We start from the raw sequence: 57,671 nt of genomic DNA, 5'->3' as shown, positions 1-57,671 counted from the left end.
AGCCAAATGATCGAGATAGGAACCGTAACCCAGCACCATGCAGACCGCGGAGCGGTGAGCGTCGATTTCGAGCATCTCGGTACCTCGGCCGAGTGCGCCGTGCTTCAGCCGACCACCGGCGAGCATGCCTGTTTCGTATTGCCCTCTGTCGGGACGCAGGTCGTGTGCTGGCTGGAGAGCGGCAAAAACATCGCCTTAGGGGCCCTGTTTTCCGACAACGAGCCGGTGCCTTCCGAAGCGACCGCCGAGGGGTATTACCGACAGGTCGGCGAAATGACCCTTCGGATCAGCGAAAATAAAGCTTCGTTGAAAAACGGCTCGAATGACCTGAAAACCCTTCTGAACGACATTTTGACGGCCATCCAAAACCTGACCGTCTCCACGCCGATGGGGCCCAGCGGCACGCCGCTGCCGCCGACCGTTCAGGCCGTGAAAAAAGCCGTTCAGGACTTGAACCAACTACTCGAATAACCATGGCCCTCAATAAAGCAGCTCTTCAGTCCGGCATTCTGGCCCTGCTGACCGACATGCGCTCTCGCACCGAAGTCAGCGACTCCGACTTTGCCGGTACCCTGGCCGACCTGATCGACACCTACATCAGGAGTGCGACCATCACCATCGCGGCCGGTATTCCGGTCAGCACCGCCGGCGGCCCCACCGCCCAAACGGGAACCACGACGGCTCCGGCCGTCGCAACCATTCAATAACCTATGAGCGAGATACAGTTTATTGCGAACGATCCGGAGGCGATTCTCTCCGAAACCATAGCCACCTATCAGCAAGCGGCGGGGGAGACGCTCCATCCGGCCGATCCCGAGCGGATTCTGATCGACGTGATGGCCTACCGCGAAAACGTGCTCCGCGCGCGGATGGAGTTTTTGATGCGTCAGAATTTCGTGCAGTACGCCACGGCTCCGGCCCTCGACGATTGGGGCGCCCTGTTCGGCGTGAGCCGCCTGTCGGACGAGGCGGACGACGAATACCGCCTGCGGATATTGAACAACACGCATCAGGCGATCGGAACGGAAGAGGCCTATCGGCAACGGATCCTCTCCCTGCCCGAGGTGTCGGATTTGATGATCACCCGCAAGAGCGACGAGCCGACCCTGCCGCCCGGCACGATTCGGCTGACCCCGTTGATGCGCGCCGTCTCGCAGGATGGCGTGGAGTCCGGTGCCGTCCACACCGCAGAGCTGGAGCAGACGATTTTGAATACGATTCAGGCGGCGGATTTCGGCGTGATCGGCCCGAAGTTCATCTTCTCCGAAGCCCATCCGGTGCCCCTCTCCGGCCGCGTGTCCGTGCGGGCCGTCCTGGGTGCCGACCGGGAGACGCTGGAGAGAAACGTGAACCGCAAGATAGCCGCGTATTTCGGCACCCTTTCGCTCCATTATGCCGGCGACTTCAGTGCCTACGATCTGGAGCGAGCCGTGCTGGCCGCCGACGGTGTGTTGTCCGTGGCCGCCGTGGATTTTTCGAACATTCCGGTCAAACGCCCGGCCGATTTTTATGTACAGGGCGCGGTAACCGTCGATTATTTGTAACTATGGAACTCCTACCCGAAAGCATTCAAAGCACGCAGACCCTGGCCCTCGACCATACGTTCCGGGAGCGTCTGCTCTCGCTTGCCGTCGATCAGTTGGCGATTGCGCCGGAGCAGGAGCGCGACCTGCGGAAACTCACGCTCTACCTGCGTCAGTTCGGCATCCCCGTGGAGCTGTTTCCCGACCTCGGCGCGATTCAGCTGCGCGATCTGCTTCGGCGTGTGTTGCTGATTTACCGCCTGAGCGGTACCCCGCGCTCGATCGAACTGTTGGCCGAAGCGCTCGGGGCGACTTCGGCCACAGTGGTTCGCGATGCTTTCTTGTTGGATCATGCCCGGCAGGCGCTCTACGACGGACGGCACCGTTATGACGCCGGTCGCCAGCACCGCTCCTTTTGTGTCGATGTAAAGGTGGCGGGCATAAGCGAGGCCGAATGGCTGACCTTTACGACCGTTTTTCGTCGCCTCTTCCCGGTTTTTCAACCCGTGAGCGTGCATTTGCGACATCTGGAACCGCTTCCCGTCAGCCCATCGTATTGAACCGTACCGAAGCCTTCACCATCGCCAGCGCGCGAATCGCCGATACCGGAATCTCTTTCGGGGCGTGGTGCGGGTTGTGGCTCACCAACAGGACATAGTCCGGCCGTCCCTCGATTTTTTTGATGAACTTCACCGTGATGTACTCCTCGCCCTCGTAGCTGAACGAAATCAGGTACATTTCGCCCCAGATGATGTTGTAGAAATCCTGTATCTGTTTGTACATCACGATGTCCCCCGCCTTGAGCAGCGGGTACATCGAATCGCCTCGGACGTAGACCGCCCCGTCGCATCGCGGCAGGTCGGGAATCGACAGGTAGTCGATCGGCACGTTTTGGTTCGTGAAGATCGGCGTCAGTCCCGCTGTCGCTTCGAAATCGTACAGCGGCACCCGCTGACGCTCTACCCGAATGTCTCTCGTCCGGGTGCGGATCGGTCGAACCACCGTGGCCGTCTCCTCCCCTGTCCCGGCGTCACGGAGCATCTCGCCCTCCCCCGAGCGGAGCCATCCTTTGGCCACCTCCGGAAACGCCGTCACGATCCGTTCGGCCAGCCGATCCGAGATTCCGTTTCGTCCCCGCTGAATGTGGTAGACCGTGTCCGGGTGTTTCAGTCCGATCCGTTCGGCGAATTTTTTCCCGTTCAGTCGGGTGTATGTCAGTAAAGCTTGGATACGTTGAGCGTCGGTCATCATATAATATGTATGAATTTATAAGATTGAATCGGTGTAAAGGTATTATAAAAACATGAAAAATCCCAATGCTAAAGAGAGAGGGTGGGGAGAGGCAGTTGAAAATGCAGGAGAAGTTTTCGTACATTTGCTCCTGTTCATACCAATGATTCATGGATAAAAAGACTCTGCTCATCCTGTCGGCTCTTGCTTTGGTCGGCGCGGGAGCCTCGGCGCAGCAGCGCATGAACGTGCTGTTCATCCTCACCGACGATTTCCAGAACAATGCGATCCGCGCCCTCGGTCGCGAGGACGTGCATACGCCGAACATCGACTATATCTATAGCCAGGGGACGGCTTTCACCAACTGCTATACCAACGGAGCGATTGGCGGGGCGCTGTCGATGCCCAGCCGGGCGATGATCATGACGGGCCGCGGGGTGTTCGAGATCGCGCAGGACGGCTGGGTGATCGCCCCGCGTCACACGATGCTGCCGGAGCAGTTGCGCAGGGAGGGTTACCGCACCTTCGAGACGGGCAAGTGGCATTCGGATTTCGAGTCGTTCAACCGGGCGTTTTCCGAGGCTGAGAATATCTATTTCGGCGGGATGCACCGGTACGAAGACGGCGGCCATGTGACGCCGCTGCTGATGCACTACGATCCGAAGGGAGATTATAAAAATCAAAAACCGTTCGTGGGGCCGAAATTCTCGTCGGAGATGTATGCCGACGCGGCGGTCGATTTTCTGACCCGTTCGGCGGGGGATACGACGCCGTTTTTCGCCTATGTGGCGTTCACTTCGCCGCACGACCCGCGCAACCGGCATCCGTGGTATGGAACTTTGTATGATCCGGATACGATCCGGCTGCCGGTGAATTATCGCCCGCAGCATGCGTTCGACAACGGAGAGTTGCAGGTGCGGGACGAGGTCGTGGTTCCTGCTCCGCGCGACGAGGCTACGGTGCGGAAGGAGCTGGCGGATTACTATGGGATGATCAGCGAGGTGGATGCACAGATCGGTCGGGTGATCGATGCGCTCGAAACGAGCGGTAAGCTGGAGCATACGATCGTGGTCTTCGCGGGCGACAACGGTCTGGCGATGGGGCAGCACGGGCTGATGGGCAAGCAGAGTCTGTACGATCACAGCATCAAGGTGCCGCTGGTGGTTTGGGCACCGGGCATCCCGAAAGGGGAGCGGAACGAGGGGTTGTGCTACCTGTATGACATCAATCCGACGTTGTCGGAACTGCTGGGCATTCCGCCGGCGGGGTCGGTGACGGGGCGGTCGCTGGCTGCTGCTTTGAAAAAGGGGGCGAAGGGCGAGACGCCGCGCGACCGGGTGTGGCTGGCTTATTCGAGTATCCACCGGGCGCTGGTGATGGATGGCCACAAGTATATCGTTTACAATGTGAAGGGCAAGATTACGGAGCAGCTGTTCGATCTCAGGAATGATCCGTGGGAGATGACGAACTTGTTGGCTGGGACGCCGTCGAAGAGGGTACACAAACTGGCGGAGAGGTATCGTGCGGTGCTGAAGGAGGAGATGAAGCGGGGGAATGATTTCTGCGATCTGGATCGCCCGACGGCGGATCATGGATCGTGGTGGGAGAAGGACGAGAAGATCTCCTGGACGGACGGCGTCAATCTGATGAAATAACCGTTCGTTTGCTGTGTCTACCCGCATGGAACTGTCGCTTTCTTGAAAGAAAGCGACGCAAAGAACTTTTGCAGAGGTCGTCCCGTTGGGCCGACCACGTGTTCTCTCCGCCTTGTTTCGTTGGGCTGAGATTTTCTCGGTGGGCGCGCTAATAATCAGGCTAATACCCAAGCGCGCCACACCGGAAAATTCAGCCCAACCTACCGGGTAGACACGGCCAGAGCATCCCGCAGGGATGCGCTCTAAAGTTTTTTTGGTTCTTTTTGTTCACAAAAAGAACAGTACCCTCCAGGGCAAATACAAATAAACGAACGGTTATTTATGTCGCTTGGCCAGTTCTTTTTCCAAGTCCGCCAGCGAAAGACCATTCGCCTCTAACAGCACCAGCAAGTGGTAGACCAAGTCCGACGCCTCATAGATCAAGTCCGGCTTATTCTGCGCCACCGCCTCGATCACCGTCTCCACCGCCTCCTCGCCCACCTTCTGTGCAATCTTGTTGATCCCCCGCTCGAACAGCTTCGTCGTGTAGGACGCCGCCGGCATCTCCCTGTGCCGCTGCTGGATAACCGATTGCAAATAGCGGATGAAACCCTCCGTCTCTGTGGGCGACTCCGTGAAGCAGCTCGCATTGCCCGTATGGCACACCGGCCCCGCAGGAATCACCCGGATCAGCAGCGTATCCGCATCGCAGTCCATCGCCACCGAACAGATATTCAGAAAATTACCGCTCGTCTCGCCCTTTGTCCAGAGCCGTTTCTTCGTCCGGCTGTAAAACGTCACGCGCCCCTCCGTGACGCTTTTTTCATAAGCCTCTCGGTTCATGTAGCCCAGCATCAGGACTTGCAGCGTCCTGTCATCCTGAACGATCGCCGGCAACAGCCCGTCGCCGTTTTTCGCGAAATCCAACTTTTCGATGTCTGGTGTCATAAATGTGTTGTTTTTAGATTCTTACAGAAATTTTTCGCTCATTCAGAGCGCGCTTCAGCACCGGAATCGGAATCTCTCCGTAGTGGAAAATCGATGCCGCCAGCGCCGCATCCGCCTGCCCCGCCGTCAGTACCTCTGCGATGTGATCCACCGTCCCCGCCCCGCCCGAAGCGATCACCGGGATCGACAGCTCCGAAGCCAGCCGTGCGAACGTCTCGCACGGATAACCGCTCTTCGTCCCGTCGTGGTTCATCGACGTGAACAGGATTTCCCCCGCCCCCCGTTCCTGCGCCTCACGCGCCCACGAAAATAGTTCGCGCTCAGAGGGTTGTCGTCCTCCGTGCGTCTTCACCACCCAACGTCCCGTCTCATCCATCCGCGCGTCGATCGCCACCACGATAAACTGCCGCCCGTACCGCCCCGCGATCTCGTCGATCAGCTCCGGTCGGCGCACCGCCGCGCTGTTCACCGTCACCTTGTCCGCCCCCGCCAGTAAGAGCGCCCCCGCATCCGCCGCCGTCGAAATCCCGCCCCCCACCGTGAACGGAATATCGATCTCACGTGCAATCCGTGCCACCAGCTCCCCGAACGTCTTCCGTCCTTCGACCGTCGCGCTGATGTCCAGATAGACCAGCTCGTCCGCCCCCTCGTCCGCATACTTGCGGCCCAGCTCCACCGGATCGCCCACATTTTGCAATCCCACAAAATTGACCCCCTTGACCGTCCGTCCGTCTTTGATGTCTAAGCAGGGAATTATCCGTTTTGCAAGCATTTTTCCAACTCTTTAAGCGTGATTCGCCCCTCGTAAATCGCCTTGCCCACGATGACGCTCCGCAGCCCCATTCCGTCCAGCCGCACCAGGTCGTCCATCGATGAAATCCCTCCGCTGACCGTCATGTCGATGTTCGGGAATTCCTCTTGCAAGGTAGCGTAGAGTTCGAAATTGGGCCCCGTGAGCATCCCGTCGCGCGAAATGTCCGTGCAGATCACCTGCCGCAAACCCCGCGCCGCAAACCGTCGAACGATCGTCTGCACATCCGTCTCCGACGACTCCAGCCACCCGTTGATCGCCACCTTTCCCGCCCGGGTATCGGCCCCGAGGATGATATGCTCCGCCCCATAGGTTGCCAGCCACTCCTCGAACCGCTCCGGCGCCGTGATTGCCACGCTGCCGCAGATCGCCCGGCGCGCTCCCGCCTCCAGCACCGCTTCCAGTGCCTCGCCGCTCTTGATTCCGCCGCCGTACTGGATGTCGAGTTTCGTTGCCGTGGCAATCTTCCGCAGCGTGTCCAGGTTCTGCGGCGCCGCCGCCTTCGCCCCGTCCAAATCCACCACATGGAGCCGCCGAATCCCGATCGCCTCGTAACTCTTGGCGATCTCCACCGGGTCAGCCCCGTAAGTCGTCCGTTGGGCATAGTCCCCCTGCGTCAGCCGCACGCACTGCCCGCCGATCATGTCGATCGCCGGTATAATCTCGATTTTCATAGTGTCAGAAAGTTAGCTAAAATCCGCCCGCCTACCGCGCCGCTTTTTTCCGGGTGGAACTGGCAGCCGTAGAAATTGTCCTTATACAAAGAGCCGCTGAACCACCCGCCGTAGTCGGTCGCCGCCGCCGTGCATTCGTTGATTTCCGCCGCATAGGAGTGCACGTAATAGACGTATTCACCCTCTTTAATATCCTTGTACAGCGGCGATTTGAGGTCGTGAATCGAATTCCATCCCACGTGCGGCACTTTGACTCCCGCATCGGCAGGAAACCGCCGTACCCGGTTCGGAAAGACGCCCAGACACTCCGTCTCTCCTTCCTCGCTGTAGGCGCACAGCAGCTGCATCCCCAGGCAAATCCCCAGCACGGGACATTTCAAATGACGGAGGAGGTCGGTCAGCCCTTTGTCCCGCAACTGCGCCATCGCCGTCGCCGCCTCGCCCACTCCCGGCAACAGCACGCGTTCTGCGTTTTGTATGGCGACCGGGTCGGAGGTCAGCAGGTAGTCCGTTCCCAACCGCTCGAATGCGTTGATGACCGACCGCAGGTTGCCCGTTCCGTAATCTATTATCGTTACCATAACTTTCGGTTTAGAGCATCCCCTTCGAACTCGACAGGCTGAAATCCAGCGGTTTGCGCTCCACTGCCATCCGTAAAGCCCGCGCGAAAGCCTTGAAAATCCCCTCCACCTTGTGGTGCTCGTTTCGCCCCCGCGCCACGATGTGCAGATTGCAGCGCGCCGCCTGCGCGAAACTGTCGAAAAAGTGCTCGAACAGCTCCGTCGGCACATCCCCGATGCGTTCCCGCTTCAGCTTCACGTCCCACCGCGTTGCGATCCGCCCCCCGAAATCCAGCAGCACCAATGCCCGGCTCTCGTCCATCGGCAGCGCGAACCCGTACCGCCCGATCCCCCGTTTGTCGCCCAACGCCAGCCGAAACGCCTCGCCCAACACCAACGCCACGTCCTCGATCGTATGATGTTCATCCACTTGCAAGTCCCCCTTGGCCGAGAGTTGCAGGGAGAAGGCCCCGTGATGCACGATCTGGTCGAGCATGTGGTCGAAAAATCCCAGTCCGGTCGATATTTGCGACGGCGAAGTATTGTCCAAGTCCAAAGTGGCCGTAATGTCCGTCTCCCGACTCCGCCGCGTCACCGTCACGCAACGTCCCCCCGAAGAGGCCGGAACCGGCCCCGCGAAAGGCTGGTCGAGGTTCTGTAACGCCTCGACCAGCGCCGCATTCTCCTCCGGCGTCCCTACCGTCAGCCGTAAACATCCCTCGCACCCGGTAATTTTCGAGCGGTCGCGCACGATGATTCCCCGTTCGATCAGCCGGTTGTAGACCTTGCGCGGCTCGTCGACCCGTACCAGCACGAAATTAGCATCCGAAGCGAACACCCGCCGGATCAGCGGCATTTTCTTCAACGCCGCGACCAGTTTTTTCCGCTCGTCGATCAGCTTCGCGATCTGCTCGCGGCGAACTGCTTCGCGATCCAATTCGCTCAAAACCAGTCGTTCGGTAATCACATTCACCGAATAGGGATACTTGATCCGCCCCATAGCCCCCACGATCTCCGGGTCGGCGAACGCGAATCCGATCCTTATACCTGCCATTCCCCACGCTTTCGAAAGCGTTTGCAGCACCACTAAGTTCGGAAATTCCGCCAGCCGCGGCAGGAACCCCTCGTGCTCCGCAAAGTCGATATAGGCCTCGTCTAGCACCACGATCCCCCCGAATCCCCGAATGATTTTCTCGACCTCCGCCGGGTCGAGCAGGTTGGCCGACGGATTGTTCGGCGAGCAGAGAAACGCCAGCTTCATCTGCGGCGTCACTTTCGACAGAAAGTCCGCCGCGTCGAGGCGAAAGTCCTGTGCGAGCGGCACTTCGACCAGCTTCACGTCGTTGGTCGCCGCGGCCACGCGGTACATGCCGTAGCTCGGTGCAATGGAGATGGCTTCGTCCTGCCGCGGCTCGCAAAAGACTCTGAATATCAGGTCGATCGCTTCGTCGCTACCGTTCCCGCCCACGAAAATCCGGTCGGCGGCTATGCCCCGCATGGCTGCGATTTTGGCCCGGATGCGCTTGTTGTGCGGGTCGGGATAGCGGTTGAAGCCGTTGTCGAAGGGGTTCTCGTTGGCGTCGAGGTAGATCCCCAACTCTCCTTCGTACTCGTCGCGGGCGGTCGAATACGGGGCTAACTGCTTGATATTCTCGCGGAAAAGCGATGTGATCTCCATATGTCTCTAAATATTAATTCGTTCGTTTGTCTGTGTCTACCCGCATGGAACTGCCGCTTTTTGTAAAAAGCGGCACCAAAAACTTTTAGTTAGCTACGCTACTCCTTAGGCTCCGCAGTCCTCAATCTTCGTGATTGCTTTTGGGTCGGGGTTGTAGCGCGCAATAAGGTTTAGCTCGCATTAGCGCGCTACAACTCCCGACCCAAAGTAGAGTCCGAGATCTGGGCCGCCGGCAGCTGGAGGATGCGTCAGCATCCTCTAAAGTTTTTCTGGTTCTCTTTGTTCACAAAGAGAACAGTACCCTCTCGGGCAAATACGGAGAAACGAACCGGTTATTTTAGGGTATCGAGTCTGACAGCGACCGCGTTTCGGTGTGCATCCAGTCCTTCGGCAGTCGCCATTTGCTCCACCGTGCCGCCGATATTCCGAAGCCCTTCGGGTGTCAGCCGTTGGAGCGTGATCTTTTTGCAAAAGCTGTCCAGATTCACCCCGCTGTACGCCGCCGCCCAGCCGCTCGTCGGCAGCGTGTGGTTCGTCCCCGAAGCATAGTCCCCCACGCTCTCCGGCGAGTAGTGTCCCAGGAAAATGCTCCCTGCATTCTCGATCTGCGCCGCAATCGCCTCCGGCTCAGCCGTTTCCACGATCAGGTGCTCAGCCGCATATAGGTTCGCCATTTCGACCATTTCCGCCACCGAAGCCACCACGAAGATACGGCTTTCCGCTAACGCCTGCGTCGCAATCTCGGCCCGGCCCAGCAGGGCCAGCTGCCGTGAGACCTCCGTTTCCACCGCCGTCGCCAAAGCAGGAGAGGTCGTCACCAGTATCCCCTGACTGTCCGGCCCGTGTTCCGCCTGCGAAAGCAAGTCCGCTGCCACGAAATCCGCCCGTGCCTTGTCGTCCGCCAGCACCATCACCTCCGACGGCCCCGCCGGCATGTCGATCGCCACCGCACTCAGCCCCAGCAACTGTTTGGCCGTCGTCACATAGCGATTCCCCGGCCCGAAAATCTTGTTGACCCGCGGCACGCTCTCCGTCCCGAACGCCATCGCCGCTACCGCCTGCGCCCCGCCGACTTTGAAAATGCGGGTCACCCCACAGAGTTGCGCCGTCCAGAGAATTTCCTGCGCTACCGTCCCGTCCCGTCGCGGCGGCGTGCAGAGCACAATCTCCTTGCAACCTGCAATCTGTGCCGGAACGGCCAGCATCAGCACGGTCGAAAAGAGCGGCGCGCTCCCGCCCGGCACGTAAAGCCCCACACTATGGATGGCCACGCTCCGCTGTTCGCAGCAGACGCCCGGCATCGTTTCGATGCGTATCGGCTCCATCCGCTGCGCGCGGTGAAAGGCGATGATATTCTCTCGTGCCTGTCGGATGGCGTTTTTCAATGCGTCGTCCAATAGTTCGTCGGCTTTTGCAATCTCGTCGTCGGTAACGGCTGGTGAGTCGATTTTCACGCCGTCGAACTGGTCGGCGAGCTCGCGCAGGGCGGCGTCTCTGTCTTTCCGGACGCGCTCGATGATATTTTCTACCCGTTTACGGATCGTCTCGTTCTCTTGTTGCAGGGGTCGCGTAAGGAGGTCTTCCCATGCTGTACGCGGCGGCTGGATATAGGTCTTCATAATAACTTATTTTTTACCTCTCGTTTGGTATTGTGTCTACCCTGCTGGAACCGTACCTTTTCTGAAGAAAAGGTACCCAAAAGACTTTTGCAGAGGTCGTCCCGTTGGGACGACCACGTGTTCTCTCCGCCTTGTTTCGTTGGGCTGGGATTTTCAGGCGCGGCGCGCGTGGGGTTCTATGCCCATTATTAGCGCGCCCGCCGAAAATCTCAGCCCAACCAATCGGGCAGACACGGCCAGAGCATCCCGCAGGGATGCGCTCTGAAGTTTTTTTGGTTCTTTTTGTTCACAAAAAGAACAGTACCCTCCAGGGCAAGTACGAATAATCAGAAACGAGCGTTATAAAATCATTTTTTCGGGCGTGAGGACCAGGATATCCTCCGCCCCGATCGCCTTGAGCTGTTCGATTTTTTCCCAGAGCACCCGTTCGTCCACCACCGCATGCAGCGAACTCCACCCCCTTTCCGCCAGCGGCAGGATCGTCGGGCTCTTGATTCCCGGCAGAATTCCCGTCGCCTCCGCCAGTCGCTCCGTCGGGATATTCATCAGGATATATTTTTTGCCCCGCGTACGCTCCACCGCCTCGATGCGGAACAGGAGCTGGTTCAGCAGCGCCTGCTTTTCCGGCTCCAGCCTCGGCGTGGCGATCAGCACCGCCTCCGAGTGCATCGCCGTTTCGACCTCCTTCAGGCCGTTCGAAATCAGCGTTCCCCCGCTGCTGACGATATCGAAAATCGCCTCTGCCATCCCCACCGCCGGAGCGATTTCGACCGACCCCGCAATCTCCTCGATTTCCGCCTCGATGTTTTTCTTCTCCAGAAACTTGCGCAAGATGACCGGATAAGAAGTCGCGATCCGTTTCCCGTTGAAATACCCGATCCCCTCGTACTCCTCCCCCTTCGGGATCGCCAGCGAGAGGCGACACCTGCCGAAGCCGAGTTTGTGCACCACCGTCGCCCCGCACCGCCGCTCCTCGTACTCGTTGAGTCCCACGATGCCGAGGTCGGCCACCCCCCGTTCGACCGCATGCGGAATGTCGTCGTCCCGCAGGTAGAGCGCCTCGATCGGAAACAGCTCCGCGCGAGCCAGCAGTCGGCGTTTGCCCCGTTCGATGTCGATGCCGACCTCGGCGAGCAGTTCGAGGCTCTCTTCGTTGAGCCGCCCCTTGGATTGGAGAGCGATACGTATCATGATCAGTTGTGTTTTGTGTGAAAAAAAGAGAAGCCTGCCTTTCCGTGTCGGAGAAGCAGGCTTCGGTTTTGCGTTCTATGAAATATGTGAGTTACATATCGATTCCGGCAAAAAGCGACTTCCCCTCATCGGCAAAGCAATGATGGCAGTGGTGTCCGTGGTGGATATGTGCGTTCAGAATCATATTCGTTGTCCGGATAGACAGAGGCAAATGTAGGGAATCTTTCCGGATTTCCAAATTTTCGGTCGGTGAATTTCCGGAAAACGTTTCGGAAGACGGGAACCGAAAAAGGGCTATCTTTGGGAAATTCATTTTCAGTCCCCCCCAGCGCCGTGTCCCACCCGACCTCTTTTCGTACCCCTCTTCTTCTGCCCCGATATCCCTTTCGGATCGGCCCCGCCGACCGCGGTCTGGCCCTCGGCTCCTGTTTTGTCGACCACATCGGGCAGTGGCTCGCCGCGGGCAAACTGCCCCTGTGCGTCAATCCCTTCGGCGCCTTCTATAATCCCGCCAGCATAGTGCAGACCTTGGAGCGGCTCGTCTCCGACCGGCCGTTCCGTGCAGCCGATCTGGTCGAACACAACGGCCTGTGGCATAGCTTTACGCACCACGGCGACTTCTCGGGGCCCGATGCGGCGGAGGTAGTGCGCCGCATCGAAGCAGCGCGTGCGGAAGGCGTCCGGGCCTTGCGAGAGGCCCGCTACCTGATGCTCACCTTCGGAACCGCGTGGGTCTACGAGCGCGAGGGGCAGGTCGTCGCCAACTGCCACAAACTGCCCGCGCGGAGCTTCGTCCGGCGGCGGCTGACGGTGGACGAGATCGTCGAACCGCTGGCCCACCGGCTGGAACGCTGGCCCGACAAACAGACGATTCTGACCGTCAGCCCCGTGATCCATCGCGGAGACGGACTCGTCGAAAATCAGCTGAGCAAATCGACCCTGATTCTCGCCGCCCACCGGCTCGCCGAACGGTTCGCCGGGCGCGTGCACTATTTTCCCGCTTACGAGATCGTCGTCGGCGAACTGCGCGACTACCGGTTTTATGCCGACGATATGTGCCATCCCTCGTCCCTCGCCATCGAATATATTCGTACCCGGTTTTCCGAATCGCTCCTCTCGGCCGAAGCGGCGGAGCTGGTGTCGGCGGCCGGCGAACTCCGGAGCGCGATGAACCACCGCCCGTTGCATCCCGAGGGGGCGGAATACGCCGTCTTCCGGCAGTCGATGCGTCGTCGGGCCGAGGCGGCGCAAGTGCGTTACCCGACGGCCGATTTTTCGGAAGAGCTGCAATTTTTTGCGTAAATTTGTCGTTCAATTCATTCAGAATGAAAAAGTTTCTCACTCTCCTCATAGGGGTCGGCAGCGTGCTGTCGTCCGTTTCCGTTGCGCACGGCCACTCGGCCATCAGTCGCCAGCCGCCGAAACTCGTTGTCCAGATCGTCGTCAGCCAGATGCGCTACGACTACCTGCTCCGCTTCGCCGACAACTTCGGCGAGCGGGGCTTCCATGCGTTGGTGCGCGAGGGATCGCTCTGCAAACGAGCCTCTTACGACTATGCCCTGACCCGCACCGGTTCGGGGCTCGCCACGCTGACCACGGGGGCCAACCCGTCGATGCACGGCGTGGTGGGCGAGCGGTGGTTCAACTACACGACCGGCGAGGCGATCGACCTGGCGGCGGACAAGAAGGCTTTTACCGTGGGGAGCGACGAGTACGACGGTCAGTTTTCGCCCCGGGGACTGATTGCCGGCACGGTGGGCGACCAGCTCAAGACCGTCTATCGGGACTCCAAAGTGGTGAGTATTGCGTTCGACCCGGTTTCGGCCGTGGTGGCGGGCGGCCACTCGGCCGATGCGGTCTACTGGCTGAACGGCAAGAACGGCAAGTGGGTGACGAGCGACTATTACGTCTCGGCCCTGCCCCGGTGGGTCGAAAAGTTCAACGAAGAGGGGGCCGTGGTGGGCTATTCGGCCCAGAAATGGGAGATCTCCCGTCCGTTGAAAGCCTATCACAACGATGTCTATACCGACATTTCGATCGACACGAGCTGGAAACTCAGTTTCGACTTCCTGACCCGCAAGAAATACGACTACGACCGGTTGCGCTCCTCTCCGGCGGCCAATACGCTGGTTCGGGACTTTGCCGTGCAGTCGATCATCTACGAGGGGTTGGGGAACGACGACGCACCGGACGTGTTGAACCTCGTTTTCGACGCCTCGCGGTACATCGGCGAGAAGTACGGGACGGGGTCGATCGAGCTGGAGGACAGCTACTACCGGCTGGATGCCGATTTGGCTTCGTTGCTGGAGTTTCTGGACACGCAGGTGGGGCGCGACCGGCTGTTGGTGGTGCTGACTTCGGACCACGGCGCCTCGGATCCGATTCGGGCCGACAGTCGCGTGCCGGCCGGGCTGTTCGACAACGGCCAGTTCGCGGCGATCATATCGGGATTCCTGGTGGCCCAGCTCGGGCCGGGCGACTGGCTGCTGAAGTTCGAGAATCGGCAGATCTATCTGAACCGCGGGCTGATTTATCAGAAAGGGCACAATCTGGAGGACTTGCAGAACCGGGTGGCTAACTTCGCGATCCAGTTCAGCGGCGTCTCTCAGGCGGTGACGGCCACCGCGTTGCAGAACGGCCATTTTACGGGCGGTGTGCTGGAGCGGATGCAGAACAGCTTTTTCCCGCGCAACTCGGGGGATGTGACGATCAACCTGATGCCGGGCTGGATCGAATACACCGAGGGTCGGTTGTCGGATTCCGGTTCGCCGTACAACTACGACACGCACGTGCCGTTGATCTGGTACGGGAGCAGCGTCGGGAATGTGGATGTGGAGCGTCAGGTAAACCTGACCGACGTGGCTCCGACCCTGGCGGATATTTTGGGGATCGCTCCGCCTGCGGCCTCGATGGGGACGACGATTCCGGAGATTTTCGTGTCGCGAGCGGTGGAGGAATAGAGTGCGTGTGTAGGAAAGAATGGGGCGAAAATTTGGGTCAACACAGCCCCTTGCCCACCGCGGACACGCGGGGCCTGCCCGGCCGACGCGTTCGCGGCATGGCGGGCAGGCCGTTACTATTCCTTCTTAGCCTAACCGCGCGCGACTGCTGGAGAAGGAAATCATTCAAACGCATGATTTGTGTTTGAATAAGATTTCCGCCAGCGCGCGGAGCAGGGAGTTGGGCCGTGGCTGCCCACTCCGAGTGCCGGGAGGCACCGCCCGCCCGGCGTAAGGGCAGTACCCTCCTGTAGCCAAAGACGCGCGCCCCGCCTAAAGAGGGAAATCGTCAAAATGCACTTGTGCGTTTTGACAAGATTTCCCCAAGGCGCGCGAAAAATCCGTCGCCCGCCCGCCTAAGAGGGCATATTCTGCCGGTTGGCACTCGGCCAATCCGGCAAGAATTGCCGCGGGCGACGGCAAGCGTGGCGGAGTGACAGCGGAGCCGCAGTGAGGCGGACACGGGGCGGAGAACTGGGGCGTGCTTTGGGCTGTGCTTGTGCGACCTTTAGGTCGCCGTCCTCGGCGAGGGCGACGCTTTAGCGGCGCGTGGAGGGGCGCGCCGAGGACGAATTTCGCAGAACGGTGAATGGGCTGTGCTCTTGCGACCTCAAGGGTCGCCGGGCCTGCGCGCTGGGCCTTCGGCCCACCTCCGGAGCGCGCGGCCCAAACTCGACGGAATTGGGGTGGAGAACTGGGCCGAGCCTCTGCGGCTCGCAGAGCCGCGCAGGCCGGACGCCTCCCCTCGGGAGGCCCGCAACACGCCGCTCCGCGCCAAGAGTTGCTGTTCCTCCCGGGCGTCCTACCCGCCAAGGTCAAACAAAAGTAGGGTAGAGGCTGGCGGTGATTTGGGCCGAGGCGGCCAGTATTCGCGTGCCGAGCGGCACCGTTTATTCCGAGAGGCAACGCAACTGAAAACTGTAGCCGCGGCTGTTCGCGGTACAGGGATCGAGCCAGGCCATGCTGAAACTTAAATGCATGCCGTCGGTGTCGCTGACGGTCGATGCCCAACTGTAGCCGTTGCCGGAGACACTGGCCGGTGTCCCCATGTCTCGACGGCGGTAGCCCGGGGCGGGAGCTCCCCGGAGACCGATGACCGGAAAAAGATAACCATTCAGAATAAAAAAGAGATGTATATAGCAATTGCCGGAAATATCGGGAGCGGGAAGACCTACCTGACCGAGCTGTTGAGCGCCCGGCTCGGCTGGGAAGCCCAATACGAAGAGACCGAGAATCCGTATATCGGCGATTTTTACGACGATATGAAACGGTGGGCCTTCAACCTGCAAGTCTATTTTCTCGGGAAACGGCAGCGGCAGATCGACGCCATCGCCTCCCGCGAAATCGAATGCCGGGCCGAAGGCACAGGCGTGCAATCCGTGGTCGTAGACCGCACGATCTACGAAGACGCGCAGGTCTTTGCCACCAACCTCCATCGTGTCGGCGTCCTTTCGTCGCGCGACTACACCACCTACATGCAGCTCTATCGCTTTACCGAGGCCAACCTGTTGCGGCCCCGGCTGCTTGTTTACCTGCGCGCCTCCGTGCCCACGCTCGTCAGCCAGATTCAGCGGCGCGGACGCGTCTACGAAGCCTCGATCGACGCCGCATACCTCGAAGGGCTCAACCGGTTGTACGAAGAGTGGATCGTCACCTACGACGGGCCGAAATTGATCGTCGACGTCGACCGCGAGGATTTCGTCACCGACCCTTCGGCCCGCGAAGCGATTCTCGAACGCATTGCCAAACAGATCGATGGAAGCTGCTGAAGCATCTAAGATACGCTTGCCCGCAGCCTTCGCGGCCCGGGTCGAGGCGGAAGTGCCGGGACTCGCCGAGGCATTGGAAGAGACCCCTCCTGTCAGCATACGATTCAATCCGTTCAAACGCCTGGCGGATTTTCCGGCGGATCCTTCGGGTGTGGGCGAGCCGGTGGCGTGGGCCTTGCCGGGCGAGGCTTGTTACCTGACCGACCGGCCTGTTTTTACGGCCGATCCGGTGTTCCACGGCGGAGCTTATTATGTGCAGGAGGCCGGGTCGATGTTTGTCGGATGGCTCTTGCGGCGGATTCTCCGGACGACGGGAATCGTGACTCCTAAAGTATTGGATTTGTGTGCCGCTCCGGGCGGGAAGGTCACCCATATCGCTTCGGTGGTCGGTTCGGAGGGAGTTGTCGTGGCCAATGAGACGATTCGGTCGCGGGCTCGGATATTGGCCGAGAACGTGCAGAAATGGGGGTCGGGGAATGTGGCCGTCACTTCGAACGACCCGGCGGATTTCGGCGCGAGGCTGGCAGGAGATTTCGACGTGATTGTCGCCGACGTCCCCTGTTCCGGCGAAGGGATGTTCCGCAAGGATCCCGCCTCACGCGAGGCGTGGTCACCCGAGAACGTGCAGCTGTGCGCCGCGCGGCAGCGGCGGATCGTGAGCGACGTTTGGGCCGCGTTGCGGCCGGGAGGGGTGCTGATCTACAGCACCTGTACCTTCAATGCAGCTGAAAACGAGGAGAATGTCCGGTGGGTGGCGGAGGAGTTGGGCGGCGAAGTGCTCGATTTCGACGGGGTGCCGGAGGAGATCGTGACGACGGGTGCCGGGTGGCACTTTTATCCCCATCGGGTGCGGAGCGAGGGCTTTTTCGCGGCTGCGATTCGGAAAACGGGGGATTTCGATGCGAAAGGGCGTACTCTCGGGAAAACGAAAAAGAATACGGAGTTGGCGTCGCTGGTCAAGTCGGAACTGAGCGAGGCGCGGCGGTGGATCGGCGACGATGAGTGGCTTTTCGGTCGGGTCGGCGAGGGGACGGTCTACGGCTTTTCGCCGGAGATGTACCGGATGGTCGAAACGTTGCGTGCTGCGCGGTTCGGCCTGCTTTATTCCGGCGTGGAGCTGGGCGAGCTGATTCGCGGGAGCTTGAAACCGGCCCATGCGCTGGCCTTGTATGCCGGTCTGAACCGGCAGGCGACGGCTGTGGCCGAGCTGGACGACGATGCCGCCCGGGAGTACTTGCGCAAAGGGACGGATACGGCCGCATTGCCCGTCGAACGGTTCGCCGAAGGGCTGAATCTGGTCGTATGCCGCGGCGTTGCGCTCGGCTGGGCCAAGCGGATCGGACGACGCTACAACAATCTCTATCCGGCCGCCTGGCGCGTGCTTCGGTACTGAGCCGTTACGCATCGAGCCCGGGTATCGTACGATACCCGGGCTCGTTACTTCTCAGAAGGTCTCCGCAGAGGAGTCCCGTTACCGATCGAATCCGAACAGATCCACTTCGACAAAATACGATGCCACTCCATCATTCGCTTTCGGCCCGCTGAACGAGGAGATGAATCGTTCGAGGTCGAGGTTCAGCGTCATCCCTCCGCCGCCCTCCTGCGGCACCTCCAGCAATTGCCAGTAATGAGTGATGGCCGGATTTCCCGGACAGAAATTGGCCCGGTCATAATAGCAAGTCCCCGCCTGTGCATAGTTTTTGCCGCATTTCACGAAAATCGTACCCGGGTAAGCCGCCTTTTTCCCATTCACCGTTACGGTGTAGGTGTTGGAGTCGAACTCGGCCGCATTGCGCACCTGGTAACCGGTTCGATCCGGGAATCTTCCCTGATCATGTCCGTATCCCGTGATGGTGACTTTCATTTCGATTGTTTTTACCCCCTCCGGTACGGTAAAATTACGCAGCCCCATATGGGCATCGTTCTCGATATCGTCATCGCCCGAGAAGCCGTAACCCCAACGCCGGTATCCCGTATTGTCGTTCACATGGCTGTCGTACACCTTGGCTGCCCATACCGGATTCCGTTCCGGCTCGCCTTCGTACAAGTCGAATGTAAGGGTTGCCGTGTGCCGTCGCCCGGTCGATGAGGGCCCGCCCCAGTCGCCGTCGAAGTAGATTCGGAATTCGGTTGTTCCCGTCAACATCGGCAAATAGTCGGTGACATCGAAATAGAAATATTTTTCCCATCCGGCATCAAAACTTCCTCCGTACGGCGTGATGGCGCGTACCAATTCGAACCACTCTCCGTTGCGTTTGTCCTTGACGAAAAGCATGGTCGTATAATCATATTCGTGCGGTCCGGCATTCATTCCGCCCATCCGGTACGAGAGGATGGCCCGTCGATAGGTCGGCCCGCCCGCAGCCGGGAAGTCGAGTGTGAACCGGTGGTCGTTATTGATGCCCCATCCATAAAAATAGAGAGGAATCACGCTGCTCGTCACGGTCGTTTTGTCGCCGGTAGCTTTGGAGATCAGTTCGTCCGGATATTTTTCGTAGTACGGAGTCCGTTCGAGCAATACCGCGCCCTGATTGACCGTTGCAGCCTGTACGACCGTCACCGTACGTGTAATCGGTTCCCGACCGTTCGGAGTGCCGGTTACGGTAATGACAGCCGACCGTTCCGTTTCGCTGCGGTTATAGTCCGCCTTGACCGTAAGGGTGTTATTTGCCCCTTTGGCTGCAGTACACCAGGCTTTTCCTTCTTCAATGGCGAAGTCCCAGGTCGGCAGATTCGTTTCAATGGTCAGCGTGCCCGTTCCCTCGCTCGCCTCCATCGGGAGCGTTTCGGTCGGAGTAATCGTCAGGTAGCTTTCGCCTGTTTCTTTGTTGTTTTTACAACTCCCGAAAAGGAGGAGTACGGCGGCGATGCCGATCGTGCCGGTGATTCTTGTATTCATAAAGAGAAAGATTTGGAACTTAGACTGGTTTGAAATCCGTTATCGTCTTCCCGGGCGAAGACCAGTGCCGTCCGGCTGACGTTGTAGATCCGCATGTAATGGCGTGTCACCCCGTCCCCGTCCATCCGTGAATCGGTGAAGTATTCCGCGCTTTCCGAACCGGAGCGCACCCGTCCCTGACCGCCGAAAACCGCCTCGTCGCTGCTCAGCACCACCCGCCATTTCCCCGCCTGCGGCGCCGGCAGCTCGTAGTCCGGAATGCTCGCCGTCGGATGCCAGTTGAAGACGAACAGCAGCCCCGCCTGTTCGTAAATCAACGTCTTATTCGCCTCGTCCACCTTCAGCTGATAGCCGTATCCCGCGCTGAGTATCCGGTATTTCCGCAGCAGCGCCACCATCGCCCCCTCGAACCGTGCGAGGTCGATGTAGCGCAGGTAGTCCGCCTCGGCCAGCGACCACTGCCGCCGCGCATGCGCATAGCTCCACCCGTTCCCCTCCCGCGGAAAGTCGATCCACTCCGGATGTCCGAATTCGTTCCCCATGAAGGTCAGGTAAGCCTCGCCTCCCAGCGTCGAGGTAACGAGCCGGATCATCTTGTGCAGCGCGATGCCCCGGTCGATAATGAGATTCTGCGACTCGCGGTTCATGGCGAAATACATCTCCTTGTCCATCAAGCGGAACGCGATCGTCTTATCCCCTACCAGCGCCTGGTCGTGCGATTCGCAGTAAGCCACCGTCCGCACCCCCGGCAGCCGGTTGCAGAGCACGCTCCACATCCGGTGCAAGTCCCACTCCTCGTCCGGCACATCCTTCAGGTATTCGATCCAGAAGTCCGGAATCGCCATCCCCAACCGGTAGTCGAACCCCATCCCTCCGTCTCGTACCGGGAAAGTCACCCCCGGCATCCCGCTCACATCCTCTGCGATCGTCACCGCTCCCGGTCGCAATTCGTGTATCAGCTCATTGGCCAGCGTCAGGTAGAGGATCGCATCCCGATTGGCTCCTCCGCCGAAATAGGCCTCCAGCCCCCAATCCGGCGCATTCACCCCGTGGTGGTGATACAGCATCGAGGTCACGCCGTCGAACCGAAAGCCGTCGAAATGGAACTCGTCGAGCCAGTATTTGACGTTTGAGAGCAGAAAGTGTTGCACTTCGTACTTCCCGTAGTCGAAGAGCATGGAGTCCCACTGCGGATGTTCCCCCGCCTCGCCCGGCAGCGAGTAGAGGCCGTCTGTTCCGTCCAGCCGGTTGATCCCTTCGTTGAGGTTTTTGACATAGTGCGAGTGGACGAGGTCCATAATCACCCCCAATCCCAGTTCGTGAGCCCGTTTTACCAGCTGTTTCAAATCTTCCGGCGTGCCGAACCGCGAGCTCGGCGCAAAGAAGTTGCTGACGTGGTATCCGAAACTTCCGTAGTACGGGTGTTCGGCAATGGCCATCAGCTGTATCGCGTTGTATCCCAGTTCCTTGATCCGAGGTAAGATGAGTTCGGTGAACTCTTTGTAGGTTCCCACCCCTTCCCGCTCTTGCGCCATCCCCACATGCGCTTCGTAGATCAATAGTCCCCCCTCCGCCGCCGCCCGTGCGGTGAGGTCGTACCGGTCTTCGTCCCAAGCGAAAGGCCTCTGCGGCTCCCACACCTGTCCGCAATAGTCTTTCGACTGTTCGTTCTGCACCACGCGCCGGATGTATGCCGGAATTCGATCCATCCACGAGCCGTCTCCGCCATGGACGTACATTTTCACCAGACTACCATGCTTCAGCCTTCCGCCGGTCGCCTCGTCCGGCAGGAAGAGTTCCCACACGCCGTTCGAATCGGGCACCCGTTCAGCCGGATACTGCGTCCGTTCCCAGTCGTTGAAGTCTCCGAACAGAAAGACTTCCCGCGCTCCGGGCAGCCATTCGCGAAACCACCATCCGTGTCGTTCCGGGTCGTAGTGGATGCCGAAGTAGAGGTGGGCGTTGGCGTAATCGGCGAGCGATCCGCTCCAGTGTCGAATTTCGTCGGCGCGGCGGGCGAATCGGTCGTATCGGGCTTCGATTTCCGGAGCTGCGGGTCTGAGCCAGTCGTCCTGTGCGACGAGCGGCAAGGTGTGTGGCTGAGATGACATGGCGAGAGGATGTTAGGGGTTGGATAACTCTTTGACAAATATAACTTTTTCCGGGGATAAAACGTCGGGTTGAGGAGGTAAATTTGTGCGGTGGCAGCGTTTATTCCGAGAGGCAGCGCAACTGAAGACCGTGGGCGCGGCCGTTTGCGAAATTGGGGGTAAGGGTTTGCATGGTAAAATCCAAAAATACACCGTTAGTTTCACTGGTAGAGGATGCCCAACTGTACCCGTGGTGACCGATATTTCTTGCGACACCTTCATAGTTTGCCCGCCCGAAGTCGCGGTAGCCCGGGGCGGTGCCCATAAGGCGTCTTCTTGGCTGCTTTTACCCTACTTGTGTTTGACGTTGGCGGCCGAAGCCTGCGGTGCCCACAGCAACGTGAGTTGCGGGCCTCCGCGGTCGGAGGCTTCGGCCCGCGCGACCCTAAAGGGTCGCAAGAGCACAGCCCCAATTCTCCGCCCCGTATCGGCCTCACTGCGGCTCCGCTACCGCTCCGCCGCTTTTTCGCGCGCCTTGCGCGATTCATTCTATTTCGGCAGTAAGCCGAAATAGTTGAATCGCTTCTTTAGGCGTGGCGCGCGTCTGTCCTACGGGAGGGTACTGCCCTTACGACGGACGGGCGCACCCTTCGGGTGTTTTAATGGCCGTCTCTACCCCCGCTCTTTGTCCGCGAAACGTGCAAAAGTGTTGTTTCGCTATGGTTGTCACCGCTTTGTGCGTCAGCTGATCTGGCTCAAGTCCACCTCGATTTTCTTCTTTCGGTTCAGCCGTGCGATCGCAGCCGCCAAAAGTACGTTCGCCGGATCCTGCAAATTCGGATCCGTCGCCAGCACCCTTTCCGCCACCCCTCGGGCATATTCCAGAATGTCGCCGTCCTTGGCCAGGTTCGAAACCTTGATCTCGATCCCCTGCCCGCTCTGCGCCGTGCCGTCAATGTCGCCCGCCCCCCGGAGCTGCAAGTCCAGCTCCGACAGCCGGAAACCGTCCGTCGTCGAGACCATCGCCTCCATCCGGTGCCGCGCCTCCGTCGAGAGCTTGTCCCCCGTCATCAGGATACAGTACGACTGCTCGCCGCCCCGGCCCACCCGGCCCCGCAGCTGGTGGAGCTGCGACAGTCCGAACCGCTCCGCACTCTCGATCACCATGACCGTCGCGTTCGGCACATCCACCCCCACCTCGATCACCGTCGTCGAGATCAGAATCTGCGCCTTTCCCTGCTTGAACTGCTCCATCCCGTAATCCTTGAGCCGCGCCGGCATCTTGCCATGCACCACCACGCTCGTGTACTTCGGCGGCGGGAACTCCCGCGCGATCACCTCCGCCCCCGCCTCCAGATTCGCCACATCCAGCGTCTCCGACTCCTGAATCAGCGGGTAGACGATATAGACCTGCCGTCCTCGGGCGATCTGCTCGCGCAGGAAGCCGAACAGCCTCAACCGGTGCGACTCCCGCGCATGAGAAGTATGTATCGGTTTCCGCCCCGGCGGCAGCTCGTCGATCACCGAGACGTCCAGATCGCCGTAGAGCGTCATCGCCAGCGTCCGCGGAATCGGTGTCGCCGTCATCACCAGCACGTGCGGCGGCAAATCCTGACTTTTCATGCGCAACTTGGCCCGCTGCATCACCCCGAACCGGTGCTGTTCGTCGATCACCGCGAATCCCAGCCGCGCAAACTGAACCCCCTCCTCGATCAGCGCGTGGGTGCCGATCAGCAGGTCGATCTCGCCCGACATCAGCCCCTCCGCAATCTCCGCCCGTTTTCTCCGCCCCGTGCTCCCCGTCAGCAATTCGACCCGCAGCCCCGTCCGTTCCACCAGCGACATCACCGACCGGTAGTGCTGGTTGGCCAATATCTCCGTCGGCGCCATCAGCGCGCTCTGGAATCCGTTGTCCGCCGCGATCAGGATGCACAGCAGCGCGACGATCGTCTTGCCGCTCCCCACGTCGCCCTGCATCAGGCGGTTCATCTGGTGGCCGCTCACCATGTCGCCCCGAATCTCCCGGACGACCCGTTGCTGGGCGCCCGTCAGTTCGAAAGGCAGCTGTTCGCGGTAAAACATATTGAAATAGCCCCCGATTTTCGGCATCTTGAATCCCTGCACCTTCTCCATCCGCACCTGCCGCTGGCCCAACAGCTGGAGCTGGATGACGAACAGCTCCTCGAACTTGAGCCGTCGCATCGCCGCCTGCAACGCTTCGGCCGACGACGGGAAGTGAATGTCGTGCAGCGCCTGGGCCCGTCCCACCAACCGCTCCTGTCGCAACAGATATTCCGGCAGCGTCTCCGGAATGTAATTCTTGACCGCCCCCCAGAGCGTTTTCACGGCATTGAAAATGGCTTTCGTCCCCAGCCCGATCGAGGTGAGCCGCTCGGTGGTGCTGTAGATGCCCTGCATGCCGACCGGCTCCTGTCCTTCGATCACGATCGGCGGTTCGAACTCCGGATGGGCCATGTTCGGCCAGCCGTTGAACATCGTGGGGCGTCCGAAAAAGATGTATTCACGGCCCACTTCGAGCTTCTTCATCACGAATCGCGCGCCGCGGAACCAGACGACGTCCATCTCGCCCGTATCGTCGGTCACCACCAGCGCCAGCCGCGCCTTGTGGCCCGTCCCGATGATCCCTTTGTCGCGTACCCGAGCCCTCACCTGAATGTATTGTGTGGAGAGCTCCTCCCGGATTTCGTTGATTTTGTAGATTTTCGACCGATCCACATATCGGAACGGGATGTGCATCAGCAGGTCGCCGAACGTTTCGACGCCGATTTCGGCGGCGAGCAGTTCGGCGCGTTTCTGCCCGATTCCGGGCAGGTACTGGATCGGTCTGTCTAGGATGCTGTCCATGGTCTTTCCGTACACAAATATACTCTTTTTTCGGTCGCGCGCCGGGAGCCGGTTGCGAGGCCGAGGAAAAAGTACGGCACGGGGGTTGCACTGCCTGAAAAACGATTATATTTGTCTCTGTTATGAAACGATTTCCGATTTTTATGTCGCTTGTCGCGGTGCTGTGCGCAGTGGGCGGGGGACGAGTCCGGGGGCAGTCGTCGGCGCGGCCGTTGGCTTTCCGGGCGGGCGAAGAGCTGACCTACACGGCGGGTTATGCTTCGACGATGCTGACGACCGACGTGGCGACGGTGACTTTCCGGCTTTCCGAGGGGCGTATGGAGGGTGGTCCGGCTTATCGGATTTGGGCGCAGGGGGTGACCAAACCGTTTTTCTCGGTCTTTTTCCGGGTGAACGATGTCTATGAAACGTGGCTCGATACGGCGACGCTGCGACCGTTGTATGCCACGTCGGATATTCAGGAGGGGAATTATCGGTATCGCAGCCGGCAGTGGTTCGATTGGACGAAGGGCGAGGTGAGGACGTATGGAAAAAACCAGAAAAAGGGCTATGAGCGAGGACGGACGATGTCGATCGGGGAGTCGGACTTCGATCCGGTCGCTCATTTTTTCAATCTGCGAAACCTGCCGTCGATCGGTACGATGCGGAAGGGGGAGGCGGGATTCCTGAACTTAGTGATGATCGACACGATCCGCAGGATTCGGTACGTGTATCAGGGACGGGAGATTATCAATGCTCCGGCGACGGGGCGGGTGCGGTGTTTGAAGTTTTCGTGCCAGCTGGCGACGGGCGATGCGCAATCGTTCAAGGATGGGAGCGAGTTTTTGATTTGGATTTCGGACGACGCGAACCGGATCCCGATCTATATGGAGACTCCGATCCGAGTGGGGCGTGTCCAAGCGACGCTGACGGGTTGGAAAAATTTGGCCCATCCGTTTTCGTCGCAGCTTGTGGACGGGGGTAAGAGGAAATGACAGTTTATTGTCCAAGTGCGCGGACAGAGATTTGGGCTCCCGGCAGCTTGAGGATGCGCAAGCATCCGTCGAAAGTCTTTTTGGTTCTTTTTCTTCAGAAAAAGAACAGTACCAGCCGGGGCAGTGTCCAGATCGCGCGCCACGCCTAAAGAAGCGATTCAACTATTTTGGCGGTAGCCGAAATAGAGTGAATCGCGCAGGCGCGCGAACAAAGAATGGGGCGAGGATTTGGGCTGAGGCTGCCGCAGCGATGCGTAAGCATCGCCCGTCCACGGGACGTGGGGCCTGCCCGGCCCGAGGGCAGTCTCCTCCCGTAGCCAAAGACGCGCGCCCCGCCTAAAGGAGCGTGCGAAAATCCCGTCGCCCGCCCGCCTAAGAGGGCATATTCTGCCGGTTGGCACTCGGCCAATCCGGCAAGAATTGCCGCGGGCGACGGCAAGCGTGGCGGAGCGAAAGCGGAGCCGCAGTGAGGCGGACACGGAGCGGAGAACTGGGCGAACTTTAGGTCGTGTTTGTTCTTCGGGCGCGAAAACCGTAATCGGTTTTCGCGCCGCGCTGGGCCGAGCATGGGGCTGTGGGTTGGGCCGAGCTGTTGTCCGTGCTTTTGCGGTTCGTAGAACCGCCGGGCCTGCGCGCTGGGCCGTTCGGCCCACCCCCGGAGCGCGCAGCCCGAATCCCAAAGAATTGGGGCGGATTGAAGAAAGCTTTGGGGCGGAGAGCGAATAGCGCGATTCTGAAGGGAACCGCCGTTCTCGGGCGCAGCGACGCATTAGCGGCGCGTGGGAGGCGCGCCGAGGACGAATGCCACAGAATGGGGCTGTGAATAGGTTTTTGCTCTTGCGACCCTTTGGGTCGCCGGCCTTGTCGCCCAGGCGCGTAGCGCCTCGGGGGGATGGGCGACAGGCTGAACCCGACAGAAAAAGGCGTTGCTCTTGCGGCTTTTTGAGCCGCGCAGTCCATCGCTGGCGGCGAACAGCAAACAAGGTGCGCCGAAGACACACATGAAAGAGCGGGGTGAACTTTGAGTGGTGGGTTGGGCTGAGTTCTTGCGGCTCTACGAGCCGCGCGAGCCGGACGCCTCCCCGCGGGCGGCCCGCAACACGCCGCTTGCGCGTCGAGAGTTGTCGTTCCTCCCGGGCGTCCCACCAAGGTTACACAAAAGTATAATAATACTAGAAGCACCGGTTCTTGGGGTAGGGTAGAGGCTGGCGGTTGTTAAGGTAGCTCCAGCTCCTTGCCCACCGCGGGTACGCACCCCGTTTATTCCGAGAGGCAACGCAACTGAAGAGCGTTACCGCGACTGCTCGGACCATTGGTTTCGAGACGCTCCATGCTGAAACCGAACAATGTCCCCTTGATGTCGCTGACAGCCGACGACCATTGGTACCCATGGTTGCCCGAGTAGCCCAACACCCCCGGCGCATTGTAGCGGAAGCCCGGGGCGGAGCCGAGCCGAACCGCCCTCCGACCGATGAACCAGATGAAAACCAGCATATAACGAGCGAGAAAATATCGCCATGTCATTGATCAATTCGATACTCACCACCCTCTATTCCAAACGGCTCAAAGCCATCGAGCACTTCCGGCGCTTCCCGTGGGAAGTCCAGGCCGAACAATTCCGGCTCCTGATGAGCTACGGCGCACAGACCGACTACTTCCGACACTACGACATGCACGCTTACGACTCCGTCGAGACCTACCAGCGGCGGATACCGGTCGTGAACTACGACGACATTCAGACCGAAATCGAACGCATGCGCCGCGGCGAAGAGAACATCCTCTGGCCCGGCAAAGTCGGCTGGTTCGCCAAATCCTCCGGCACCACCGGCGACCGGAGCAAATACATTCCCGTCACCGATGAGATCTTGCACCAGTGTCACTTCCAGGGCGGGCGGGATACCATGGCCCTTTTCGCCTACTACCACCCCCGGAGCAAAGCCTTCAGCGGCAAGACCCTCACCCTCGGCGGCAGCCACCGGCTCGACCCCCTCGGCGGAGGCGTCCAGAGCGGCGACCTCTCCGCCATCCTGATCCACAACGCCCCGGGGTGGGTCAATCGCCTGCGCGAACCCTCGACCCACATCGCCCTGATTCCCGACTTCGAACGCAAAGTGGACGCCATCTGCTGGCGATGCTCCAAACAACGCGTGACCGCTTTCGTCGGCGTGCCTTCGTGGAACCTCGTGCTCATGAACCGCATGCTCGAATACACCGGCACCGACAATCTGCTCGAAGTGTGGCCCGACCTCTCCCTCTTTATCCACGGCGGCGTCAGCTTCGCACCCTATCGCGAACAATATCGGCGGCTGATTCCTTCGTCGCAGATGAAATACATGGAGACCTACAACGCCTCCGAAGGCTTCTTCGCCCTACAGGACAACCTTTCCACCTCCGACATGCTCCTGATGCTCGACTACGGCGTCTTCTACGAATTCCTGCCCGTCGGCGAGCTCGACCGGCCGGAGAAGGCCGTGACGCTGGCCGATGTCGAGATCGGCGTCAACTACGCCATGATCATCTCCACCTCGGGCGGCTTGTGGCGGTATATGATCGGCGACACCGTCGAATTCACCAGCCTCGCCCCTCATAAAATCCGGATTACCGGACGTACCAAGAGCTATATCAACGCATTCGGCGAAGAGATCGTCATCGACAACGCCGAACGTGCCGTCTCGGCCGCCTGTGCCGCGACAGGTGCCCGCGTGCTCGAATACACCGCCGCCCCGATCTTTATGGAAGGGCGGGCCAAGGGGGCACACCAGTGGTTCGTCGAATTTTCCGCTCCGCCGTCAGACGTCATGCTCTTTGCCGAGACCCTCGACCGTACTTTGCAGGAGGTCAACTCCGACTACGCCGCCAAACGGTTCAAAAACACCACCCTCATGCCGCCGCAGCTCGTCGTCGCGCGGAAAGGAGCTTTCTACCGCTGGATGGACGAACGCAAGAAACTCGGCGGCCAGAACAAAGTGCCCCGGTTGGCCAATGATCGGAAATATATGGAACAATTATTGAAGATCAACGCCTTGTAGCCTTTTTTATCCCTTTAGAAAAAGTTATTCCGTTATGACACACCGAGGATTGAGCGCCCGTGAAGTCGAAGCGAGCCGGGCCGAACACGGCGAGAACGTGCTGACCCCTCCGCCGCGGACGCCGTTGTGGAAACTGTTTTTTGGTAAATTTTCCGACCCCGTTATCCGGATTCTGCTGATCGCCGCTTTTCTGTCGTTGGGCATCTCGTTCGTCCACGGCGAATATTATGAAACCGTCGGGATATTCTGCGCCATTTTTCTGGCCACCGGCGTCTCGTTCTGGTTCGAAGTCGATGCCGCCCGCAAATTCGACCTCCTCAACCAGGTGAACGACGATACCCCGGTGCGGGTGATCCGCGACGGACAGGTGCGCGAGGTGGGGAAACGGGAGATCGTGGTCGGCGACATCATCCTGCTCGAAACCGGCGACGAGGTGCCGGCCGATGCGGAGCTGCTCGAAGCCATGGCCTTGCAGGTCGACGAATCCAACCTGACCGGCGAGCCCTCCGCCTTCAAGACCATCCATCCCGAGGAGTTCCGGCCCGATGCCACCTACCCCGGGAACCTCGTCCTGCGCGGGACGAGCGTCATCGAGGGGCACGGCGTCGCCCGGGTGGTTCGCGTGGGAGACGCTACCGAGTTCGGGCGTGTAGCCACCCAGGCGACGGTGCAGGCCGAGGAGAATACCCCTCTCAACCGTCAGCTCGAACGGCTGGCCAAACTGATCGGCGTGGTGGGCTTCGGGCTGGCCGTTTTCACCTTTGCGGCCTTGTTTCTGAAGGACGTTTTCGACGGCCACGACCGCTTTACGTGGGGGCAGCTGGGGCTGCTCGGCGCAGTGTTCGCCGGGCTGGCGGTGGCTTCGGTCAAGATGTGGCTGCCGTTGGTTTACGACGCTTTCGATCTGGCCGGCCGGCCGCGGCAGATGCCGGCGGGGATTGCGCGGCGGGGCTGGTTTTTCTGGCTGTTGTGCGGGATGTTAGTCTGTGCCGGGATTGCTTCGCTGGGGCTCTTTTTCGGAGTCGATCCGCTGTCGGCTCAGGCTTGGATCGGGCTCGACGCGGCGGGACGGATACTGAACTACTTTATGGTGGCGGTGACCCTGATTGTCGTGGCCGTGCCCGAAGGGTTGCCGATGGCGGTGACGCTGGCGCTGGCGCTGTCGATCCGGAAGATGCTGAAGTCCAATAATCTGGTGCGCAAGATGCACGCTTGCGAGACCATGGGGGCCACGACCGTGATCTGTACAGACAAGACGGGGACGCTGACTGCCAACCGGATGAGCGTCGAGGCGGCTCATTTTGATTTCGGTGTTCCGGAAAGTGTTGTGTACGAGGGGATTGCGGTCAATACGACGGCCGAGCTGAATCGCGACGATCCGAGCCGGCCGAAAGCTCTCGGGAATCCGACCGAGGGGGCGTTGCTGCTTTGGCTCGATGCGGCCGGAGAGAGCTATGCCGGGTGGCGCGAACGGGCCGAGGTTATCGCCCGGTTGCCGTTCTCGACCCGGAATAAGTATATGGCGACGCTTGTTCGCTCTGGGGCGGAGGGGATCGACGGACAAACCGTTTTGTATGTGAAGGGGGCTCCGGAGATCGTTCTGGGGCATTGTGCCGGCCTGTCGGAGGCGCAGCGGACGGAGGTGGAGGCGCAATTGGCCGAATATCAGCAGCAGGCGATGCGGACGTTGGGATTTGCTTATCGGATTTTGCCGGCGGGGGATGAGTCAGCGAAGTATGCTCATGCCGATGCCGAAGCGCTCAAGGCTTTGGTGGCCGAGGGGGGATTGACGTTTGCGGGTTATACGGCGATTATGGATCCGGTGCGGGAGGATGTGCCGGCGGCGGTGGCCGAGTGTATGGAGGCGGGGATTGCCGTCAAGATCGTGACGGGCGATACGCCGGGGACGGCTCGCGAGATCGGTCGTCGGATCGGGCTGTGGGATCCGGCGTCGGACGGCCCGCGGAACGAGATTACGGGCGTCGAGTGGGAGGCTCTCTCGGACGAAGAGGCGTTGGAACGGGCGGCGGAGATCAAGATCATGTCGCGGGCCCGGCCGATGGACAAACAGCGTCTCGTGCAGCTTTTGCAGCGTCGGGGCGAGGTGGTGGCGGTGACGGGCGACGGGACGAACGATGCGCCGGCCCTGAACTTCGCCAACGTGGGTTTGTCGATGGGGAGCGGCACGTCGGTGGCGCGCGAGGCGAGCGACATCACGCTGCTGGACGACTCGTTCGCCAGCATCGCCACGGCGGTGATGTGGGGGCGGTCGGTTTACCGGAATATCCAGCGGTTTGTCCTGTTCCAGCTGACCATCAATGTGGCGGCGTTGACGATCGTTTTTCTGGGGTCGTTGCTGGGGTTCGCCCTGCCGCTGACGGTGACCCAGATGCTGTGGGTCAACCTGATTATGGACACCTTTGCGGCGGGCGCCTTGGCGTCGTTGCCTCCGGATCGGCGCGAGATGTCGCATCGGCCGCGTCGGACGACCGATTTTATCATCACGCCTGTCATGCGCCGGTCGATCCTCTGGACGGGCTTCGGTTTCGTGGCGGTTCTGCTGGGCTTGCTGGCCTGGTTCGGACACACCGGCGGAGGGGTGACGGCGTATGAATTGTCGCTCTTTTTTACGGTATTCGTGTTGTTGCAGTTCTGGAATATGTTCAATGCGAAGGCCTATGCGAGCGGTCGTTCGGCGTTCCACGGTTTGTGGCACGACACGGGTTTCCTGCTGGTCGCGGCTTTGATCGTGATCGGCCAGGTGGTGATCGTTTCGTTCGGCGGCGAAGTGTTCCGGGTCGTTCCGTTGTCGTTGAGGGATTGGGCGATTGCGATTGGAGCGACATCGGCAGTGTTGTGGATCGGCGAGGCGCTTCGTCTCATCCGTTCGCGGCGTCGGGCGTAGGGTAGAGGCTGGTAGTTGAAATGCGTAAGCATTTCCCGTCCACGGGACGTGGGGCCCGGCCGGCCCGAGGCCAGTTTTAGGCGGGTCAAAGCTCGACCGCGCGTCGCCGCCTAAAGAGGGAAATCGTCAAAATGTGCTTGCGTGTTTTGACAAGATTTCCGCCAGCGCGCGGACAAAGAATTGGGTAGAGGCTGCCATTAAATCACCCGAAGGGTGCGCCCGCCCGGCGTAAGGGCAGTACCCTCTCGTAAGACAGACGCGCGCCCCGCCTAAAGAAGCGATTCAGCGATTTCGGCGTGAGCCGAATATAGATGAATCGCGCAAGGCGCGCGAAAACGCGGCGGAGCGACAGCGGAGCCGCAGTGAGGCTGATATGGGGCGGAGAACTGGGGCGAGCTTTGGGCCGTGCCTGCTCTTCGGGCGGGAAAACCGTAACTGGTTTTCCCGCCGCGCCGGGCCCAGCTTTTGCGACTCGAAGAGTCGCTCGGGCCGGCCGCCTGCCCACGGGCGGCCCGTAACACGCCGCTTGCGCGTCGAAAGTTGCTGTTCCTCCCGGGTACCCGGCTCACTTTAGTCGAGAGTGAATATTAAGGGTCGGAGCCAGCGTGGCCGGAAACGAGCTCTGCGACGTTGCAGGCCTACGCCGGGGGAGGCTCCGGCCCGGGCGGTTCTGCGAACCGCAGGATTCAACTCCCAATAGGGTAGAGGCTGCCATTAAAACGCCCGTTGGGCGCGTTTATTCCGAGAGGCAACGCAACTGAAAACCGTAGGTACGGTAGCCCGAGTGGCTGGCATTGAGAGACTGCGAATGGAAATTCAAAGCCAAACCGTTGATGCCGATCGTGGAAGACCAGCCGAACCCACTGTTGCCTATGACCACCGCTATCCCCGAAGTATGATAGCGGTAGCCCGGGGCGGCACCCGAAAGAGAGTCGCCTGCCACAACCCTGTCACAGCCCCGTAACAAAAAGCATCGCCCCGCCCCGACAAATCGCCCCTCGGACATACCATTTCCGCTCCCCCTTACGTTTTTAAATCCACCGGACGGTACGAACCGCCCTAAAAATCAGAAACAGTTTGCCTATGGGAGAAAATCACTCCGCAGCATAAATTATTAGCATGATGAAAAAACGATGGATGATTTTGAGCCTGACCCTCTCCGTAGCCGCAGGCTCGTTAGCCGCTTACACCGTAAGCCGGCTGACCGCGGCGCATGATGCCGCCCGTGCTACCGCCGTGACCTACGAAGGCGAGGCCGCCCGGGCACATTTCGCCTCCGCACCGGCAGAAAGTGCCACACAAGGCCTTTTGCCCGACTTCACCACCGCCGCCGAACAAGGCGTCGAAGCCGTAGTCAATATCGAAAACCGGCAGAAACTGAAAGTGCAACGTCTTTCCAGTCCTTTTGGCGGCGGCGGTTTCGACCCCTTCGAATTCTTTTTCGGGCCCCAGGGCGGCCAGCAGCCCCAGAGCCAGCCCGAAGAGCAGGAACGACGCTCCGGAGGTTCCGGCGTGATTATTTCGCCCGACGGATACATCGTCTCCAACAACCACGTCGTCGAGGGAGCCAGCGAACTGATCGTCACCCTCCACGACGGGACTACCCATAAGGCCACGCTGGTCGGGAGCGATCCGTCGACCGATATCGCCCTGTTGAAAATCGACGCCACAGGGCTGAAAACCATCTCGTTCGGCGACTCCGAAGCCTTGCGGCTCGGCGAATGGGTGCTCGCCATCGGGAACCCCTTCGGGCTCACCTCGACCGTCACCGCCGGCATCGTCAGCGCCAAAGGGCGCAGCCTCGGCGTGATCCCCTCCCAGATGGGAGTCGAATCCTTTATCCAGACCGACGCCGCCGTCAATCCCGGCAACAGCGGCGGAGCGCTCATTACGACCGAAGGGAAACTCATCGGCATCAACACCGTCATTAAATCGCCGACCGGAGCCTATGCCGGATACTCGTTCGCCATCCCCTCCTCCATCGTGCGCAAGGTGGTGACCGACCTGCGCGAATACGGCGTCGTACAGCGCGCCATGCTCGGCATCTCGTTCCAGGCCGCTACTCCCGAGTGGGTCGAACGCTTCGGCAAAGAGAAAGGCATTACCGAACCGGGCGGAATCTACGTAGCGGAAGTGACGACCGACGGCGCAGCCGAAGCCGCAGGCATTAAATCGGGCGACGTCATGACCCATATCGACGGCCGTCCGATGAACACCACCGCCGACGTGCAGGAGACCATCGCTAAGCTGCGGCCCAACGACAAGATTCGTGTGACCATCCGGCGCAACGGTGCGACCAAAGAGTATGACGTGGTGCTGCGCAACCGGGCCGGCAAGACCGAACTCGTCCGGAAAGACGACGCCAACCTGCTCGAAGAGCTCGGCGCCACCTTCCGCGAAGTGACCGACAAACAGAAAAAAGAGCTCAATATTCGCGGCGGGATTCAGGTCGTCGAACTCAAAGAGGGCGGCCTCCTCGCGAAATCCCGCGTGCGGCGCGGCTTCATCATCACCGCCATCAACGACCGGGCGATTACTGTAGTCAGCGACCTGAACCGCATCACCGACAAAGTGCAATCCATCGACGGCATCTATCCCGACGGCCGGATGGTCAGCTACCAAGCCTTGGGTCAATAGCCCTCGGAGCGTCTGGCCCGGCAAAGTCGCCCTGATGCTCCTTCCTACCAAGCCTTGGGTCAATAGCCCTCGGAGGGGTGTGCACATGACGATAACCACCACTTAACCGGCCGGCGGAATCTCCGTGATCCGAGAGGATTTTTCCGCTCCGGCCGGTTAAATTTTGCAAAGGGCGAAACAAAAAAACAGTTCCAACGTATAACATAGCGTTCACCTTTCCGAAATTTCATACACAAGTCATATTTCCATGAGACAGCTGAAAATTACCAAATCCATCACCAATCGCGAGAGCGCGTCGCTCGACAAATACCTTCAGGAGATTGGGCGCGAGGATTTGATAACCGTCGAAGAAGAGGTCGAGTTGGCCCAGCGCATCAAAAAAGGCGACCAGGAGGCCCTCGAAAAGCTCACCAAGGCCAATCTTCGGTTCGTGGTGTCCGTGGCCAAACAATACCAGAATCAGGGGCTTACGCTTCCGGACTTGATCAACGAAGGGAACCTCGGGCTCATCAAGGCAGCCGAAAAGTTCGACGAGACGCGGGGGTTCAAATTCATCTCGTATGCCGTGTGGTGGATCCGGCAATCCATCTTGCAGGCCTTGGCGGAACAGTCGCGTATCGTGCGCCTGCCCCTCAACCAGGTCGGATCGCTCAACAAGATCAACAAGGCCTTCGCCCGGTTCGAACAGGAGAACGAACGCACCCCGTCGCCGGAAGAGCTCGCCAAAGTGCTCGACCTGCCGAAAGAGAAGGTCGCCGATACGCTGCGGGTTTCGGGCCGGCATGTGTCGGTCGATGCTCCGTTTGCCGAAGGGGAAGACAATAGCCTGCTCGACGTGCTGGTGAACAACGACTCGCCCAACGCCGACCGCAGTTTGATTAACGAGTCGCTGTCGACCGAGGTGGATCGTGCGCTCTCGACCCTGACGGAGCGGGAGCGGGATATCGTGAAATATTTCTTCGGGATCGGCACGGCCGAGATGACCCTCGAAGAGATCGGAGAGCAGTTCGGTCTGACCCGCGAACGGGTGCGGCAGATCAAAGAGAAGGCGATTCGCCGGTTGCGCCACAGCTCGCGGAGCAAACAGCTTAAGACCTATCTGGGATAGGCCGGATGGGTCGAGGCGGGGATTTGCGTCCTTTGTCCTCAGCAATAATTTTTGGAGACGGGAGGCTTTGCTATCTGAGAATGGCAGTGCCTCCTCTCTTTATTTATAGAGCGTTCGGGGGTTCCGGAGTGTCTCTCGCCTTGCCGGACAAGACGGAGGCAGAGCGAACGATAAATTCAACAGTCCGCTGTCTGTCCTTCTCGGAAGGTTCGGATAGCTATTGTTTCGAGAATCGAAACGCCCGGGCCGACTTTTGTATTCTTTGTGAAGAGAGAGGAGAATTTGTGTCCGGAGTTCGAATGAGAGGCTGTTCGGTCGGCATTTGCCGCCCCGCCCCGGGCAACCGCAACAACAATACGGGCGCGCTGAACGACATCGGCAACGAGGGTTCGTCTTGGGCCGTCTCGACGGCGGATATCCGGGGCAATAGGTTGATATTCAATGTCGGCACGGTCGAGCCCGAGCGTCTCAGTTGGCGTGCCGGCGGTTATCCGTTGCGTTGCCTCTCAGCATTTATCTCCCCGGCGCTCTTTATTATGTTGTGCGGCTTGGGCCACAGTTGCCGCCGCATGTGCGTTTTTATGCGAGTAGTTCAGGCGGGCTTTCGGGTAGAGGCTGCTACGGTTTTGCGCATGCGGTTAGACCCGGCCAGAGCATCCCGCAGGGATGCTCTCTAAAGTTTGGCTACGCGTTGCCTTCGGCTTCCTCGTGCTACCTCGGCATAGCCCGCAAGCGGTCTCTGCCCTCGGTACGCTACTCGGTTCCTCCTCGCCGCTCGGCAATTTGCAAACTATGTTTGCATTGCCCTCGCTGGTAGCGTCGGTTTTCTGGTTCTCTTTGTTCACAAAGAGAACAGTTCGAGGCGGGACAAAGCTTGACGCGCGCCGTGGCCTAAAGAGGGAAATCGTCAAAACTCGCTTGCGTGTTTTGACAAGATTTCCCAAGGCGCGCGGAACGGAGAACAGGGGTAGAGGCTGCCACAGCGAAACGCAGTTTCGCCCGTCCACGAGACGTGGGGCCCGCGCGGCCCGAGCGCAGTACCCTCCTGTAGCCAAAGCCGCGCGCCCCGCCTAAAGAAGCGATTCTGCTATTTCGGCGGTAGCCGAATATAGCTGAATCGCGTAGGCGCGCATCAAAGAACTGGGCAAAATTGATTAAGCGATACGCAGTATCGCTCCGTCCCGCCGGTGCGCCCATCGGGCGTTTTGTTAGGGTTATCGTTGCCTTATTAGCCGGCCGCCGCCCGCGCTGGGCAGTTTTAGGCGGATCAAAGCTCGACCGCACGCCACGCCTTAAGAGGGAAATCGTCAAAACTTGCTTGCGTGTTTTGACAAGATTTCCCAAGGCGCGCGAACGAAGAACGGGGCGCGAAAATGCGGCGGAGCGCAAGCGGAGCCGCAATGAGGCGGACACGGGGCGGAGAACTGGGCTGGGCTTTGGGCTGTGACTGTTCTTTGGGCTCGAAAACCGTAGTCGGTTTTCGAGCCGCGCCGGGCCGAGCATGGGGCTGAAATTTGGGCGGTGAGTTGGGTCTTGCTTTTGGCCGTGCTTTGGGCATTGCTCTTGCGACCCTTTAGGGTCGCGCAGTTTGCCGCCACCCCACGCGGCGGGCTGCAACTCGTCGGGGCTCGTTGCTGCTCTCCGCTGGCGGCGAACAGCTTAAATCAAGAGCGAATAGCGCGATTCGCAGAATCGCCGTCCTCGGGCGCAGCGACGCTATATTGGCGCGGGGGAGACGCGCCGAGGACGAACTTCCAAGAATGAGGGCGGTGAATGTGTTGTTGCTCTTGCGACCTTTAGGTCGCCGGCCTTGTCGCCCAGGCGCGGAGCGCCTCGGGGGAGTGGGCGACAGGCCGAATACAAGAGATTAGGGTTGTAGATTGAGCCGTGAGTTAGGCTGAATGCTTGCGACCCTTTAGGGTCGCGCGGGCCGGACGCCTCCCACCGGGAGGCCCGCAACACGCCGCTCCGCGTCGAAAATTGCGATACCTCCCGGGCATCCGCCCCACCAAGGTCAGAAAATAGGGTAGAGGTTGCCGGTTATTTAGGCCGAGACGGCCAGTAAGACGCCCTGTGGGCGCGTTTATTCCGAGAGGCAACGCAACTGACGACCCGTGGCACGGTTTCCCGCATTGCCCATAAAGAAACTCTGCGTGCTGAACTCCAACGTTATGCCCACAATCCCGTCCGTTGAAGACGACCAATTGTACCCGTCGCACCCGACATTGCCCATCGCCCCCGTGATCCGACCGCGGAAGCCCGGGGCGGGGCGAACGGCGCTCGAAAACCCGCCGAGAACTCCGCCAAAGCCGCCTCGATCCCCAAATCACAATAACGCAGCGGGAAATCGAGAAAAACGGTAACTTTGCAACTATGGTACGTCAGATATTCAAAACCCTCGGCCTCCTCTCTATCCTTTTGTGGCTCGGCGCATGCAGCGACGTGAACGACCGGAACCGGCTCTCCGTCTACGTGTGCGACGCCCCGGCCGATTACACCGCCCTCGACTGCTATGTGGCCGAAGTCGCTGTGCGCGCCGGCGACGGAACGTGGCGGAATCTCGAAATCGCCGACAGCTACCTGCCCCTGATGAACCTCGTGAACGGCAAGATGCAGCTCGTCGCCGAAGGGACGATGCCGCAGGGAGCGGCTTATGACGCCGCCCGGATCGTTTTTTCGACCGAGAAAGCCACCGTGCGCGTCCTCGATCAGACCGTCCCCCTCGCCGTCGATCCGGCCGATGCCACCGTCGTCGTGCCCTTCCCCGCGATGACGATGGACGGCCCCAATCGGCCGCTGCTCTTCGACATCGACCTTGCCGCTTCCGTCGTCAAAGACCCGGCCGCCGAGAGCGGATACCGCTTCCGGCCCCGGGTGACCTTCGTCGATACCGATCGTTGCGGAGTGGTGCAGGGCGGCTTGCAGGTCGGCGAGAGCGCCCTCTCGGGACGTGTGCGGATCGAATTCATCGACCCGGGCACGGGGAGCGTCGTCGCTTCGACCTACAGCTCGCTGAATCCCGTCGGAGCCTTCTTTATGCGGCTCCTGCCGGGCGAATATATCTTCCGCGTCGATCCGCGCGCCACGAGCGGCATCCGGCCCTATTCCGCGCCCATTACCATCGCATCGCAGCAGATCACCGACCTCGGAAATATCGTGCTGGAGCGGGTGGATTTATAACGATTTAGCAGTCAGAGATCTCTTATGCCGCTTCTCCGGCCTTTTTCGCTCGTTCGTCTGTTCGCGATCCTTTCGGTCGTCGGACTGCTGGCCTCGTGCCGGACGATGCGGTATGTGCCGGAGGGGAAATACCTCCTGCGCCGGAACATCGTCGAGATCGAAGGCGTGCACAAAGCCTCGCGACGCGAACGCGTACTGCCCAAAGACCTCATGCCCTATGTCCAGCAGCGGCCCAACAGCCGGCTGCTCGGCGTGGGCATCTACCTCGGGATGTACAACCTCACCGACACCGCCAAACACAGCGGCTGGCAGCGGTTCTGGCGCGAAAAGGTCGGCGAGGCCCCGGTGATCTACGACCCCCGGCAGGCCGAGCGGTCGCGCCAGATGATGCAGCTCTACCTCACCTCGCGCGGCTATCTGGACGGCACCGTGACCGACACCGTCGAATACGCCCGGAGGAAGCGGAAAGCCACCGTGCGCTACGTGGCGCGCGAGGGGAAACCGTACCTCGTCTCGCAGATCCGCTACCGCATCGAAGACGACTTCCTCGAACCCATCATCCTCGAAGACACCGTCTCCGGCCTGCTGAAAATCGGCATGATCTACGACCGCGAAGTCTTCGACGCCGAACGCGAACGCATCAGCGCCCGGTTGCAGAACATGGGCTTCTGGAGCTTCAATAAAGGGTACATCTCCTACACCGTCGATACCGTCGGCTTCGACCACGCCATGCGGCTGACCGTCCACGTGCGTCGGCGCGTCGCCTATATGGATGCCGAGGGGCGGCCCGTGCTCGAAAACCACCCGGTCTATCGCCTCGGCCGGATCGTCGTCAATACCGATTACGACCCCACCCGGTCGCCCGAAGAGCTCGAACGGATGCCTTGGGACACCGTGCGCTACAACGGCATCGACATCCTCTACCTCGACAAACTCCGCCTGCGGGAGTCCATTCTCGCCGGCGCGCTGCGCCTCTCGCCCAACGAACTCTACGACCGAAGCAGCGTCCAGCGCACCTACGACAACATCCGGAACCTGCAATACAGCGCCAATATCCTCTTCACCGAGCTGCCTTACGACACCTTGCGGCCGGTGGAGGTGACCCGCGCAGGCGCGAACGACGGCGGACGTGTCGTGTCGACCACCGAACGCAACCTCGGCTGTCTGATCCAGTGCACCCCCAATACCCGGCAGAACTTCAACGTCGATGCCGAAATCTCCACCACCGCCGACTACTATTCCACCGCCCTGAGCCTCGGCTACCAGAACAAAAACCTCTTCCGCGGGGCGGAGAATTTCACCGTCAACTTCCGCGGCGCCTACGAATTCATGAAAAACAAGGGGCGGCACAACTCCTATGAGTTCGGCGTGAACGTCGGGCTCGACATCCCGCGCTTCCTGCTGCCCATCCGGGCCGACAAACTCGCCAAGTTCCCGTTGCAGAAGACCAATATCTCGATCTCGTACGACATCCAGCGTCGGCCCGACTACGACCGGACGATCGCCGGCGGAACGTTCGGTTACTCCTGGTCGTGGCGCAACGGCGGCCGGTTCCAGATCAACCCGGCGGACATCAACGTGGTTTCCGTGCCGTGGATCGATCCCGACTTCAAGAACAGCATCGAGAACCCCTACCTGCGGAACAGCTACGAATCGCAGCTGATAGCCGGGCTCTCGGCAGGGTATTACTTCCAGACCAATCCCAATACCAAGGCCGACAACCTCTCGATCCGGCTCGTGGGAGATATGAACGGAAACCTGTTGCGGGGGCTCACCTCGTGGCTCGGAAAGCGCACCACCATCGACCTGGAGGACTCCGACCACGAGAGCTACTACAAGATTTTCGGCATCCGGTTCGCCCAGTACGCCCGGCTGAGCCTCGATCTCAGCCAGCGCATCAACCTGACCACCACGACGCAACTGGCCTGGCGGTTTTTCATCGGCGGCGGGGTCGCCTACGGCAACTCGACCACCCTGCCGTTCGAACGGCTCTATTTCGCCGGCGGCGCCAACAGCATGCGCGGGTGGCAGGTGCGGACGCTCGGGCCGGGCGAGACGCTCTACAAACGGGAGACCTATCCCAATCAGTTGGGCGACTTCCGACTGGAGCTCAACCTGGAGTATCGCTTCGCCGTGTTCGGGAATTTCGGCATGGCCGTCTTCGCCGACGCCGGAAACGTCTGGATGAACGCCAAGGGGTCGCCCGCATCGGCCCGTTTCCGGTTCGACAGCTTCTACAAAGAGATCGCCCTCGACGCCGGGCTCGGTTTCCGCTACGACCTGGGTTTCGTGCTGCTTCGGCTCGACTGGGGGATGAAGCTCCACAATCCCAACGTTCCGCGGCCCGAACGCTGGCACAGCGGCTTCAAACTGAAGGAGACTGCGTTGCATTTCGCCATCGGGCTTCCTTTCTGATCGGCGCGTTTTTCCGATTCCGTAATAATTCGTACCTTTGCGCCGTTCGTTACAACGGACGCAAAGACCCGTGGAGAGATTTGGTCGATTGCAACCACGCGAAAAAATGCTAAAGCACACCTCGTTTTTGACGGCCGTTTCCGGGCCGGACTTTTCGTGCGCTTTTCCCCTCTTTTTTCGTCGTCGGTTCCCTCGCGGCCGGTTTGTCTCTTCGGTTTTGCAGCTGAAACCCGAATCGTTTAACCCGTAAATTTACACGTACCATGTCATACCTGTTCACCTCGGAATCGGTGTCGGAAGGGCACCCCGACAAAGTGGCCGACCAGATTTCGGACGCCATCCTCGACGAATTTCTGCGCAACGACCCCGAATCGAAAGTCGCTTGCGAGACGCTGTGTACCACGGGCCTCGTCGTCGTCAGCGGCGAAGTCAAATCCAACGCCTATGTCGATATCCAGAACACCGTCCGCGGCGTGATCGAACGGATCGGCTACACCCATGCCGACTATATGTTCGAGTCCAAATCGTGCGGCGTGCTCTCGGCCATCCACGAGCAGTCGCCGGATATCAACCAGGGGGTCGAACGGGCCGACCGCGAGGAGCAGGGGGCCGGCGACCAGGGGCTGATGTTCGGTTATGCCTGCAACGAGACCAAAGAGCTCATGCCGGCGTCGCTGATGCTCTCGCACATCCTGCTGATGGAGCTGGCCGACATCCGGCGCGAAACGCCGTCGGCGATGCCCTACCTGCGTCCGGACGCCAAATCGCAGGTGACGGTCGAGTACGGCGACGACCACCGTCCGCGGCGCATCCACACGATCGTCGTCTCGACGCAGCACGATCCGGAGGCGACGCAGGAGCAGATCGAGGCGGACGTGCGGAACGTCCTGATCCCCCGGGTGCGACAGCGGCTCGAAAAGCGGGGCAACCAGCTGTTGCTGAGTCTACTGGGGGACGACTATATCCTGCATGTGAACCCGACGGGCAAGTTCGTGATCGGGGGGCCGCACGGCGATACGGGGGTCACGGGGCGCAAGATCATCGTGGACTCGTATGGCGGTCGGGGGGCGCACGGCGGGGGGGCTTTCTCGGGGAAAGACTCTTCAAAGGTAGACCGCTCGGCGGCTTATGCGACGCGCCATATCGCCAAAAACATGGTGGCGGCGGGTCTTGCGGATGTGGTGTTGGTGCAGGTGGCCTATGCGATCGGGATCGCGCGGCCGGTGAGTGTCTTTGTGGATACGTTCGGGACGTCGAAACTGCCGGCTGCGGTTTCGGACGGCGAGATCGCGGCGAAGATCGCGGAGTTGTTCGACTTGCGTCCGGCGAAGATCGTCGAACGCTACGGACTGAAACAGCCGATTTTCCTGCCGACGGCTTCCTACGGCCATTTCGGCCGGGAACCGTATGTGGAAAACGGTGTCCAGTTTTTCGCCTGGGAAAAACTGGACGAGGTGGAACGCCTCCGCACGGCTTTCGGCCTCCGGTAGTTTAACCGTTCGATTACTGTGTCTACCCGCATGGAACCGTACCTTTTGTTCACAACCGACGCTGCCAGCGAGAGCAATGCAAACGTAGTTTGCAAATTGCCGAGCGGCGAGGAGGAAAACGAGCGCAGCGAAGTTAAAAAGAACAGTACCCTCCAGGGCAAGTACAGAAAAACGAAGATTAAAAATAGTATGGACGAACAGATACAGGCCTGTGTGGCCGTTTTGAAGCGCGGCGGGACCATTCTTTATCCTACCGACACCGTGTGGGGCGTAGGGTGCGACGCCACCCATGCAGAAGCCGTCGCCCGTCTTTTCGCTCTCAAGCAGCGCGAAGAAACCAAAGGCATGATCGTGTTGCTCGACCGGCCGGAGCAAGTCGTGCGTTGGGTGCAGGAAGTGCCGAGCGTGGCATGGGAATTGTGGGAAGCCGCCGAAGGGGCGGAACCCCTGACCCTGATCCTACCCGAAGGGCGCGGACTCGCCGAGAACCTCTTGCCGCCCGAGAAGAGCGTCGCGATCCGGTTGGTGCAGAACGAGTTTTGCCGTCGCGTGATCCATCGGTTGGGACGTCCGTTAGTCTCGACCTCCGCCAACGTGAGCGGCGAAAAGACCCCCGCCACCTATGCCGAGATTTCTGACGCTATTCGGAACGGCGTGGACTGGGTGGCCGATCCGGCGATGGAGGAGCCGACAGCGACCCATCGTGCCTCGTCCGTCATCGCCCTCGACACCGACGGCGGATTCCGCATCGTGCGGCCTTGAGAAATGCAGACTAAAAAATACACCAACCACCATGATTACGACGCCTATTCAGCTCCGATTCAACGACATCGATATTCAGGGGCACATGTATAACGGTCAGTATCAGCATATTTTCGACCTCGGAAAGAACGAATATTTCGAGCGCATACTCGGCATCGAACAGATGGACGGCGCGCAGACCGTCGTAACCGCCAGCTCGACCACCAACTTCTACGTTCCCGTCGGGATGAAAGACCGGATCGTTATCCGCACCGGTATCGAACGGGTCGGTACCAAGAGTTTCACCGTCTTTCAGGAGATGATCGACCTCGATACCGACACCGTGAAGGCCGACAGTCGGACCGTGCTGGTGGGCTGGAACGCCGTGACGAAGGAGAGTTTCGCCATCCCTGACGCGTGGCGCGAAAAAATAGCACGCGAAGAGCGGTTTCCCCGATAAAAATGTCTACCTTCGCCGTGAAAACCGAAGTACCATCAAACTCTATCCCTATGGGTGACGATCCCGGTGAGAATTACTGCTGTATCCTACCTGAACACGCTGCCGTTCATCTACGGCATCGAACAGCAGGCGGCGGTCTCTTCTGCGCTTTCGACCGAGGAAGCGGGACGGCTGCTTGCAGGGGAGGGTATTGCCCTTTCGCTTCGGGTGCCGGCTCTGTGTGCCGCTGATGCCGTCGACGGGAAGACTGATATCGCACTGGTTCCCACGGCGGTGATTCCCCGGATTCCGGGATTCTCTATTTCTTCTGTTTTTCAGTCTTTTGAGCCGTCCGATCGTTCGTCGGCGGCCTTTACACCTCGAATCATAACCGACTACTGTATCGGCGCGGAAGGCGCGGTCGATACGGTGGTTTTGTTGTCGGACACGCCACTGGCCGGTATCCGGCACGTATATCTCGACTCGCATTCGCGCACTTCGGTACAATTGGTGCGGGTGTTGGCGCGCGAATATTGGCGGATCGAACCGGAGTGGATCGATTCGGCCGATTGTTCAAGAAAATTGCAGCCCGGCGAGGCGATGGTTGCCATTGGCGACAAGGTCTTTGCACTGCGTGAAGAACATCGTTATGCTTATTGCTACGATTTGGCGCAGGAGTGGAGCGATTTTACAGGCGGGCTTCCGTTCGTTTTTGCGGCGTGGGTGGCCTGTACCAAAGCGGGGGCGGAGTTTGCGCCGACTCTGAATCGGGCGTTGGCTTACGGGGTGGAGCATGTCGCCGAGTCGATCACCGGAACGGTCAATCGTTCGCGGGATTTCGATGTCGGAACGGCTTACAACTACCTGACGCGGGCGATTAAGTTTCGGCTCGATGATCGGAAACGAGCGGCGATGCGTCTTTTCTGGAAAAAAGTCATCACCCCCGGGTGACTCTCTTCTTCGAATCACTCTATTTATTAATTAATCGTTCGTTTTCATTAAGAATCGGCAGGGTGCGCTTGAGGTGGGGCATTGTTTGGGGGCCGAGGCAGCCGTTAGTTGTTGGGGCCGAGGCTGCCATAGCGAAACGCAGTTTCGCCCGTCCCGCCGGGGTCACCCGGACGCCGCCCGCGCAGGGCAGTTTCCTCAAACTAACCGCGCGCCGACGCCAAAAGAAGCGATTCAACTATTTTGCCTCAGCAAAATAGAATGAATCGCAGGCGCGCGGTTAAAGGGTTGACTCAAAGCGATTCAGAGTTCATCCGCGCGCGACTGCTGGAGTAGGAAATCATTCAAACGCGTGGTTCGCGTTTGAATAAGATTTCCGCCAGCGCGCGGAACAGTGGGTTGGGCCGCGGCTGCCGTAGCGAAACGGAAGTTTCGCCCGTCCACGGGACGTGGGGCCCGCGCGGCCCAAGCGCAGTACCCTCAAACCAAACACGCGCCTCGCCAAAAGGAGCGATTCAACTATTTCGGCGGTGAGCCGAAATAGGATGAATCGCGCAAGGCGCGCGAAAAAACTTGCCCACTCACGAAAATTCCGTCGCCCGCCCGCGTAAAGAGGGATTTCACTCGTTTTGCGATGAGCAAAATCGAGATGAAATCCCAGCGGGCGACGGTAAAACGCGGCGGAGCGAAAGCGGAGCCGCAGTGAGGCTGACACGGGGCGGAGAATTGGGGCGAGCTTTGGGCCGTGCCTGATTTTCAGGCGGTGCTCGTGCGACCGTTAGGTCGCCGTCCTCGGCGAGGGCGACGCATCAACGGCGCGTGGGGGGGCGCGCCGAGGACGAACCCGACAGAATTGGGGCAGTGCTGGTGCCGGAATTGTTGCGACCTTTAGGTCGCCGGCCCTGTCGCCCAGCGGCGAAGCCGCTCGGGGGGATGGGCGATAGGCCGAATACGCCAGAAAAAGGCGTAGCTCTTGTGACTCGCAGAGTCACGCAGTTCGCCGCCACCCCACGCGGCGGGCTGCAACTCGTCGGAGCTCGTTGCATTCACCGCTGGCGGCGAATTGCTAAGACTAAGAGCGAATAGCGTGATGTAGAGTGACGCATTAGCAGCGCGAGGGGGCACACCGAGAACGAATGTCACCGAATGGGAGACGGTAAATGGGCTGTGCTCTTGCGACCCGTAGGGGCGTGCGGGCTGGAGCCACCCCCGGCGAGGGCCGCAACATTGCCATGCTCGTTCGGCCCACGTTGGCTCCGGCCGCCAAAGTCGAGCTAGTTAGGGTAGCTCCGGCCCCTTGCCCACCGCGGGCCCGCGGCGTTTATTCCGAGAGGCAACGCAACAGAAAACCGTGGGCGCGGCTGCCCGAATAGCTGGTGCTGAGATACTGCGCGAGGAAGTGCAAATCCATGCCGTTGCTATCGCTCCTGGCGGCAGACCAGTTGAACCCGCCGTCGCCGACGTTCCATAACGCACCCTCACGACCGCCGCGGTAGCCCGGGGCGAGCCTTCGACCGCCCGAAACGAACGAATTTCAACCACACACAAACGGAGAAGAGGACGAATCCATGATTATACTGTACCTGAAATCCATCAACAAGATCATCCGCGACCCCGATCCCGGCGTTTTCGAGGAGCTGGGGTACGACGACCTGTTGTGGATCGACCTCGTCGTCCCGACCGCCAAGGAGCGCAAGCTGGTCGAGAGCTTTCTCGACGTCAACCTCCTGACCCGTCAGCAGGCCGAAGAGATCGAAACCTCGTCGCGGTATGCCGAACTCGAAGAGTCCATCATCTGCAACACCACCTTCACCATTCTCAAAGAGGGCGGCTTCGAGACCGAAACCGTCTCCTTCATCCTGAGCGAAGGCCTCCTCGTCTCGGAGCGGAACACCGACCTCCGCACCTTCAGCGAAGCCAGCCGGAAGATACAGATGAACTACCGCTCGTACACCACCGGCTACCACGTCCTGATCTCGATCCTCGAAGCCCGGATCGACCTCGACGCCGACATGGTCGAAATCATCTCGCGCCAGATCGCCACCCTCAGCGCCGCCAACAACGACGTGGACAAGAGCGTCGACAAACAAGTGCTTCTGGATATCAATCGCTTGCAGGAGAATACCATGATCCTGCGCGAGAGCATCTTCGACCGCCAACGGCTCCTCTCCGGCATCCAGCGCAGCGAACGCTTTCCGAACGACACCTACCCCCGCGTCTCGATCATGATCAAAGACGTCGGGTCGCTCATCAACCACGCCGATTTCAGCTTCGAACGGCTGGAATTCCTTCAGGACACCTTCATGGGGCTGATCAATATCGAACAGAACAAGATCATCAAGATGTTTACCATCCTCTCGGTGATCTTCATGCCCCCGACCCTGATCGCCGGGATATACGGGATGAACTATCGGCTCGCCCCGTTCGACGAGTGGGAGTACGGGTTCCATTTCGCCATTCTGCTGATGTTCCTGTCGATCGGCGCCACCCTCTACTTCTTTAAACGAAAACGGTGGATGTGATGAGGCGTTTCGTGCTTTTTGTCGCCCTGTTTTTGGGAATTGCCGGATGGACGACCTCTTGTGCGAGGTCGGACTATCCCGCCGCGTCGCAGCTGCGGAAAGTCAACCGGAAACTGCCTTACCTGGAATTTACGGCCGGGTTTAGCGGGGTGCCTGAAGGTGAGAATGTGCCGGTTTTTCTGGAGGCGTTGGATCGGGCGAAAGTTAAACGAGTGGACGGGGTTTGGCGGATGGCTATCGCTTCGCCGAAGGATGGGAATATGTCACCCGAAGTGTTCAACTGTTTGCAGGAGACGGTCGAAAGGTCTAACAAACCCATCAGGTGCAGGGGGATTCGGGTGACGAAGCGGTAGGTTGAGCAGTTCTCGGGCGAGAAAATTCGGAGTGAAAAAGATGCAGGTCGGTGAAAAATCATTATATTTGTCATGGCCTGTATTATTTTTCACCAAAAACAAAACGAAATGAAGAAAATGTACGCATGGGGATGGGCATTGATTGCCTCTGTCGCATTGACCGCTTGCGGCGGCCCTGCCGCTTCGACGACAACCGGCGAAAATGCCGAAACCGCTGCGGCTGAAGAGACGCCCAAGCAGTGGACCGAAGTGGCACGTCTCACCGGCTCGGGAGACAAGAAATCCGATGTATTTACGCTGGGCAAAGGAAAGTCTCGGCTGCGTTATGACTTCAAAGCCGGTCAGTTCGGCGGTATGCTCGGCGTTTACGTCGTGGAAGAGGGAGTGGATATTATGCGTAGCGGCGGCATACCCGAAGTCATGGTGAATGAATCGGAAGAGGGGGAGAGCAGTTTGAGTCATCTCTCCGCCGGGAATTATTATCTGAACGTGATGGGAGTCAACGGCAAGTGGACGGTGATCGTGGAAGAGTTTAAATAGACCGACCGATCGTTCCGGGGGTGCGGAAAGGCACGCTTCGAAAAGAAAAAAGGATCGCTGACATTCAGCGATCCTTTTTGTTGGTGCCCAGGACAAGACTCGAACTTGCACGCCGCAACCGGCACTACCCCCTCAAAGTAGCGTGTCTACCAATTTCACCACCTGGGCGAGAGGCCGCACCCTCCGCAAACCGCAGAGAAGTACGAAAGCGGGACAAAGGTAACGCTTTTTTTGATTCGTGCAACCCCTCGGATGAAAAAACCGTTCGGAAGTTCGCTTTTCCGCCCCTCCGTGTACCGAAACAGAGAAAAATGGCTAACTTTGTCAATCCGTCCGCGCCGAGCCGGAGCGGGCGGCGTTTTACACACCGAGCAAGTATGATCGACATTACATTCCCCGACGGCAGCAGCCGTCAGTTCGCAGCAGGCGTCACGCCGCTTCAGATCGCCGAATCGATTAGTCCGAGACTGGCGCAGGAGACCTTTGCCGCGACCGTGGACGGACAGAGCTGGGATATTCAGAAACCGATCGAAAACAGCGCCTCCGTCCGGTTCCACAAATGGGACGAACCGGAGGCGAAGCATGCTTTCTGGCACTCCTCGTCGCACCTGTTGGCCGCGGCGCTCGAGCAGCTGTATCCCGGCATCAAGTTCGGGATCGGGCCGGCCATCGATAACGGATTCTATTACGACGTCGACTCGCCGACGCCGATTACCGAAGGCGACCTGGCGAAGATCGAACAGAAGATGCTCGAAATCGCCAGAGAGAAACAGCCGTTCGTGCGGCGCGAAGTCTCCAAGGCGGAAGCGATGGAGACCTATACGAAGAAGGGCGACGAGTACAAGTGCGAGCTCATCGGCGACTTGACCGACGGGACGATTACCTTCTACAGCAACGGCGCGTACACCGACCTTTGTCGGGGGCCGCACCTGGCGGATACCGCTCCGATCAAGGCCGTGAAATTGACCGCCGTGGCGGGGGCTTACTGGCGCGGGGATGAAAAGCGGAAGATGCTCACCCGGATTTACGGCATTACCTTCCCGAAGAAATCGATGCTCGACGAATACCTGGCGCTGGTCGAGGAGGCGAAGAAACGCGACCACCGGAAGCTGGGGAAAGAGCTGGAACTCTTCACCTTCAGTCCGCGGGTGGGGCAGGGCTTGCCCCTGTGGCTGCCCAAGGGGGCGGCGCTCAGAGAGCGGCTGGAGAATTTTCTCAAAGGGGTGCAGAAACAGTACGGGTACGAACAGGTCATTACCCCGCATATCGGGATGAAAGATCTGTATGTCACCTCGGGGCACTATGCCAAGTATGGGAAGGATTCTTTTCAACCTATTCATACGCCGGACGAGAACGAGGAATTTTTGCTCAAACCGATGAACTGTCCGCACCACTGCGAAATTTATCGGTCGAAACCGCGTTCTTATAAGGACTTGCCCGTTCGGCTGGCGGAGTTCGGGACAGTGTACCGGTACGAGATGAGCGGGGAGCTGCACGGGCTGACCCGTGTGCGCGGGTTTACGCAGGACGACGCCCACCTCTTCTGTCGGCCCGACCAGCTCAAAGACGAGTTCAAGAAGGTGATCGACATCGTGCTGTATATCTTCAAGACCTTGGACTTCAAGGAATTTACGGCACAGGTTTCGTTGCGCGATCCGGATAATAAGGAGAAATACATCGGGACGGACGAGAACTGGCACAAGGCCGAGACCGCGATTATCGAAGCGGCGGCGGAAAAAGGGCTGGAGACCATTGTGGAGACCGGCGAAGCGGCTTTCTACGGGCCCAAACTCGACTTTATGGTCAAAGACGCTTTGGGGCGGAAGTGGCAGCTCGGGACGATCCAAGTGGACTACAACCTGCCGGAGCGTTTCGACCTGACCTACAAAGGATCGGACGACAAGGAACACCGGCCGATCATGATCCACCGCGCCCCGTTCGGATCGATGGAACGGTTCGTCGCCGTGTTGTTGGAACATACCGGCGGGAAATTCCCGCTGTGGCTGACCCCGGAGCAGGCCGTCGTATTGCCCATCAGCGAAAAGTACAACGACTACGCGAAAAAAGTTGCTAAATTGCTGAATAATTGCGATATTCGCACCCGCGTCGACGACCGCGACGAAAAAATCGGCCGTAAAATCCGCGACAACGAATTGGCCAAGGTGCCCATTCTGCTCATCGTGGGCGACAACGAACAGCGGGACGAGACCGTCACCGTTCGGATGCAGGGCGAGGGTAAGGATCGCGGGGCGATGACTTTGGCCGACTTTACCAAGATGGTGGCCGACCTCGTTGCCGAAGAGATTCGGCCCATCGCCGATAACATGTAACGCGCGGCACGCTTTTTGCGACCGCCACACCCTGGACTAAATATACTAAGGAGGACAAAACTATAGCACTACCACCGCGCCCAAGACCGTCGCGCCCGCCCTTCCGCGGACGCGTACAGAAAGAGAATCCCCACCGGATCAACCGGGAAATTACCGCTCCGCAGGTGCGGTTAGTCGGGGAAAATATCGCCCGGCAGGATGTTTATTCGTTGCAGGAGGCGTTGCGCATGGCACAGGAACAGGAACTCGACCTGGTGGAAATCTCGCCGAAGGCCGAGCCGCCGGTGTGTCGCATCATCGACTACCAGAAATTCCTGTACCAACAGAAGAAAAAGGCCAAAGAGATTAAAGCCAAGGCCGTTAAGGTCGTTGTCAAAGAGATCCGGTTCGGGCCTCAGACCGACGACCACGACTATAACTTCAAACTCAAACATGCCGAAAACTTCCTGAAAGAGGGGGCGAAAGTCAAGGCCTACGTCTTCTTCCGCGGACGCCAGATCGTCTTCAAAGATCAGGGAGAAATTCTCCTGCTGCGGTTTGTCCAGGACCTCGAAGAGTGGGCCAAAGTCGAACAGATGCCCAAACTCGAAGGGAAACGGATGAGCATTATGCTCGCGCCGAAGGCGAAAAAGTAATCCCGATGTTTTCAGGGGATTCATTGTGTTGAAACACACTATTTTAACCATCTAAATAAATTTCGACCATGCCGAAAATGAAAACCGTTGCCGCCGCCAAGAAGCGCTTCACGCTCACCGGCACCGGCAAAGTGAAGAGGAAACACGCTTTCAAAAGCCACATCCTCACCAAAAAAACGACCAAACAGAAACGCAACCTCACCCACACCGGGACGATGAGCGCTACCGACACGCCGGCTGTCAAGCTGATGCTCGTGAAGTAGATTCTGTTCGACGGCCTCCGTCCGGGGCCATAAAAACCGGACGATACTTTATTTTAACCCAGATCGCGTCCGGCGGAACCCACGCAGGTTCCCCCAAGCGTCGCCCGAACGGGTCGACCGCCGGCCGATCGAAAAACGCATCGTTATGCCAAGAAGTGTCAACGCGGTAGCCAGTCGCGCTCGCCGCAAAAAGGTTCTTAAGCTCGCCAAAGGGAACTTCGGTTCTCGTTCGAACGTCTGGACCGTCGCCAAAAACACGGTAGAAAAAGGTTTGACCTACGCCTACCGCGACCGCAAAAACAAAAAACGGAATTTCCGTGGCCTTTGGATTCAGCGTATCAACGCAGCCGTGCGGGCTAACGGGATGACCTATTCCGAATTCATGGGTAAAGTGAACGCCAAAGGGATCGCCTTGAACCGTAAGGTTTTGGCCGACTTGGCGATGAACCACCCGACGGCATTCGCCGAAATCGTCAAGACGGTTAAGTAATAAACGCCCGTCGTCTATTTTATCGATAGTGTGTCACCCGATCGGGGAGCACCGTTTTGTGGCCGCATTTGCGGTATACAGCGGTCTGCTCCCCGATCTTTTTTGTGGGGCGGGGAGATGAGGCGGGGCAGTTGTGGGATCTCGGTAGTAGCGTGTAGTTTGGGATAGAGGCTGCCGCAGCGAAACGCAGTTTCGCCTGTCCTGCCGGGGCCACCCGGTCGCCGCCCGCGCCGGACAGTACCATCCTGTAGCCAAAGAACGTGCCAAGGCTGTCAGTTGAAATGCGTAAGCATTTCCCGTCCACGGGACGTGGGGCCCGCGCGGCCTGAGCGCAGTCTCCTCAAACTAAACCGCGCGCTCCTTAGAACTTGTTTTAGATGTGGGAGAAATGAGGATGTTTTGCCCCTCCGAGAGGCGGGAATCGGAATATGTGCTATATTTATGATCGCATTTGCCGCGTACAAAAAGCCCCATCTTCGGTCGACCTCCGGAAAGAGGCCCATCGCCGGAAAGAAGTCGACCTTCAGAAACCGTGACGGGCGGAACGATTGACGATGAAAAAAGTGATAGATACGATTCGGTCGCAGTGGCCCCTTTCCGACCAGACGGTGCGCGAACTGGAGTCCGTCGTCGTTCCGTGTCGTTTCCCCAAACGCTACCGGCTGATTTGCAAAGGCGAGTATAACCGGTACGCCTATTTTATCGAACAGGGCATGACCCGCTCCTACTGGGTGGTGGACGGCGAGGAGGTGACCACCTCCTTTTCGGTCGAAGGCGGCATCGTCTTCAGCATGGACGAACTCTACTACGGTCGACCGAGCGAAGAGGAGGTCGAGACGCTGGAGGAGGTCGAAGCCTACCGTATTCCGCTGGCCGAGCTCACACGCCTGTGGGAGACCAACCTCGAACTATGCAACTGGGGGCGGATCGCCCACCAGAACGAATATCGCCGCCTCCATCGCAGCCATCAGGAGCGGCTGGCACTGCCCGCCCGGGAACGATACGAGGCCTTTCGGAGACAGTTTCCCGATGTCTGTCGGCGAGCCAATCTGAGCTACATCGCTTCCTATTTGGGGATTACGCTTTCGACGCTCAGCCGGCTGCGCGCGGGCGAAGGGCGGTGAGGTGCGGGCGGATTTTGATGTAGGACAAATTTTCGAGCCCCCGTTCTGTCGTATCTTTGCGGGTGAACCTCCGGAAACCGGAAACTAACCCCACACTCTTTTCGTATGACCTCCAATTTACCCCTGCAATTCCCGCAAAAACCGCACTATGAGATTCTCGACGGCCTGCGCGGCGTGGCGGCCCTGATCGTCGTAGCCTTCCACCTCTTCGAAATCTACGCCGTCGATCCGCTCTATGTCGTGCCGTTCATCAACCACGGCTATCTGGCCGTCGATTTCTTTTTCGTTCTCTCGGGCTTCGTGATCGGCTATGCCTACGACGACCGCTGGGGACGGATGACCCTCTGGGATTTCTGCAAGCGACGCGTCATTCGGCTCCAGCCGATGGTCGTCGTCGGGGCGGTGATCGGGGGATTGTGCTTTTATTTCGGCGCCGGAAAGATGTTCCCTCAAATCGGAGAGGTGCCCGTCTGGCAGATGCTGCTGGTCATGCTGGCCGGCTGCCTGCTGATTCCGACAACGGCGGCGATTCGTCAGCCGTGGCACGAGATGTTTCCCCTGAATGGGCCGGCCTGGTCGCTCTTCTTTGAATACATCGGCAACCTCCTCTATGCGGCGGTCGTGAGGCGATTCTCGAAACGCGTGCTGGTTGCGTTCGTGGCTGCGTCAGGCGTTGCGTTGCTGTGGATGGCGGTGGGCAGTTCGGACGGCAGCGTGCTCGGCGGGCACGAGCTGACGGGCCGGCAGTTCGGGATCGGAATGGTGCGGCTGCTCTATCCGTTCTTTGGTGGGCTGTTGCTCTTTCGGCTGGGGCGGCGGATTCGGATTCCGGGCGGTTTTTGGCTCTGTTCGTTGGTGTTGGCGGCGATTCTGTTTTTTCCGCGGCTGGGAGGCGAGCAACGATTGTGGCTCAACGGGCTGTATGAGTCGATCAGTATTCTGTTCCTGTTTCCACTGATTGTGTTGGCGGGAGCGGGCAGCCCGATCCGGGGCAAAGTGTCGGTCGGGATATGTAAGTTTCTGGGCGAAATTTCGTTCCCGCTCTATATTATTCATTATCCGTTCGTCTATTTGTTCATGGCTTACGTGAAAGAGCACGATCTGGGATGGCAGGAGAGCTGGCCCCTGATGATCGCCGTGGGAGTCGGGTGTGTCGTGCTGGCTTACGGATTCCTGAAACTCTTCGACGAGCCGGTTCGGGCCTGGTTGCGGAACCGCTTTCTGCGCCATGCGGCGCAGCGGTGAGTGTTCAGTCGTGCGGTTCAGCGTCCCGCAAAATCTGAATAGGAAAGCGGGCTCAAGCCCGGGTTCTAAGTCCCCAATCGGTTCCGTCGAAAGCTCTCCTGCTCCGTTTATTCCGAGAGGCACCGCAACTGAAAACCGTAGCCGCGGCGACTCGGATAGCTCGCCTCGGACCATGTCATCCGGAAATCCAAATCGAAACCGTTGATTCCGTCGGCAGTGGATGACCAGCTGTACCCGCAGTTGCCGACGCCGTACAGTGCCCCCAGTCGATTTTGTTCCCCTGAGTCGCGGTAGCCCGGGGCGGGGTGTCGAAAGGCGATGGAGTTGCCGGGAAAAACAAAAAAGGCTGTCGATCGTTTGATCGACAGCCTTTTTTTGTGCCCAGGACAGGAATCGAACCTGCACGCCTTGCGGCACACGCACCTGAAACGTGCGCGTCTACCTATTCCGCCACCTGGGCAAAAAGAAGCGCATCTGAAGTGGATGTGGGGACAAATGTAGGAGATTCTTTCGAGACCGCCAAATTTTTCCGGCGGAATTTTCGGACTCCCGTTCTCTTTGCCGCCCCGTCGGGTCGGAGAGAACTTAAAAAATCTCCTTCAGCGCCCGCAGATCCCGAATTTCGTGCCGCGGATGCTGGTCGTGTTCGATCCCCCGGAAATTGACGAACACCGACGGCATCCCCACCGTCGAAGCCCCGTAAATGTCCGTGTAGACATCGTCCCCGATCATGATGCACTCGTCCGGCCCCACCCCCGCCTTCCGCATCGCGTATTCGAAAATCCCCGGATTCGGCTTGCCGACCCCCGCAAACTCCGACGTCGTGATCCGGTCGAAAAACGGCTTCAGCCCCGCATGCTCCACCTTCAGGAACTGCACCTCGTTGAACCCGTTCGTAATCAGCGACATCGAATGCCCCTTCGTCTTGAGGTACTCCAGCACCTCCAGCGAGTGCGGCATCAGCGTATTGCACGTCGGCGAAATCCGCAGGTACTCGTTGCTCATGTCCATCGCCATCCGCTCGTCGTGAATGCCCGCCGACTCCAGCAGCCGCACGAACCGCTGGTTGCGCAGCGTCTCCCGATCCACGATGCCGTCCCTGTATTCCGTCCACAGCCGCTGGTTGATCTCCCGGAAAGTCTCGTAATACGAATCGAAATCCGGATACCGGTCGCCCAGCCCGAACGCTGCGAACAGTTCGCGCTGAGCCGTCTCCTGGTTCGTGCGCACATCCCAGAACGTATCGTCCAGGTCGAAAAAAAGATGCTTGTACTCCATAGAATGGAACGAGATTTGGTAACAAAAATAGGGAAAATTCATCGAAAATTATGCGGCCCGGCAAAGTGACAACCCGAGGCTGACATTTTGACATAAATTCGGTTTGGCACGACACTTGTACGGAAAGAGTCTGATCGAACACGAAATAAACAAATAAATACACACATACACTATTATGGGAAAGATTATCGGTATCGACCTCGGGACGACCAATTCATGCGTTGCCGTTATGGAAGGCAACGAACCCGTCGTCATTCCTAACAGCGAGGGACATCGCACCACGCCTTCGGTCGTGGCATTCACCGAAAACGGAGAACGCAAGGTCGGAGACCCGGCCAAACGGCAGGCGATCACCAACCCGAAACGGACGATCTTCTCGATCAAACGTTTCATGGGCGAGACCTACGACCAGGTCAAAAACGAACTCGGTCGTGTGCCTTATGTCGTGAAAGACGAACACGGCGTGCCGCGGATCGACATCGACGGGCGGTTGTACAGCCCGCAGGAAATTTCGGCCATGGTGCTTCAGAAAATGAAGAAAACCGCCGAAGATTACCTGGGACAGGAGGTCTCGGAAGCGGTGATTACCGTGCCGGCTTACTTCAACGACTCGCAGCGGCAGGCTACTAAGGAGGCCGGCGAAATCGCAGGCTTGAAAGTGGCGCGGATTATCAACGAACCGACCGCAGCCGCGCTGGCCTACGGGCTCGAAAAGTCCGACAAGGACATGAAGATCGCCGTTTACGACCTCGGTGGGGGGACGTTCGATATCTCGATCCTCGAACTCGGCGACGGCGTCTTCGAAGTGAAATCCACGAACGGGGATACGCACCTCGGGGGGGACGACTTCGACCACGTGATCATCGACTGCTGGCCGGCGAGTTCGAAGCGCAGCACCATGTCGACCTGCGGAAAGACCCGATGGCTTTGCAGCGTCTGAAAGAGGCTGCCGAAAAGGCCAAGATCGAGCTGTCGAGCGCTACCGAAACGGAAATCAACCTGCCGTACATCATGCCGATCGACGGCGTGCCGCAGCACTTGGTGACCAAGCTTTCGCGGGCGAAGTTCGAACAATTGGCGGATAAGCTGATCCACGCAACGATCGAACCGTGCCGCAAGGCGCTGGAAGATGCCGGTCTGACGGCTTCGCAGATCGACGACGTGATTCTGGTCGGCGGTTCGACCCGTATCCCGGCGATTCAGCAGGTCGTTAAGGACTTCTTCGGCAAAGAACCCTCGAAGAGCGTCAACCCGGACGAAGTGGTGGCTATCGGGGCGGCTATTCAGGGCGGTGTCCTGACCGGCGAGGTGAAGGATGTCCTGCTGTTGGACGTGACTCCGCTGTCGCTCGGCATCGAAACGATGGGCGGCGTGATGACCAAACTGATCGACGCCAACACCACGATTCCGAACCGCAAGTCGGAGGTCTTCAGTACGGCGACGGACAACCAGCCTTCGGTCGAAATCCACGTCTTGCAGGGCGAACGGCAGATGGCTCGCGACAACAAGACCATCGGGCGGTTCCACCTGGACGGGATTCCGGCAGCGCCGCGCGGTGTGCCGCAGATCGAGGTGACTTTCGACATCGACGCCAACGGGATTCTGAACGTTTCGGCCAAGGACAAGGGGACGGGTAAGGAACAGAGTATCCGGATCGAGGCCTCGTCGGGGCTGAGCGAAGCCGAAATCGAACGGATGCGTGCCGAAGCCAAGGCCAACGAGGCTAAGGATAAGGAGGAACGCGAACGGGTCGATAAGATCAACGGTGCCGACTCGCTGATTTTCAGTACGGAAAAACAGCTCAAAGAGTACGGCGACAAGATTCCGGCGGACAAGAAGTCAGCGATCGAGACGGCGTTGAACGGCTTGAAAGAGGCGCATAAATCTCAGAATCTGGCCGATATCGACAAGTATTCCGAAGGGCTGAATGCCGCATGGCAGGCCGCTTCGCAGGATATCTACAATGCGGGGAACGCCGCAGGCGGTGCTTCTTCGACCGGCGGTGCGGGAGCTTCGGGGTCGACGGGTTCGGCTTCGCAGGCGCAGCCGGAAGACGACGGGCCGCATGACGTGGAATTCGAAGAGGTGAAATAACATATACAGCTTGTGCTGTGTGCACTGATCGAAACAGGACGTTCGTGTCAGGTCTCCGCATAGGAGACCTGACACGAACGTTTTTGCAGGAGTCTGTCGGTGATTTTTTGTGCGAAGTTTGTCTGAGTTTCGGGGTGTCCACGGTTTGAGTCCTGCGGAGCCTAAGGCGCGCAAACAGAGAACGAGGCGAAGAGTTGGCTGAGCAAAAAAGTGGAAATGCGCAGCATTTCCCGTCCACGGGACGTGGGGCCCGCGCGGCCCGAGCGCAGTACCCTCAAACCAACCGCGCGCCGACGCTTAAAGAGGCGATTCAACTGTTTCGGCGATGAGCCGAAATAGTTGAATCGCGCAGGCGCGCGAACAAAAAACGGGGTAAGGAATTGGGCCGAGGCTGCCTTAGCGATACGTAGTATCGCTCCGTCCCGCCGGGGTCACCCGGAC

General features: G+C 59.4%; 46 protein-coding genes, 2 tRNA genes and 1 pseudogene (1 of these 49 running past the window's edge). 31 read left to right on the top strand and 18 right to left on the bottom strand.

Annotated elements, in window-relative coordinates; translation table 11 throughout:
* The 5 genes in view from ACTO3O_RS02850 to ACTO3O_RS02830 are tightly spaced (at most 3 nt apart) and all read left to right on the top strand, a layout consistent with a single transcriptional unit that may run on beyond the window.
* A protein-coding gene (locus ACTO3O_RS02850; RefSeq protein WP_297830269.1) for a phage late control D family protein crosses the window boundary here: on the top strand, positions 1-10 show its 3' end. Its footprint begins 968 nt before the window's first position; the window shows 10 of its 978 coding nt (coding positions 969-978); the start codon falls outside the window, past its left edge; the stop codon is at positions 8-10.
* Entirely contained in the window at positions 7-471 is a 465-nt protein-coding gene (locus tag ACTO3O_RS02845; protein ID WP_297830271.1) for a hypothetical protein, read from the top strand. The genes ACTO3O_RS02850 and ACTO3O_RS02845 overlap by 4 nt, the downstream gene beginning before the upstream one ends.
* Before the next feature lie 2 nt (positions 472-473).
* Entirely contained in the window at positions 474-707 is a 234-nt protein-coding gene (locus ACTO3O_RS02840; RefSeq protein ID WP_297830272.1) for a hypothetical protein, read from the top strand.
* A 3-nt stretch (positions 708-710) separates the two neighbouring features.
* Positions 711-1,544, top strand: coding sequence for a baseplate J/gp47 family protein (locus ACTO3O_RS02835; protein WP_297830274.1), 834 nt, complete (start codon positions 711-713; stop codon positions 1,542-1,544).
* Positions 1,545-1,546: 2 nt separating this feature from the next.
* A complete protein-coding gene (locus ACTO3O_RS02830; RefSeq protein WP_297830276.1) occupies positions 1,547-2,083 on the top strand; it encodes a hypothetical protein in 537 nt (178 codons plus the stop codon).
* On the opposite strand, the gene ACTO3O_RS02825 is transcribed toward ACTO3O_RS02830, so the two are convergent.
* Positions 2,067-2,774: a LexA family transcriptional regulator gene (locus ACTO3O_RS02825; protein WP_294592827.1), complete on the bottom strand. Its 708-nt coding sequence runs from the start codon at positions 2,772-2,774 to the stop codon at positions 2,067-2,069. The two genes, ACTO3O_RS02830 and ACTO3O_RS02825, sit on opposite strands and share 17 nt — an antisense overlap.
* A gap of 149 nt (positions 2,775-2,923) precedes the next feature.
* Between ACTO3O_RS02825 and ACTO3O_RS02820 the strand changes: the two genes are divergently transcribed.
* Positions 2,924-4,408 carry a sulfatase family protein gene (locus ACTO3O_RS02820; RefSeq protein ID WP_297830279.1) on the top strand — a complete coding sequence of 495 codons (1,485 nt, stop codon included), beginning with the start codon at positions 2,924-2,926 and terminating at the stop codon, positions 4,406-4,408.
* 315 nt (positions 4,409-4,723) lie between these two features.
* On the opposite strand, the gene hisIE is transcribed toward ACTO3O_RS02820, so the two are convergent.
* The 7 genes from hisIE to hisG form a co-directional block, all read right to left on the bottom strand.
* The gene (gene hisIE, locus ACTO3O_RS02815) at positions 4,724-5,335 is read right to left on the bottom strand and encodes a bifunctional phosphoribosyl-AMP cyclohydrolase/phosphoribosyl-ATP diphosphatase HisIE (RefSeq protein ID WP_297830281.1); all 612 of its coding nucleotides are present in this window, start codon (positions 5,333-5,335) and stop codon (positions 4,724-4,726) included.
* Positions 5,336-5,348: 13 nt separating this feature from the next.
* On the bottom strand, positions 5,349-6,107 hold the full coding sequence (gene hisF / locus ACTO3O_RS02810) for an imidazole glycerol phosphate synthase subunit HisF (RefSeq protein WP_298080624.1): 759 nt from the start codon (positions 6,105-6,107) through the stop codon (positions 5,349-5,351).
* Positions 6,089-6,820, bottom strand: a complete 732-nt coding sequence (hisA, locus tag ACTO3O_RS02805; protein ID WP_297830284.1) for a 1-(5-phosphoribosyl)-5-[(5-phosphoribosylamino)methylideneamino]imidazole-4-carboxamide isomerase — start codon at positions 6,818-6,820, stop codon at positions 6,089-6,091. Before hisA ends, hisF begins: the two co-directional genes overlap by 19 nt.
* The gene (gene hisH, locus ACTO3O_RS02800) at positions 6,817-7,401 is read right to left on the bottom strand and encodes an imidazole glycerol phosphate synthase subunit HisH (RefSeq protein WP_297830285.1); all 585 of its coding nucleotides are present in this window, start codon (positions 7,399-7,401) and stop codon (positions 6,817-6,819) included. Before hisH ends, hisA begins: the two co-directional genes overlap by 4 nt.
* A gap of 10 nt (positions 7,402-7,411) precedes the next feature.
* On the bottom strand, positions 7,412-9,058 hold the full coding sequence (gene hisC / locus ACTO3O_RS02795) for a histidinol-phosphate transaminase (RefSeq protein ID WP_297830286.1): 1,647 nt from the start codon (positions 9,056-9,058) through the stop codon (positions 7,412-7,414).
* Positions 9,059-9,390: 332 nt separating this feature from the next.
* The gene (hisD, locus tag ACTO3O_RS02790) at positions 9,391-10,677 is read right to left on the bottom strand and encodes a histidinol dehydrogenase (protein WP_297830287.1); all 1,287 of its coding nucleotides are present in this window, start codon (positions 10,675-10,677) and stop codon (positions 9,391-9,393) included.
* Between the two features lie 339 nt (positions 10,678-11,016).
* Positions 11,017-11,868 (bottom strand): ATP phosphoribosyltransferase, encoded by an 852-nt coding sequence (hisG, locus tag ACTO3O_RS02785; protein WP_297830849.1) that lies wholly within the window; start codon positions 11,866-11,868, stop codon positions 11,017-11,019.
* A gap of 300 nt (positions 11,869-12,168) precedes the next feature.
* On the opposite strand from hisG, the gene ACTO3O_RS02780 reads away from it, so the two are divergent.
* The gene (locus tag ACTO3O_RS02780) at positions 12,169-13,170 is read left to right on the top strand and encodes a GSCFA domain-containing protein (RefSeq protein ID WP_298080629.1); all 1,002 of its coding nucleotides are present in this window, start codon (positions 12,169-12,171) and stop codon (positions 13,168-13,170) included.
* A 23-nt stretch (positions 13,171-13,193) separates the two neighbouring features.
* Complete coding sequence (locus ACTO3O_RS02775) at positions 13,194-14,828, top strand: alkaline phosphatase family protein (protein WP_297830853.1); 1,635 nt, start codon at positions 13,194-13,196, stop codon at positions 14,826-14,828.
* Positions 14,829-15,757: 929 nt separating this feature from the next.
* On the opposite strand, the gene ACTO3O_RS02770 is transcribed toward ACTO3O_RS02775, so the two are convergent.
* Positions 15,758-15,916 (bottom strand): hypothetical protein, encoded by a 159-nt coding sequence (locus ACTO3O_RS02770; RefSeq protein WP_297830855.1) that lies wholly within the window; start codon positions 15,914-15,916, stop codon positions 15,758-15,760.
* An 81-nt stretch (positions 15,917-15,997) separates the two neighbouring features.
* Between ACTO3O_RS02770 and ACTO3O_RS02765 the strand changes: the two genes are divergently transcribed.
* Positions 15,998-16,636 (top strand): deoxynucleoside kinase, encoded by a 639-nt coding sequence (locus ACTO3O_RS02765; RefSeq protein ID WP_297830857.1) that lies wholly within the window; start codon positions 15,998-16,000, stop codon positions 16,634-16,636.
* Complete coding sequence (locus tag ACTO3O_RS02760) at positions 16,623-18,029, top strand: methyltransferase RsmF C-terminal domain-like protein (RefSeq protein WP_297830859.1); 1,407 nt, start codon at positions 16,623-16,625, stop codon at positions 18,027-18,029. The genes ACTO3O_RS02765 and ACTO3O_RS02760 overlap by 14 nt, the downstream gene beginning before the upstream one ends.
* Positions 18,030-18,107: 78 nt before the next feature.
* Here ACTO3O_RS02760 and ACTO3O_RS02755 read toward each other — a convergent pair whose 3' ends face one another.
* The 3 genes from ACTO3O_RS02755 to recG all read right to left on the bottom strand — a co-directional run bounded on the left by ACTO3O_RS02755 (position 18,108) and on the right by recG (position 24,505).
* Positions 18,108-19,535 (bottom strand): BACON domain-containing protein, encoded by a 1,428-nt coding sequence (locus ACTO3O_RS02755; RefSeq protein WP_297830861.1) that lies wholly within the window; start codon positions 19,533-19,535, stop codon positions 18,108-18,110.
* Positions 19,532-21,646 (bottom strand): alpha-amylase family glycosyl hydrolase, encoded by a 2,115-nt coding sequence (locus ACTO3O_RS02750; protein WP_297830863.1) that lies wholly within the window; start codon positions 21,644-21,646, stop codon positions 19,532-19,534. Before ACTO3O_RS02750 ends, ACTO3O_RS02755 begins: the two co-directional genes overlap by 4 nt.
* 720 nt (positions 21,647-22,366) lie before the next feature.
* Positions 22,367-24,505, bottom strand: a complete 2,139-nt coding sequence (gene recG, locus ACTO3O_RS02745) for an ATP-dependent DNA helicase RecG (protein ID WP_363323618.1) — start codon at positions 24,503-24,505, stop codon at positions 22,367-22,369.
* A 128-nt stretch (positions 24,506-24,633) separates the two neighbouring features.
* On the opposite strand from recG, the gene ACTO3O_RS02740 reads away from it, so the two are divergent.
* Positions 24,634-25,464: a DUF3108 domain-containing protein gene (locus tag ACTO3O_RS02740; protein ID WP_298080633.1), complete on the top strand. Its 831-nt coding sequence runs from the start codon at positions 24,634-24,636 to the stop codon at positions 25,462-25,464.
* Between the two features lie 1,260 nt (positions 25,465-26,724).
* Here ACTO3O_RS02740 and ACTO3O_RS02735 read toward each other — a convergent pair.
* The gene (locus tag ACTO3O_RS02735) at positions 26,725-26,958 is read right to left on the bottom strand and encodes a hypothetical protein (RefSeq protein ID WP_297623890.1); all 234 of its coding nucleotides are present in this window, start codon (positions 26,956-26,958) and stop codon (positions 26,725-26,727) included.
* Positions 26,959-26,981: 23 nt separating this feature from the next.
* Here ACTO3O_RS02735 and ACTO3O_RS02730 point away from each other — a divergent pair, with 23 nt between their 5' ends.
* Both ACTO3O_RS02730 and ACTO3O_RS02725 read left to right on the top strand, forming a co-directional pair.
* Positions 26,982-28,493: a GH3 auxin-responsive promoter family protein gene (locus ACTO3O_RS02730; RefSeq protein ID WP_294594413.1), complete on the top strand. Its 1,512-nt coding sequence runs from the start codon at positions 26,982-26,984 to the stop codon at positions 28,491-28,493.
* 34 nt (positions 28,494-28,527) lie between these two features.
* On the top strand, positions 28,528-31,398 hold the full coding sequence (locus tag ACTO3O_RS02725) for a calcium-translocating P-type ATPase, PMCA-type (RefSeq protein WP_297832796.1): 2,871 nt from the start codon (positions 28,528-28,530) through the stop codon (positions 31,396-31,398).
* A 736-nt stretch (positions 31,399-32,134) separates the two neighbouring features.
* Here ACTO3O_RS02725 and ACTO3O_RS02720 read toward each other — a convergent pair.
* Positions 32,135-32,341 carry a hypothetical protein gene (locus ACTO3O_RS02720; protein ID WP_294594768.1) on the bottom strand — a complete coding sequence of 69 codons (207 nt, stop codon included), beginning with the start codon at positions 32,339-32,341 and terminating at the stop codon, positions 32,135-32,137.
* Positions 32,342-32,517: 176 nt separating this feature from the next.
* Here ACTO3O_RS02720 and ACTO3O_RS02715 point away from each other — a divergent pair, with 176 nt between their 5' ends.
* Both ACTO3O_RS02715 and ACTO3O_RS02710 read left to right on the top strand, forming a co-directional pair.
* Positions 32,518-34,035 (top strand): Do family serine endopeptidase, encoded by a 1,518-nt coding sequence (locus ACTO3O_RS02715; RefSeq protein WP_367270616.1) that lies wholly within the window; start codon positions 32,518-32,520, stop codon positions 34,033-34,035.
* A gap of 247 nt (positions 34,036-34,282) precedes the next feature.
* A complete protein-coding gene (locus tag ACTO3O_RS02710; protein ID WP_294594766.1) occupies positions 34,283-35,143 on the top strand; it encodes a sigma-70 family RNA polymerase sigma factor in 861 nt (286 codons plus the stop codon).
* A gap of 2,083 nt (positions 35,144-37,226) precedes the next feature.
* Here ACTO3O_RS02710 and ACTO3O_RS02705 read toward each other — a convergent pair.
* Positions 37,227-37,376, bottom strand: a complete 150-nt coding sequence (locus ACTO3O_RS02705) for a hypothetical protein (RefSeq protein ID WP_297830614.1) — start codon at positions 37,374-37,376, stop codon at positions 37,227-37,229.
* Between the two features lie 140 nt (positions 37,377-37,516).
* On the opposite strand from ACTO3O_RS02705, the gene ACTO3O_RS02700 reads away from it, so the two are divergent.
* From ACTO3O_RS02700 to ACTO3O_RS02660, 9 genes are all read left to right on the top strand, one after another.
* Positions 37,517-38,323 carry a DUF4382 domain-containing protein gene (locus ACTO3O_RS02700; RefSeq protein WP_297830616.1) on the top strand — a complete coding sequence of 269 codons (807 nt, stop codon included), beginning with the start codon at positions 37,517-37,519 and terminating at the stop codon, positions 38,321-38,323.
* Positions 38,324-38,347: 24 nt separating this feature from the next.
* The gene (tamL, locus tag ACTO3O_RS02695; protein WP_297830618.1) at positions 38,348-40,738 is read left to right on the top strand and encodes a translocation and assembly module lipoprotein TamL; all 2,391 of its coding nucleotides are present in this window, start codon (positions 38,348-38,350) and stop codon (positions 40,736-40,738) included.
* Between the two features lie 263 nt (positions 40,739-41,001).
* Positions 41,002-42,228 carry a methionine adenosyltransferase gene (metK, locus tag ACTO3O_RS02690; RefSeq protein WP_297830620.1) on the top strand — a complete coding sequence of 409 codons (1,227 nt, stop codon included), beginning with the start codon at positions 41,002-41,004 and terminating at the stop codon, positions 42,226-42,228.
* Between the two features lie 189 nt (positions 42,229-42,417).
* Entirely contained in the window at positions 42,418-42,990 is a 573-nt protein-coding gene (locus ACTO3O_RS02685) for an L-threonylcarbamoyladenylate synthase (RefSeq protein WP_297830622.1), read from the top strand.
* A 31-nt stretch (positions 42,991-43,021) separates the two neighbouring features.
* A complete protein-coding gene (locus tag ACTO3O_RS02680) occupies positions 43,022-43,429 on the top strand; it encodes an acyl-CoA thioesterase (RefSeq protein WP_297830623.1) in 408 nt (135 codons plus the stop codon).
* A gap of 66 nt (positions 43,430-43,495) precedes the next feature.
* Positions 43,496-44,359 carry a menaquinone biosynthetic enzyme MqnA/MqnD family protein gene (locus tag ACTO3O_RS02675; protein ID WP_297830625.1) on the top strand — a complete coding sequence of 288 codons (864 nt, stop codon included), beginning with the start codon at positions 43,496-43,498 and terminating at the stop codon, positions 44,357-44,359.
* 1,565 nt (positions 44,360-45,924) lie between these two features.
* Positions 45,925-46,878 (top strand): CorA family divalent cation transporter, encoded by a 954-nt coding sequence (locus ACTO3O_RS02670; protein WP_294591797.1) that lies wholly within the window; start codon positions 45,925-45,927, stop codon positions 46,876-46,878.
* On the top strand, positions 46,875-47,231 hold the full coding sequence (locus ACTO3O_RS02665) for a hypothetical protein (RefSeq protein WP_297830627.1): 357 nt from the start codon (positions 46,875-46,877) through the stop codon (positions 47,229-47,231). Before ACTO3O_RS02670 ends, ACTO3O_RS02665 begins: the two co-directional genes overlap by 4 nt.
* A gap of 108 nt (positions 47,232-47,339) precedes the next feature.
* Positions 47,340-47,771 carry a hypothetical protein gene (locus ACTO3O_RS02660; protein WP_297830629.1) on the top strand — a complete coding sequence of 144 codons (432 nt, stop codon included), beginning with the start codon at positions 47,340-47,342 and terminating at the stop codon, positions 47,769-47,771.
* Between the two features lie 81 nt (positions 47,772-47,852).
* Here ACTO3O_RS02660 and ACTO3O_RS02655 read toward each other — a convergent pair.
* Positions 47,853-47,939 (bottom strand) — tRNA-Leu (locus ACTO3O_RS02655).
* A gap of 209 nt (positions 47,940-48,148) precedes the next feature.
* Between ACTO3O_RS02655 and thrS the strand changes: the two genes are divergently transcribed.
* From thrS to ACTO3O_RS02625, 6 genes are all read left to right on the top strand, one after another.
* Positions 48,149-50,101 carry a threonine--tRNA ligase gene (thrS, locus tag ACTO3O_RS02650; RefSeq protein ID WP_297830631.1) on the top strand — a complete coding sequence of 651 codons (1,953 nt, stop codon included), beginning with the start codon at positions 48,149-48,151 and terminating at the stop codon, positions 50,099-50,101.
* 62 nt (positions 50,102-50,163) lie between these two features.
* Positions 50,164-50,736 carry a translation initiation factor IF-3 gene (infC, locus tag ACTO3O_RS02645; RefSeq protein WP_294591802.1) on the top strand — a complete coding sequence of 191 codons (573 nt, stop codon included), beginning with the start codon at positions 50,164-50,166 and terminating at the stop codon, positions 50,734-50,736.
* 68 nt (positions 50,737-50,804) lie between these two features.
* A complete protein-coding gene (rpmI, locus tag ACTO3O_RS02640) occupies positions 50,805-50,999 on the top strand; it encodes a 50S ribosomal protein L35 (protein ID WP_294591688.1) in 195 nt (64 codons plus the stop codon).
* Positions 51,000-51,144: 145 nt separating this feature from the next.
* A complete protein-coding gene (gene rplT, locus ACTO3O_RS02635; protein ID WP_294591686.1) occupies positions 51,145-51,489 on the top strand; it encodes a 50S ribosomal protein L20 in 345 nt (114 codons plus the stop codon).
* Positions 51,490-52,043: 554 nt separating this feature from the next.
* On the top strand, positions 52,044-52,613 hold the full coding sequence (locus ACTO3O_RS02630) for a Crp/Fnr family transcriptional regulator (RefSeq protein ID WP_297830633.1): 570 nt from the start codon (positions 52,044-52,046) through the stop codon (positions 52,611-52,613).
* A gap of 105 nt (positions 52,614-52,718) precedes the next feature.
* On the top strand, positions 52,719-53,858 hold the full coding sequence (locus ACTO3O_RS02625; protein WP_297830635.1) for an acyltransferase family protein: 1,140 nt from the start codon (positions 52,719-52,721) through the stop codon (positions 53,856-53,858).
* Between the two features lie 378 nt (positions 53,859-54,236).
* Here the strand turns inward: ACTO3O_RS02625 and ACTO3O_RS02620 are convergent.
* Together ACTO3O_RS02620 and ACTO3O_RS02615 are read right to left on the bottom strand one after the other, a co-directional pair.
* Positions 54,237-54,318, bottom strand: a tRNA-Leu gene (locus ACTO3O_RS02620).
* 125 nt (positions 54,319-54,443) lie between these two features.
* Positions 54,444-55,136 carry a YjjG family noncanonical pyrimidine nucleotidase gene (locus ACTO3O_RS02615; protein WP_297830638.1) on the bottom strand — a complete coding sequence of 231 codons (693 nt, stop codon included), beginning with the start codon at positions 55,134-55,136 and terminating at the stop codon, positions 54,444-54,446.
* Between the two features lie 175 nt (positions 55,137-55,311).
* Here ACTO3O_RS02615 and dnaK point away from each other — a divergent pair.
* Positions 55,312-57,230: pseudogene (gene dnaK / locus ACTO3O_RS02610) on the top strand (molecular chaperone DnaK).
* Positions 57,231-57,671 lie beyond the last annotated feature (441 nt).

Source organism: Rikenella sp., from assembly GCF_056799795.1.
This window is presented reverse-complemented; position numbering and strand designations above follow the sequence as displayed.

Excerpts from the sequence above, each read along its gene's own strand:
- hisD (WP_297830287.1), bottom strand. The coding sequence starts at position 10,677 with ATGAAGACCTATATCCAGCCGCCGCGTACAGCATGGGAAGACCTCCTT.
- ACTO3O_RS02735 (WP_297623890.1), bottom strand. The coding sequence starts at position 26,958 with ATGCTGGTTTTCATCTGGTTCATCGGTCGGAGGGCGGTTCGGCTCGGC.
- hisF (WP_298080624.1), bottom strand. The coding sequence starts at position 6,107 with ATGCTTGCAAAACGGATAATTCCCTGCTTAGACATCAAAGACGGACGG.
- ACTO3O_RS02845 (WP_297830271.1), top strand. The coding sequence starts at position 7 with ATGATCGAGATAGGAACCGTAACCCAGCACCATGCAGACCGCGGAGCG.
- ACTO3O_RS02825 (WP_294592827.1), bottom strand. The coding sequence starts at position 2,774 with ATGATGACCGACGCTCAACGTATCCAAGCTTTACTGACATACACCCGA.
- ACTO3O_RS02715 (WP_367270616.1), top strand. The coding sequence starts at position 32,518 with ATGATGAAAAAACGATGGATGATTTTGAGCCTGACCCTCTCCGTAGCC.
- tamL (WP_297830618.1), top strand. The coding sequence starts at position 38,348 with ATGCCGCTTCTCCGGCCTTTTTCGCTCGTTCGTCTGTTCGCGATCCTT.
- ACTO3O_RS02685 (WP_297830622.1), top strand. The coding sequence starts at position 42,418 with ATGGACGAACAGATACAGGCCTGTGTGGCCGTTTTGAAGCGCGGCGGG.
- ACTO3O_RS02670 (WP_294591797.1), top strand. The coding sequence starts at position 45,925 with ATGATTATACTGTACCTGAAATCCATCAACAAGATCATCCGCGACCCC.
- hisH (WP_297830285.1), bottom strand. The coding sequence starts at position 7,401 with ATGGTAACGATAATAGATTACGGAACGGGCAACCTGCGGTCGGTCATC.
- ACTO3O_RS02835 (WP_297830274.1), top strand. The coding sequence starts at position 711 with ATGAGCGAGATACAGTTTATTGCGAACGATCCGGAGGCGATTCTCTCC.
- ACTO3O_RS02625 (WP_297830635.1), top strand. The coding sequence starts at position 52,719 with ATGACCTCCAATTTACCCCTGCAATTCCCGCAAAAACCGCACTATGAG.
- ACTO3O_RS02705 (WP_297830614.1), bottom strand. The coding sequence starts at position 37,376 with ATGGGCAATGTCGGGTGCGACGGGTACAATTGGTCGTCTTCAACGGAC.
- ACTO3O_RS02830 (WP_297830276.1), top strand. The coding sequence starts at position 1,547 with ATGGAACTCCTACCCGAAAGCATTCAAAGCACGCAGACCCTGGCCCTC.
- thrS (WP_297830631.1), top strand. The coding sequence starts at position 48,149 with ATGATCGACATTACATTCCCCGACGGCAGCAGCCGTCAGTTCGCAGCA.
- ACTO3O_RS02820 (WP_297830279.1), top strand. The coding sequence starts at position 2,924 with ATGGATAAAAAGACTCTGCTCATCCTGTCGGCTCTTGCTTTGGTCGGC.
- ACTO3O_RS02680 (WP_297830623.1), top strand. The coding sequence starts at position 43,022 with ATGATTACGACGCCTATTCAGCTCCGATTCAACGACATCGATATTCAG.
- hisA (WP_297830284.1), bottom strand. The coding sequence starts at position 6,820 with ATGAAAATCGAGATTATACCGGCGATCGACATGATCGGCGGGCAGTGC.
- ACTO3O_RS02760 (WP_297830859.1), top strand. The coding sequence starts at position 16,623 with ATGGAAGCTGCTGAAGCATCTAAGATACGCTTGCCCGCAGCCTTCGCG.
- ACTO3O_RS02660 (WP_297830629.1), top strand. The coding sequence starts at position 47,340 with ATGAAGAAAATGTACGCATGGGGATGGGCATTGATTGCCTCTGTCGCA.
- ACTO3O_RS02630 (WP_297830633.1), top strand. The coding sequence starts at position 52,044 with ATGAAAAAAGTGATAGATACGATTCGGTCGCAGTGGCCCCTTTCCGAC.
- ACTO3O_RS02765 (WP_297830857.1), top strand. The coding sequence starts at position 15,998 with ATGTATATAGCAATTGCCGGAAATATCGGGAGCGGGAAGACCTACCTG.
- hisC (WP_297830286.1), bottom strand. The coding sequence starts at position 9,058 with ATGGAGATCACATCGCTTTTCCGCGAGAATATCAAGCAGTTAGCCCCG.
- ACTO3O_RS02840 (WP_297830272.1), top strand. The coding sequence starts at position 474 with ATGGCCCTCAATAAAGCAGCTCTTCAGTCCGGCATTCTGGCCCTGCTG.
- ACTO3O_RS02775 (WP_297830853.1), top strand. The coding sequence starts at position 13,194 with ATGAAAAAGTTTCTCACTCTCCTCATAGGGGTCGGCAGCGTGCTGTCG.
- ACTO3O_RS02725 (WP_297832796.1), top strand. The coding sequence starts at position 28,528 with ATGACACACCGAGGATTGAGCGCCCGTGAAGTCGAAGCGAGCCGGGCC.
- ACTO3O_RS02770 (WP_297830855.1), bottom strand. The coding sequence starts at position 15,916 with ATGGGGACACCGGCCAGTGTCTCCGGCAACGGCTACAGTTGGGCATCG.
- ACTO3O_RS02755 (WP_297830861.1), bottom strand. The coding sequence starts at position 19,535 with ATGAATACAAGAATCACCGGCACGATCGGCATCGCCGCCGTACTCCTC.
- hisIE (WP_297830281.1), bottom strand. The coding sequence starts at position 5,335 with ATGACACCAGACATCGAAAAGTTGGATTTCGCGAAAAACGGCGACGGG.
- ACTO3O_RS02615 (WP_297830638.1), bottom strand. The coding sequence starts at position 55,136 with ATGGAGTACAAGCATCTTTTTTTCGACCTGGACGATACGTTCTGGGAT.
- rpmI (WP_294591688.1), top strand. The coding sequence starts at position 50,805 with ATGCCGAAAATGAAAACCGTTGCCGCCGCCAAGAAGCGCTTCACGCTC.
- ACTO3O_RS02700 (WP_297830616.1), top strand. The coding sequence starts at position 37,517 with ATGGTACGTCAGATATTCAAAACCCTCGGCCTCCTCTCTATCCTTTTG.
- ACTO3O_RS02710 (WP_294594766.1), top strand. The coding sequence starts at position 34,283 with ATGAGACAGCTGAAAATTACCAAATCCATCACCAATCGCGAGAGCGCG.
- ACTO3O_RS02750 (WP_297830863.1), bottom strand. The coding sequence starts at position 21,646 with ATGTCATCTCAGCCACACACCTTGCCGCTCGTCGCACAGGACGACTGG.
- ACTO3O_RS02740 (WP_298080633.1), top strand. The coding sequence starts at position 24,634 with ATGTCGCTTGTCGCGGTGCTGTGCGCAGTGGGCGGGGGACGAGTCCGG.
- hisG (WP_297830849.1), bottom strand. The coding sequence starts at position 11,868 with ATGATACGTATCGCTCTCCAATCCAAGGGGCGGCTCAACGAAGAGAGC.
- ACTO3O_RS02730 (WP_294594413.1), top strand. The coding sequence starts at position 26,982 with ATGTCATTGATCAATTCGATACTCACCACCCTCTATTCCAAACGGCTC.
- rplT (WP_294591686.1), top strand. The coding sequence starts at position 51,145 with ATGCCAAGAAGTGTCAACGCGGTAGCCAGTCGCGCTCGCCGCAAAAAG.
- metK (WP_297830620.1), top strand. The coding sequence starts at position 41,002 with ATGTCATACCTGTTCACCTCGGAATCGGTGTCGGAAGGGCACCCCGAC.